The organism is Curtobacterium salicis, assembly GCF_011759505.1.
Taxonomy (GTDB): domain Bacteria; phylum Actinomycetota; class Actinomycetes; order Actinomycetales; family Microbacteriaceae; genus Curtobacterium; species Curtobacterium salicis.
This window is the reverse complement of the sequence record NZ_JAAOYO010000001.1, coordinates 226,816-284,486: the sequence shown is the minus strand read 5'-3', so window position 1 is coordinate 284,486 and position 57,671 is coordinate 226,816. Positions and strand designations below refer to the sequence as shown.

At 71.4% G+C, this 57,671-nt stretch carries 49 protein-coding genes (2 of these 49 only partly in view); 4 read left to right on the top strand and 45 right to left on the bottom strand.

Going from position 1 to position 57,671, the window contains the following annotated elements; translation table 11 throughout:
* From aroB to E9228_RS01310, 9 genes are all read right to left on the bottom strand, one after another.
* A protein-coding gene (gene aroB / locus E9228_RS01350) for a 3-dehydroquinate synthase (RefSeq protein WP_425248359.1) crosses the window boundary here: on the bottom strand, positions 1–791 show its 5' portion. Its footprint begins 307 nt before the window's first position; only the first 791 of its 1,098 coding nucleotides appear in the window; the start codon lies at positions 789–791; its stop codon lies beyond the left edge, outside the window.
* On the bottom strand, positions 788–1,456 hold the full coding sequence (locus E9228_RS01345; RefSeq protein WP_341849727.1) for a shikimate kinase: 669 nt from the start codon (positions 1,454–1,456) through the stop codon (positions 788–790). The genes aroB and E9228_RS01345 overlap by 4 nt, the downstream gene beginning before the upstream one ends.
* Positions 1,453–2,673, bottom strand: a complete 1,221-nt coding sequence (gene aroC, locus E9228_RS01340) for a chorismate synthase (RefSeq protein WP_166778823.1) — start codon at positions 2,671–2,673, stop codon at positions 1,453–1,455. Before aroC ends, E9228_RS01345 begins: the two co-directional genes overlap by 4 nt.
* A gap of 93 nt (positions 2,674–2,766) precedes the next feature.
* The gene (gene mltG / locus E9228_RS01335) at positions 2,767–4,332 is read right to left on the bottom strand and encodes an endolytic transglycosylase MltG (RefSeq protein ID WP_166778822.1); all 1,566 of its coding nucleotides are present in this window, start codon (positions 4,330–4,332) and stop codon (positions 2,767–2,769) included.
* 71 nt (positions 4,333–4,403) lie between these two features.
* Entirely contained in the window at positions 4,404–4,847 is a 444-nt protein-coding gene (ruvX, locus tag E9228_RS01330) for a Holliday junction resolvase RuvX (protein WP_166779346.1), read from the bottom strand.
* An 8-nt stretch (positions 4,848–4,855) separates the two neighbouring features.
* Complete coding sequence (gene alaS, locus E9228_RS01325) at positions 4,856–7,513, bottom strand: alanine--tRNA ligase (RefSeq protein WP_166778821.1); 2,658 nt, start codon at positions 7,511–7,513, stop codon at positions 4,856–4,858.
* A 47-nt stretch (positions 7,514–7,560) separates the two neighbouring features.
* Positions 7,561–7,755 carry a hypothetical protein gene (locus E9228_RS01320; protein WP_166778820.1) on the bottom strand — a complete coding sequence of 65 codons (195 nt, stop codon included), beginning with the start codon at positions 7,753–7,755 and terminating at the stop codon, positions 7,561–7,563.
* A 114-nt stretch (positions 7,756–7,869) separates the two neighbouring features.
* The gene (gene rpsD, locus E9228_RS01315; protein ID WP_110902175.1) at positions 7,870–8,499 is read right to left on the bottom strand and encodes a 30S ribosomal protein S4; all 630 of its coding nucleotides are present in this window, start codon (positions 8,497–8,499) and stop codon (positions 7,870–7,872) included.
* A gap of 274 nt (positions 8,500–8,773) precedes the next feature.
* Entirely contained in the window at positions 8,774–10,156 is a 1,383-nt protein-coding gene (locus E9228_RS01310; protein WP_425248358.1) for a replication-associated recombination protein A, read from the bottom strand.
* 92 nt (positions 10,157–10,248) lie between these two features.
* Between E9228_RS01310 and E9228_RS01305 the strand changes: the two genes are divergently transcribed.
* Positions 10,249–11,052 carry a peptidylprolyl isomerase gene (locus E9228_RS01305; protein WP_166778819.1) on the top strand — a complete coding sequence of 268 codons (804 nt, stop codon included), beginning with the start codon at positions 10,249–10,251 and terminating at the stop codon, positions 11,050–11,052.
* Between the two features lie 113 nt (positions 11,053–11,165).
* A complete protein-coding gene (locus E9228_RS01300) occupies positions 11,166–12,398 on the top strand; it encodes a DUF349 domain-containing protein (protein WP_166778818.1) in 1,233 nt (410 codons plus the stop codon).
* Positions 12,399–12,477: 79 nt separating this feature from the next.
* Here the strand turns inward: E9228_RS01300 and E9228_RS01295 are convergent, their stop codons facing one another.
* The 5 genes from E9228_RS01295 to E9228_RS01275 form a co-directional block, all read right to left on the bottom strand.
* Positions 12,478–13,440, bottom strand: coding sequence for a bifunctional riboflavin kinase/FAD synthetase (locus E9228_RS01295; RefSeq protein WP_166778817.1), 963 nt, complete (start codon positions 13,438–13,440; stop codon positions 12,478–12,480).
* Positions 13,441–13,457: 17 nt separating this feature from the next.
* On the bottom strand, positions 13,458–13,922 hold the full coding sequence (locus E9228_RS01290; RefSeq protein WP_166778816.1) for a hypothetical protein: 465 nt from the start codon (positions 13,920–13,922) through the stop codon (positions 13,458–13,460).
* Between the two features lie 105 nt (positions 13,923–14,027).
* Positions 14,028–14,393, bottom strand: a complete 366-nt coding sequence (locus tag E9228_RS01285) for a hypothetical protein (protein ID WP_166778815.1) — start codon at positions 14,391–14,393, stop codon at positions 14,028–14,030.
* Positions 14,390–15,331, bottom strand: a complete 942-nt coding sequence (truB, locus tag E9228_RS01280) for a tRNA pseudouridine(55) synthase TruB (RefSeq protein WP_166778814.1) — start codon at positions 15,329–15,331, stop codon at positions 14,390–14,392. The genes E9228_RS01285 and truB overlap by 4 nt, the downstream gene beginning before the upstream one ends.
* 38 nt (positions 15,332–15,369) lie before the next feature.
* Positions 15,370–15,816, bottom strand: a complete 447-nt coding sequence (locus E9228_RS01275) for a hypothetical protein (RefSeq protein ID WP_166778813.1) — start codon at positions 15,814–15,816, stop codon at positions 15,370–15,372.
* Positions 15,817–15,869: 53 nt separating this feature from the next.
* Here E9228_RS01275 and E9228_RS01270 point away from each other — a divergent pair, with 53 nt between their 5' ends.
* A complete protein-coding gene (locus E9228_RS01270; RefSeq protein WP_425248357.1) occupies positions 15,870–16,769 on the top strand; it encodes an HhH-GPD family protein in 900 nt (299 codons plus the stop codon).
* An 80-nt stretch (positions 16,770–16,849) separates the two neighbouring features.
* Here the strand turns inward: E9228_RS01270 and rbfA are convergent, their stop codons facing one another.
* From rbfA to E9228_RS01210, 12 genes are all read right to left on the bottom strand, one after another.
* A complete protein-coding gene (rbfA, locus tag E9228_RS01265) occupies positions 16,850–17,341 on the bottom strand; it encodes a 30S ribosome-binding factor RbfA (RefSeq protein ID WP_166778812.1) in 492 nt (163 codons plus the stop codon).
* A 78-nt stretch (positions 17,342–17,419) separates the two neighbouring features.
* Positions 17,420–20,287, bottom strand: a complete 2,868-nt coding sequence (gene infB, locus E9228_RS01260) for a translation initiation factor IF-2 (protein WP_166778811.1) — start codon at positions 20,285–20,287, stop codon at positions 17,420–17,422.
* A gap of 74 nt (positions 20,288–20,361) precedes the next feature.
* Positions 20,362–20,688 (bottom strand): YlxR family protein, encoded by a 327-nt coding sequence (locus E9228_RS01255; RefSeq protein ID WP_166778810.1) that lies wholly within the window; start codon positions 20,686–20,688, stop codon positions 20,362–20,364.
* Positions 20,689–20,775: 87 nt separating this feature from the next.
* Positions 20,776–21,771, bottom strand: a complete 996-nt coding sequence (nusA, locus tag E9228_RS01250; RefSeq protein ID WP_166778809.1) for a transcription termination factor NusA — start codon at positions 21,769–21,771, stop codon at positions 20,776–20,778.
* Between the two features lie 143 nt (positions 21,772–21,914).
* Entirely contained in the window at positions 21,915–23,666 is a 1,752-nt protein-coding gene (locus tag E9228_RS01245) for a proline--tRNA ligase (RefSeq protein ID WP_166778808.1), read from the bottom strand.
* Between the two features lie 145 nt (positions 23,667–23,811).
* Positions 23,812–24,942 carry a flavodoxin-dependent (E)-4-hydroxy-3-methylbut-2-enyl-diphosphate synthase gene (gene ispG, locus E9228_RS01240; RefSeq protein WP_166779343.1) on the bottom strand — a complete coding sequence of 377 codons (1,131 nt, stop codon included), beginning with the start codon at positions 24,940–24,942 and terminating at the stop codon, positions 23,812–23,814.
* Between the two features lie 112 nt (positions 24,943–25,054).
* Positions 25,055–25,696, bottom strand: a complete 642-nt coding sequence (locus tag E9228_RS01235) for a cysteine hydrolase family protein (protein ID WP_341849726.1) — start codon at positions 25,694–25,696, stop codon at positions 25,055–25,057.
* The gene (locus tag E9228_RS01230; protein WP_166778807.1) at positions 25,693–27,228 is read right to left on the bottom strand and encodes a purine-cytosine permease family protein; all 1,536 of its coding nucleotides are present in this window, start codon (positions 27,226–27,228) and stop codon (positions 25,693–25,695) included. Before E9228_RS01230 ends, E9228_RS01235 begins: the two co-directional genes overlap by 4 nt.
* A 34-nt stretch (positions 27,229–27,262) precedes the next feature.
* On the bottom strand, positions 27,263–28,591 hold the full coding sequence (locus E9228_RS01225) for a M50 family metallopeptidase (protein WP_341849724.1): 1,329 nt from the start codon (positions 28,589–28,591) through the stop codon (positions 27,263–27,265).
* A gap of 94 nt (positions 28,592–28,685) precedes the next feature.
* Entirely contained in the window at positions 28,686–29,777 is a 1,092-nt protein-coding gene (locus tag E9228_RS01220; RefSeq protein ID WP_166778805.1) for a 1-deoxy-D-xylulose-5-phosphate reductoisomerase, read from the bottom strand.
* A 5-nt stretch (positions 29,778–29,782) separates the two neighbouring features.
* Positions 29,783–30,751 carry an FKBP-type peptidyl-prolyl cis-trans isomerase gene (locus E9228_RS01215; RefSeq protein WP_166778804.1) on the bottom strand — a complete coding sequence of 323 codons (969 nt, stop codon included), beginning with the start codon at positions 30,749–30,751 and terminating at the stop codon, positions 29,783–29,785.
* 5 nt (positions 30,752–30,756) lie between these two features.
* A complete protein-coding gene (locus E9228_RS01210; protein ID WP_166778803.1) occupies positions 30,757–31,254 on the bottom strand; it encodes an OsmC family protein in 498 nt (165 codons plus the stop codon).
* A gap of 51 nt (positions 31,255–31,305) precedes the next feature.
* On the opposite strand from E9228_RS01210, the gene E9228_RS01205 reads away from it, so the two are divergent.
* A complete protein-coding gene (locus E9228_RS01205; protein WP_166778802.1) occupies positions 31,306–32,292 on the top strand; it encodes an asparaginase in 987 nt (328 codons plus the stop codon).
* 918 nt (positions 32,293–33,210) lie between these two features.
* Here the strand turns inward: E9228_RS01205 and E9228_RS17475 are convergent.
* The 19 genes from E9228_RS17475 to E9228_RS01110 all read right to left on the bottom strand — a co-directional run.
* A complete protein-coding gene (locus E9228_RS17475) occupies positions 33,211–35,028 on the bottom strand; it encodes a zinc-ribbon domain-containing protein (protein WP_166778801.1) in 1,818 nt (605 codons plus the stop codon).
* Positions 35,025–37,388 carry a transglutaminaseTgpA domain-containing protein gene (locus tag E9228_RS01195; protein WP_166778800.1) on the bottom strand — a complete coding sequence of 788 codons (2,364 nt, stop codon included), beginning with the start codon at positions 37,386–37,388 and terminating at the stop codon, positions 35,025–35,027. The genes E9228_RS17475 and E9228_RS01195 overlap by 4 nt, the downstream gene beginning before the upstream one ends.
* Positions 37,389–37,486: 98 nt before the next feature.
* On the bottom strand, positions 37,487–38,896 hold the full coding sequence (locus E9228_RS01190; RefSeq protein ID WP_166778799.1) for a DUF58 domain-containing protein: 1,410 nt from the start codon (positions 38,894–38,896) through the stop codon (positions 37,487–37,489).
* On the bottom strand, positions 38,893–39,864 hold the full coding sequence (locus E9228_RS01185; protein ID WP_166778798.1) for an AAA family ATPase: 972 nt from the start codon (positions 39,862–39,864) through the stop codon (positions 38,893–38,895). Before E9228_RS01185 ends, E9228_RS01190 begins: the two co-directional genes overlap by 4 nt.
* Positions 39,865–39,958: 94 nt before the next feature.
* A complete protein-coding gene (locus E9228_RS01180) occupies positions 39,959–45,883 on the bottom strand; it encodes an Ig-like domain-containing protein (protein ID WP_166778797.1) in 5,925 nt (1,974 codons plus the stop codon).
* Positions 45,880–47,307, bottom strand: coding sequence for a serine/threonine-protein kinase (locus E9228_RS01175; RefSeq protein ID WP_166778796.1), 1,428 nt, complete (start codon positions 47,305–47,307; stop codon positions 45,880–45,882). The genes E9228_RS01180 and E9228_RS01175 overlap by 4 nt, the downstream gene beginning before the upstream one ends.
* 178 nt (positions 47,308–47,485) lie before the next feature.
* The gene (locus E9228_RS01170) at positions 47,486–48,313 is read right to left on the bottom strand and encodes a PP2C family protein-serine/threonine phosphatase (RefSeq protein WP_341849723.1); all 828 of its coding nucleotides are present in this window, start codon (positions 48,311–48,313) and stop codon (positions 47,486–47,488) included.
* Positions 48,314–48,371: 58 nt separating this feature from the next.
* Positions 48,372–49,031, bottom strand: coding sequence for an FHA domain-containing protein (locus E9228_RS01165; protein WP_166778795.1), 660 nt, complete (start codon positions 49,029–49,031; stop codon positions 48,372–48,374).
* Between the two features lie 53 nt (positions 49,032–49,084).
* On the bottom strand, positions 49,085–49,645 hold the full coding sequence (locus tag E9228_RS01160) for a hypothetical protein (RefSeq protein WP_166778794.1): 561 nt from the start codon (positions 49,643–49,645) through the stop codon (positions 49,085–49,087).
* 151 nt (positions 49,646–49,796) lie between these two features.
* Entirely contained in the window at positions 49,797–50,558 is a 762-nt protein-coding gene (locus tag E9228_RS01155; RefSeq protein WP_166779340.1) for a YaaA family protein, read from the bottom strand.
* A 5-nt stretch (positions 50,559–50,563) separates the two neighbouring features.
* Entirely contained in the window at positions 50,564–50,827 is a 264-nt protein-coding gene (locus E9228_RS01150) for a F0F1 ATP synthase subunit epsilon (protein ID WP_110902146.1), read from the bottom strand.
* A 1-nt stretch (position 50,828) separates the two neighbouring features.
* The gene (atpD, locus tag E9228_RS01145) at positions 50,829–52,283 is read right to left on the bottom strand and encodes a F0F1 ATP synthase subunit beta (protein ID WP_123653602.1); all 1,455 of its coding nucleotides are present in this window, start codon (positions 52,281–52,283) and stop codon (positions 50,829–50,831) included.
* Between the two features lie 46 nt (positions 52,284–52,329).
* Positions 52,330–53,232 carry a F0F1 ATP synthase subunit gamma gene (locus tag E9228_RS01140; RefSeq protein WP_166778793.1) on the bottom strand — a complete coding sequence of 301 codons (903 nt, stop codon included), beginning with the start codon at positions 53,230–53,232 and terminating at the stop codon, positions 52,330–52,332.
* On the bottom strand, positions 53,233–54,861 hold the full coding sequence (gene atpA, locus E9228_RS01135; protein ID WP_166778792.1) for a F0F1 ATP synthase subunit alpha: 1,629 nt from the start codon (positions 54,859–54,861) through the stop codon (positions 53,233–53,235). It abuts the gene before it with no gap.
* A 107-nt stretch (positions 54,862–54,968) separates the two neighbouring features.
* Entirely contained in the window at positions 54,969–55,763 is a 795-nt protein-coding gene (locus tag E9228_RS01130) for a F0F1 ATP synthase subunit delta (RefSeq protein WP_166778791.1), read from the bottom strand.
* A 2-nt stretch (positions 55,764–55,765) separates the two neighbouring features.
* Positions 55,766–56,329 (bottom strand): F0F1 ATP synthase subunit B, encoded by a 564-nt coding sequence (locus E9228_RS01125; RefSeq protein ID WP_111043792.1) that lies wholly within the window; start codon positions 56,327–56,329, stop codon positions 55,766–55,768.
* A 9-nt stretch (positions 56,330–56,338) separates the two neighbouring features.
* Complete coding sequence (gene atpE / locus E9228_RS01120; RefSeq protein ID WP_058729232.1) at positions 56,339–56,575, bottom strand: ATP synthase F0 subunit C; 237 nt, start codon at positions 56,573–56,575, stop codon at positions 56,339–56,341.
* A gap of 61 nt (positions 56,576–56,636) precedes the next feature.
* Entirely contained in the window at positions 56,637–57,497 is an 861-nt protein-coding gene (atpB, locus tag E9228_RS01115; protein WP_341849722.1) for a F0F1 ATP synthase subunit A, read from the bottom strand.
* A 104-nt stretch (positions 57,498–57,601) separates the two neighbouring features.
* Positions 57,602–57,671: the 3' portion of a Cg1360 family ATP-synthase-associated protein gene (locus E9228_RS01110; protein WP_166778790.1), read on the bottom strand. Its footprint extends 410 nt past the window's final position; the window shows 70 of its 480 coding nt (coding positions 411–480); its start codon lies beyond the right edge, outside the window; the stop codon is at positions 57,602–57,604.

The following is a 57,671-nucleotide window of genomic DNA, read 5'->3' as shown; positions in this document are numbered from 1 at the left end:
CGCTCGGCGTGCTCGATCGCGTGTCCCAGCGTGTGCCCGTAGTTGAGGACCTCGCGGCGACCCTGCTCCGTGAAGTCCTCGGAGACGACCTGGGCCTTCAACTCGATCGCGAGCTCGACCACGCGGCGGAACTCCGGCGTCGTGGGGTCGGTGACGCGGTCGACGTCCGCCTCGATCACGTCGAGGATCTCCGGCACAGCGATGAACCCGGCCTTCACGATCTCGGCGAAGCCGGCCAGGATCTCGTTCCGGGGCAGCGTCCGCAGCAGGTCGAGGTCGCCGACCACCGCCCGCGGCGCGGCGAAGGCTCCGACCAGGTTCTTGCCCTCGTTCGTGTTGATGCCGGTCTTGCCGCCGACACTCGCGTCGACGAGGCCGAGCACCGTCGTCGGCATCGACAGGTAGGGCACGCCGCGCAGCCAGGTGGCGGCGACGAACCCGGCCAGGTCGGTCACGGCTCCGCCGCCGAGGCCGATGACGGCGTCGGTCCGGGTGAAGTCGGACTGGCCCATGACCTGCCAGCAGAACGAGGCGACCTCGATGCGCTTGGCCGCCTCGGCGTCGGGCACCTCGGCGATCAGGGCCTCGAGGCCGGCGCCGACGAGCAGCTGGCGGAGGTCCTCGGCACGGGCGCCCAGGGTCGGGGCGTGCACGATGAGGACCTTCGCCACGCGCGGGCCGAGCAGGGCGGGGACCGAGGCGAGCAGGCCGTTGCCGACCGCGACGACGTAGCCGTCCTGGCCGCCGACGCGGATCTCGGTGGTGCCCTCGGGCAGGGTCGACTCGGTCACGGTGCTCCTTCGTCGGGGGTTGCGGGCGGTGCCGCAGTGGGCGGTGCCGCAGTGGGCGGTGCCGCGGTCGGCGGTGTCGCGGAGGGCGGCGCGCTGGTGTCGGCGTCCCCGGCGGTGTCCTGGACGGTGCTCCGGACCCACGCGACGACGTCGTCGGCGACCCGGGACATCGGCCGACGTGAGGTGTCGAGCACGACGTGTGCGAGCGCGGCGTAGGTCGGGGCGCGCTCGTCGAGGATGCGCTGCCACGCCGTGATGCCCCCGGAGGCGATGAGCGGCCGGTCGCTGCCCGCGATCCGGGCGGCCACCGCTTCGGCCGTCACGGTGAGCAGCACGACGTGCGCACCGGTCATGGCCGCTCGGGTGTCGGGGTGCATCACCGCTCCCCCGCCGACCGACACGACACCACCGGTCTGCATGGCCTGACGGACCGCGGCGGCTTCGAGTTCCCGGAACGCCGGCTCGCCCCGCTCCGCGAACAGCTGCGGGATCGGGCCGTGCTCGCGGGCGATGACCCGGTCGGTGTCCGTGAAGGGCACGCCGAGGGCCTTCGCCACCCGGCGTCCGACGCTCGACTTGCCGGCGCCCATCGGCCCGATCACGACGATGGGACCCGGGGTGTCGGGTGGCAGGTCGGCCCCGCGCGGGACGTCGGCCCCGGTCACCAGGCGGAGGTCTGCGCGGTCGACTCGGTGCGGCGGGTCCGGAGGGTGTCCGGGATCGCCGCGAGGTAGCCCTCGAGGTTGCGCTTGGTCTCGGCGACGTTGTCCCCGCCGAACTTCTCGAGCACGGCGTCGGCGAGCACGAGCGCCACCATCGCCTCGGCCACGACGCCCGCGGCCGGTACTGCGCAGACGTCCGAGCGCTGGTGGTGGGCGCTCGCGTCCTCGCCGGTGGCGACGTCGATGGTCTGCAGGGCGTGCGGCACGGTCGCGATGGGCTTCATCGCCGCTCGGACGCGGAGGACGGTGCCGGTGGACATGCCACCCTCCGTCCCGCCGGCACGGTCGGTGGTGCGGACGATCTCGCCGTCCTCGCGCTGGAGCTCGTCGTGGGCGGCGGACCCACGGCGGGCAGCGGTCGCGAAGCCGTCACCGACCTCCACGCCCTTGATCGCCTGGATGCCCATGATCGCGGCGGCCAGCCGGGCGTCGAGGCGACGGTCCCACTGCACGTGCGAGCCGAGCCCCGGCGGGACGCCGTAGAACAGGACCTCGACGACGCCGCCGAGCGTGTCGCCGTCCTTCTTCGCGGCCTCGACCTCGGTCACCATGCGCTCCGAGGTCGCCGGGTCGGAGCACCGGAGCTGGTCGTCGTCCAGGCGGTCGACGTCCTCGGGCACGGGCAGCACGGCGTCGTCCGGCACGCGGACGGTCCCGACCTGCAGGGTGTGCGCCACCGAGGTCATGCCGAGTTCGGCGAGGAAGGACTTCGCGACGGCACCGAGGGCGACACGGGCCGCGGTCTCACGGGCCGACGCGCGCTCGAGGATCGGACGGGCCTCGTCGAAGCCGTACTTCTGCATGCCGACCAGGTCGGCGTGCCCGGGGCGCGGACGGGTCAGGGGTGCACCGCGGCCGCGCGACGCGTCGGTCTGCTCGATCGGCTCGGGGTTCATCACCTCGACCCACTTGGGCCACTCGGTGTTGCCGATGCGGATCGCGATCGGGCTGCCCATCGAGAAGCCGTGCCGGACGCCACCGGACAGGTGGAGCTCGTCCTGCTCGAACTTCATGCGCGAGCCACGGCCGTAACCGAGCTTGCGGCGCGCGAGGTCGGCGCGGATGGACTCGTACGACACCGGGACGCCGGCCGGGAGGCCTTCCATCATGGCGATCAGTTCGGGTCCGTGGGACTCACCAGCGGTCAACCAACGAAGCATGACCCCATCCTCCCACAGGGACGGGCGACGGCCGGTGTACCGCGAGGTGCACCGATCGTCGCCCGTCGCGCGATGATCCGCCGGCCGTGCCGACTACTGGTAGTCGGGGTGTGCCCGCAACCAGCTCTGGAACTGCTGCACGGCGACCAGGTGCTGGTCGTAGGTGTCCGAGAAGGCGGTCTCGCCCGTCTCCAGGTTCACCGTGACGAAGTAGTGCCATCCGCCGTCCGCCGGGTGCACGACCGCCTTGATCGCCACGTCACCGGGGTTCGAGATCGGTGCCGGGGGCAACCCGTCGTGCTGGTAGGTGTTGTACGGGTTCGACGTGTCGGCACGCTCGGCGTCGGTCGTGGTCACCGTGTGCGTGTTGCCGGTGCCGTACGCGACCGTGGCGTCGGACTGCAGCCGCATGCCGTCATCGAGCCGGTTCTGGAAGACCCGTGCGACCTTCGGGTAGTCGGCGGCCAGGCCGGCTTCCTTCTGCACGAGCGACGCGAACACGATGACCCGCTCCTGGTCGGCCTCGGCGACACCGGCGTCCGTCAGGTGCTTCTTCATGGTGTCGACCATGGTCTGGAAGTACTGCTTCGCGGTCCACTTCGGGTTGATCGGGTAGGTCGCGGGGAACAGCCAGCCCTCGAGCGTGGTGACCCCCGACGGCAGCCCGTACGCGGAGACGTCCTTCGCGGCCGCCTCGACGTCCGCCTTGCTGAGACCGGCCTTCGAGACCATGCCGGCTTCGATGTCCTGGAGCGCCGTGCCCTCGGGAACGACGATGGACGGGTCCTCGACGCGGTTCGACTTGTCCTGGAGCGCGGAGAGCGCCGCCTTCGAACTCATCTGCTTCTTCAACGCGTACGAGCCCGGCTGGAACTGGACGTTCGGTGACGAGAGCAGGAGTTGGTAGAACGCCTTCGAGGTCTTGACCACGCCGCTGCGCTGCAGCGTCGCGGCGACGTCCTCGCCGATGTCGCCGTCCTTGATCGTCACGGTGACCTTCGACGTCCCGTCACCGGTGTAGTCGGTCGTCTCCTTCGAGCCGGAGATCGCACTGGCGATGGCCTGGATCTTGGGGGCCGCGAAGTTGTAGGCGACGGCACCACCCGCGACGACGATCGCGACGATGATGATCCCCGCGATGAGCGGGCCCTTCCGCCGCCTCGGACGCTCGTCGCGCGGTGGCCGGGAGGCTCCCCCGCCTCCGCCACGTCGCCCGCCGTCGTCGTCAGGTCCGTCACCGTCGCCGCCGGCCCGGTCGGGCTCGTCGCCGTCGACGCCCTGCCAGGTGCCACGTCGGCGCACCGCGGGTGCGCCCTCGTCCTCCAGGTCCTCTGTCGGACGGCCGTCGGCCGGAGCCGCGGTGCCCGGGACGGCGCCGCTGTTGAGCGAGCCGCCGAGGAGCGCGTGCACGTCGGGGTCGACGTCACCGTCCACCGGAGCCGCACCAACGCTGGGTCGGGGGTCGGGCCTCCCGGCGTCCTCCGCCGCGGGGTCGGGCGCTCCGGCCCGCGCTCGTGCCGCACGGGCTTCCCGGCGGGAGAGCGGCGGGTCGTCCGTGCGTGTCTCGGGTCCCTCGCCTCGGCGGGTCCCCGTGCGGTCACGGCGCTCGGCGTCGTTGCCGGTCGCGATGATCGCGTTCCAGTCCAGATCGTCTGCCAACGGTCCTCGGTCTCTCGGTCGGGAACTCCGCACGGCTCCGGTCCGCTGGGGCGGGACCGGGAGGGCAGCTGTCAGGGGAGTTCGGCCCCGGGTGGGGCGCCGGCTGCGCGCTCGTGGTCGAGCGCATGTTGCAGAATGATAACAGCGGCGGCTTGGTCGATCACGGCGCGGGACTTCTTGGTGTTCTTCCCCGCCTGGTGCAGCCCCCGTTGCGCCGTCACCGTCGACAGTCGTTCGTCGACGAGTCGGACCGGTCGGTGCGCTGCGATCCGGGCTGCGAACTCGCGGGCATCGGTCGTCGAGGGGGTGTCACCGCCGGACATCGAGAGCGGGAGCCCGACGACGACCTCGAGCACGTCGTACTCCTCCGCGATCGCCAGGATCCGCCGGAGGTCGGCCGAGTCGTCCCGACGGACGGTCTCCACCGGGGTCGCGAGGAACCCGTCGCGGTCGCACACGGCGACCCCGATCCGGGCCCGGCCGACGTCGATGCCGAGCCGGCGCCCGGAACGGATCGTCACCGTCAGGCCGCGACGCGGTCGGACACGGCGCGGAGGGCCGCGGGCAGCGCCGACGCGTCGGTGCCACCACCCTGCGCCAGGTCCGGCTTGCCGCCGCCACCGCCGCCGAGGACACCGGCGGCCTCCTTGGCGAGCGGGCCCGCCTGGACACCGGCTGCGCGTGCCGCGTCGTTCGTCGCGACGATGACGACCGGCTTGCCGCCGACGACCGCACCGAGCACGACCACGGCGGCGTCCGGACCGAGCTGGCCGCGGACACCGGTGGCGAGGGCACGGAGGTCGTCGCCGGACGACAGTCCGTCGACGACCTGCGCGACGAGCGTCACGGCACCGACGCGCTGTGCGGTCCGGGCGATCGCCGGCACGCGCTGCTGCAGGTTCGCCGACTCGAACTCGGCGATCCGCTTCTGGGCGGTCTTCAGGTCGTCGAGCAGCGACTGCACGCGGCCGGGCAGGTCGTCGCGCGGTGCCTTGAGCGCGCTCGAGAGCTGGGACACGATGGTCCGCTCGACGGCGAGCTCGCGGAAGCCCTCGATCCCGACCAGGGCCTCGACGCGGCGGTTGGTCGACCCGACGCTGGACTCGCCGACGAGGTTGACGAGGCCGACCTGGGCGCTGGAGGCCACGTGGATGCCACCGCAGAGCTCGCGGGACCACGGGCCGCCGATGTCGACCATGCGGACCTCGGCACCGTACTTCTCACCGAACAGCGCCTGGGCGCCGAGCGCCTTGGCGTCGTCGATCGGCAGGATCCGCGTGCTGACCTCGAGGTCGGAGCGGATCGCGGTGTTCACGACCTCCTCGATCTCGGAGCGGGTCTCGAGCGACACCGGCTGGCTCCAGGAGAAGTCCAGACGCATGTAGCCGGCCTTGTTGTACGAGCCGGCCTGCAGTGCCTCCGGGCCGAGGACGTCACGGAGCGCTGCGTTCACCAGGTGGGTGGCGGAGTGCGCCTGCGTCGCACCACGGCGGTACTCGGCGTCGACCAGGGTCGTCGCCGGGTCACCGACGCCCACCTCGCCCGAACGGACCTGCACGGTGTGGCTCCAGAGGCCGGACACGGGGCGCTGCACGTCGAGCACCTCGAGGTCGAAGCCGTTGCCGACGATCGCGCCCTGGTCGGCGTCCTGCCCACCGGACTCGGCGTAGAGCGAGGTCTCGCCGAGGATGACCTCGGCGATGTCCCCGACGACGGCGCGGTCGACGCTCCGACCGTCCACGATGAGGCCGAGGACGCGGCTCTCGGCCTGCAGCGCGTCGTAGCCGAGGAACACGGTCTCCCCCGCCGCACGGAACGCGCTGTAGACGCTGAGGTCCGCCAAGGCGGTCTTCTTGCTCTTGGCGTCGGCCTTGGCGCGGGAACGCTGCTCGGACATCAGCGTCTCGAACGCCGAACGGTCGACGTGCACACCGGCTTCCTCGGCCATCTCCATCGTCAGGTCGATCGGGAAGCCGAACGTGTCGTGCAGGAGGAACGCCGTGTCGCCACCGATCGACGGGCGGCCGTCCTGCTTGGCCCGGTCGACGGCGACGTCGAGGATCGTCGTGCCCTGCGCGAGCGTGCGGAGGAAGGTCTCTTCCTCGGCGTACGCGATGCGGGCGATGCGGTCGTACTGCTCGCCGACCTCGGGGTACGCGTCCTGCATGGCGTCGCGGGACTCGGGGAAGAGCTGGGGGAAGGTCGCGCCCTCGACGCCGAGCAGGCGCATCGCGCGGACCGTGCGGCGGAGCAGACGGCGGAGGATGTAGCCGCGACCCTCGTTCGACGGCGACACACCGTCGGTGATGAGCATGAGCGCCGACCGGACGTGGTCGGCGATGACGCGCATCCGGACGTCGTCCTCGTGGTCGGCACCGTAACGACGGCCGGAGACCTCGGCGGCCTTGTCGAGGACCGGGCGGACCTGGTCGATCTCGTACATGTTGTCGACGCCCTGCTTGATGAAGGCGACGCGCTCGAGCCCCATGCCAGTGTCGATGTTCTTGTTCGGCAGCTCGCCGGTGATCTCGAAGTCGTACTTCGACCGCACGTCGGCGATCTGGTACTGCATGAAGACCAGGTTCCAGATCTCGACGTAGCGGTCGTCGTCGGTGGCGGGTCCGCCGTCGACGCCGTACTCGGGACCGCGGTCGAAGAAGATCTCCGAGCAGGGGCCGGCCGGGCCGGGCTGGCCGGTCGACCAGTAGTTGGTGTCCTTGCCGAGGCGCTGGATGCGGTCGTCCGGCAGCGTCGAGTGGCGCTTCCAGAAGGCGATGGCCTCGTCGTCCTCTTCGTAGACCGTGACCCAGAGGTCGTCCGCCTGGAACCCGAGACCGCCGTCGGACTCCGGGTTCGTCAGGAACTCCCAGGCGTACTGGATCGCCTGCTCCTTGAAGTAGTCCCCGAACGAGAAGTTGCCGTTCATCTGGAAGAACGTGCCGTGCCGAGGGGTCTTGCCGACCTCTTCGATGTCGTTCGTGCGGATGCACTTCTGCACGCTCGTCGCCCGGGGGTACGGCGCCGGGATGAGCCCGGTCAGGTACGGGATGAACGGCACCATGCCGGCCACCGTGAACAGCAGCGACGGGTCGTCCGAGACGAGCGATGCGGACGGGACGACGGTGTGGCCGCGGTCACCGAAGAACTGGAGCCAACGGCGGCGGATCTCTGCGGTCTGCATGGTGCTTCCTGTAGGGCGTGGGGCGGGGACGGGAGGCTCGGGGTGGGTCAGGTGGGCGTCTGGCCGTTCGGGCGCAGCTCGGCTCCGCGGGAGCGGTACCCGTCGACGACCGCCCCGCGGAAGGCCTTCGCCCCGGCGTCGACCTGGGCGAGGAGGTGCGCGGCGGACGGCGTCCGGCTGACGCGCTGCGCGGCGACGAACCCGATGACCACGCCGACGGCGACGAAGAACAGCTGCTTCACGATGCCTCCCTCTCGCGCACGCCCGAGCGCGCCTCCGACCAGCGTAGCGCGGGCACGAAGAACGGCGGGCCGCCCTCCGCAGAGGACGACCCGCCGTTCACACAGGTGCTGGGATCAGCGAGCTGCGTAGTACTCGACGACGAGCTGCACTTCACAGGTCACGGGGACCTCGGCGCGCTTCGGGCGACGGACCAGGCGGGCCTGGAGCTTGTCGATCTCGACCTCGAGGTAGCCCGGGACCTTCGGGAGGACTTCCTGGTGGCCACCGGCAGCGGCGACCTGGAAGGGCTCGAGCGACTCGGAGCGCTGCTTGACGTGGATCAGCTGGCCCTCCTTGACGCGGAAGGAGGGGCGGTCGACGAGCTTGCCGTCGACCAGGATGTGACGGTGCACGATCAGCTGGCGGGCCTGCGAGGTGGTGCGGGCGAAACCGGCACGGAGCACGAGGGCGTCCAGACGCGTCTCGAGGGTCTCGACGAGGTTCTCACCGGTCAGACCGGCGGCCTTGCGGGACTCTTCGAAGACGATGCGGAGCTGCTTCTCGCGGATGCCGTACTGGGCGCGCAGACGCTGCTTCTCACGGAGACGGACGGCGTAGTCGCTGTCCTGACGACGGCGCGTACGGCCGTGCTCACCGGGCCCGTAGGGGCGCTTCTCGAGGTAACGGGCCGCCTTCGGCGTCAGCGGGATGCCGAGCGCGCGAGACAGGCGGGTCTTGCTGCGGGTGCGTGACTTGGTAGACACAGGGTCCTTTTCTCTGTACTGAACTGAAGATGTCACGGGTCTCGGAGCGCGCACGCACCGACGGACCCCGTGACGGGATCCAGAGGGATGAGCCTGTGGGATCGGGCGGCTACAGCCCGAACCTCTGCCCCCGTGCCGGTCAGGTCCGTTCAGGACGTGTCCGACACTGTGTCCTCGACGCAGCCGCACGCGAGGACCAGGACGTAGGCCCGTCAACGATAGCAGCATCCTGCCCCGCCGTGGGGATCGGTCCGACCGCGCGTCGCGGGCCCGGTCAGTCGCCGCGGATGATCCCGCGTAGTCGGTCGAGGCGCGGTCCGATCTCGCGCTCGAAGCCGTTGGCGGTCGGCGTGTAGTACTCGGTGCCGTCCAGGGCGTCGGGCAGGTACTGCTGGGTCGCGACGCCGTGCTCGGCGTCGTGCGAGTAGACGTAGCCCTTGCCGTGTCCGAGCCGCTTCGCCCCGGCGTAGTGCGCGTCACGGAGGTGGTTCGGCACGACGCCCATCCGCCCGGCCTTGACGTCGGCGACGGCCTGGTTGACGCCGTTGTAGGCCGCGTTCGACTTCGGCGCGGTCGCCAGGTAGACGACGGCCTCGGCGAGCGGGATCCGGCCCTCCGGCATGCCGATGAGCTGCACGGCCTGCGCGGCGGCGACGGCGATCGGCAGCGCCTGCGGGTCCGCCATGCCGATGTCCTCGGACGCCGAGATGATGATCCGTCGGGCGATGAACCGCGGGTCCTCGCCGGCCTCGATCATCCGCGCCAGGTAGTGCAGCGCGGCGTCGACGTCGCTCCCCCGGACCGACTTGATGAACGCGCTGATGACGTCGTAGTGCTCGTCGCCCTGCCGGTCGTACCGGAGCAGCGCGCGGTCGACCGCGGCGGCGACCGTGTCGGCGTCGACGACCGGGACGGTGCCGGCCTCGCGCTCGTCGTCGTCCTGCGCCGCCACGGCGGAGGCGGCCGCGGCCTCCAGCGCCGTCAGGGCACGTCGGGCGTCACCGGAGGCCAGACGGATGATCGCGGCACGCGCCTCGTCCCCGAGCACGACCGCACCGCGGAGGCCCCGGGCGTCCTCGACGGCCCGGTCGACGAGCATGCCGAGGTCGGCGTCGGTGAGCGGCTTGAGCGTGAGGAGCAGCGAACGGGACAGCAGCGGTGAGATGACCGAGAAGGAGGGGTTCTCGGTGGTCGCGGCGATGAGGATCACCCAGCCGTTCTCGACCCCGGGCAGCAACGCGTCCTGCTGGGCCTTGCTGAAGCGGTGGATCTCGTCGAGGAACAGGACCGTCGTCGCGCCGTAGAGGTCCCGGTGGGTCAGGGCCTTCTCCATCACCTCGCGGACGTCCTTGACGCCGGCCGTCACCGCGGAGAGCTCGACGAACTCGCGGCCGGACTGCCGGGCGATCGCCTGCGCCAGGGTCGTCTTGCCGGTGCCGGGCGGTCCCCAGAGGATCACCGAGACGCCACCGGGGCTCTCCCGGGAACCGGTCGCCAACTGCACGAGCGGCGAGCCGCGGCCGAGGAGGTGCTGCTGGCCGGCGACCTCGTCGAGGCTCGTCGGACGCATCCGCACCGCGAGCGGGACCGAGCCCTGGGCCAACCCGGTCCGGCCACCCGTCGTGGGTGCGTTCATCCCCGACCGGTCAGTTGCCATGCCACCGATCGTACGGGCCAGCACCGACGGGGCCGCACCGGGTGAACCGGTACGCTCGTTGCGACACCGCGACGAGAGGTCAGAAGAGCACCGTGGCACCGAAGAACCCGAGCCGTGAAGCCCGCGAGCGACTCCGTCTCTACCAGGCCAGACAGGGCCTCCACGAGCGTCAGCGGCGACGTCGTGTCCGCGACAACGTCATCGGGGCCGGTGTCCTCGTGCTGGTCGCCGCCCTCGCCACCGGCTCGCAGCTGGTGCACGCGTCGACGTCGGGTGCCGCCGGTGCCTCGCCCAGCGCGAGCTCGACCACCTCCCCCACGCCGTCGGCCAGCGCGACCGCGGGGAACACCGGGGACGTGCCGAGCAAGGGCATCGCGAAGGGCGCGACCTGGACCGGCACGCTCACGCTCAACAAGGACATCCGCCTGGGCATCGAGCTCGACGGCGCGAAGGCCCCGCAGGCGGCCAGCGTCGAGATCGACCTCATCCGCAAGCAGTTCTACGAGGGCACGACGTGCCACCGTCTGGCCGACAGCACGGGCTTCCACTTCCTGCAGTGCGGTTCCGCGAACGGCGACGGCACCGGCGACGCCGGGTTCCAGTACGGCCCGCTCGAGAACGTTCCGAGCGACGGCACCTACGCGAAGGGCACGATCGCGATCGCACGCGGCGCCACCCCCTCGTCGCAGACGACGCAGTTCTTCATCGTGACCGGCGACACCACGCTCGACCCGTCCACGGGCGGCTACACCGTGGTCGGCAAGGTGACCAGCGGGCTGTCGGACCTGGTCGCGAAGGTCACGTCGAAGGGCATCGCCGACGCCGGTTCGGACGGGTCCGGCGAGCCGAAGGTGGCCACCGAGATCACCGGCGCGACCATCGCCGAGGAGAAGTAGTCCACAGCGAAAGCGCACACGCCCGTCGCACGACCCGGCGGTGCAATAGGCTGACGACCTGACCGTGCCGACGGTGACGTCGGTGATGCACGACCACGATCGAGGCGAGACCTGTGGCATCTGACGAAGCAACGACCTGGGGCCGGGTAGACGACGACGGGACGGTCTACGTCCGGTACGAGGACTCGGAGCGGGTCGTGGGCGAGTACCCCGACGCCTCCGCCGAAGAGGCGCTGGCCTACTTCGCCCGCAAGTACGCGGACCTCGAAGGCCAGGTGAAGATCGCGGAGCAGCGCGTCAAGGGCGGCGCGTCCGCGAACGACGTCGCCCGGACCGTCGAGCACCTGCGCAGCCTGGTCGCCGAAGCCCGCGTCGTCGGCGACATCAAGTCGCTCGAGGACCGCATCGGCGCCCTCACCGACCAGGTGGGTTCCCTGACGAAGGAGCAGGCCGCGCAGGCGCAGGCTGCCCTGACCGAGGCGCTCGCCTACCGCACCGCCCTGGTGGAAGAGGCCGAGGCACTGGCGGCGGTCGACCCCGCCCGTGCGCAGTGGAAGCAGGTGACCGCGCAGCTCGACGACGTGTTCGCCCGGTGGCAGCAGCACCAGCACGACGGCCCGCGCATCCCGAAGAACGACGCGAACGACCTCTGGAAGCGGTTCCGCACCGCGCGCTCGACGGTCGACCAGCACCGTCGTGCCTTCTACTCCGAGCTCGACTCGCAGCACCGCGATGCCCGGGCCCGCAAGCAGGAGCTCGTGCAGCAGGCCGAGGCGCTCGCACCCCGCGGGTCCGACGCGATCCCGGCGTACCGCGAGCTGCTCGACGACTGGAAGAACGCCGGTCGCGCGGGCAAGCGCCACGACGACGCGCTCTGGGCCCGCTTCAAGGCCGCCGGTGACGTCCTCTTCGAACAGCGCCACGCCGAGAGCACCGCAGAGAACGAGGAGTACTCGGTCAATCTCGAAGCCAAGCTCGCCCTCCTGACCGAGGCCGAGCCGATCCTGCAGATCCAGGACCGGGTCGCGGCGCGCAAGGCACTCACCGACGTCCAGCGACGGTGGGACGAGATCGGCCGGGTCCCCCGTGCCGACGTCCGTCGGGTCGAGGACCGCATCCGTGCGGTCGAGGACCACGTGCGCAGCCTCGAGGACACCCACTGGAAGCAGTCGGACCCGGAGCGCAAGGCCCGCCAGACCGGACTGGCCAGCCAGCTCGAGGACGCGATCGCCAAGCTGCAGTCCGAGCTCGCCGACGCGCAGGCCACCGGCGACGCTCGCAAGATCAAGGACGCGCAGGAGGCGCTCGACGCCCGCAAGATCTGGCTCGACGCCCTCGGCGGCTGAGCCGGAGCACACACACGAACGCCCCGCGACCGGACCGGTCGCGGGGCGTTCGTGTGTGGTCGGTCGCGGTCGGGAGAGGTCAGGCGGAGACGGACATGCCGAGGAGCAGCCGGATGTCCAGGTCGTCCTGCCGCATCTGCGCAGCGAGTTCGTCCATGCCGCTGAAGGCCACCATCCCGCGGACGTAGGCGACGAAGAGCACCGAGATCGTCTCGTCGTAGAGGTCGATGTCGACGTCGAGCAGGTGGGCCTCGATCTGCTTCGCCGGCACCCCGGTGAACGTCGGGTTGTTGCCGACCGACACCGCGGCGGGGTAGGTCACCCCGTCGTGCAGCACCCGGGCCGCGTAGACGCCGTCAGCGGGCACGAAGCCCTCGCAAGCCGGCGCGAGGTTCGCCGTCGGGTAGCCCATCGCCCGTCCGCGCTGGTTGCCGTGCACGACGACACTGCGGACCGCGTGCTCACGGCCGAGCAGACGAGCCGCCTCGGCGACCCGACCGACCGACAGGAGTTCGCGGATCCAGGTGGACGACACGCGGCGCTCCCCCACCGCACGGACGTCGTCGACCAGGTCCACGTCGTCGATCAGCTCGACCTGGAACCCGTGGCGTTCGCCGAGCTGCCGGAGCAGGGTGACGTCGCCGGCCCCACGGGCACCGAAGCGGAAGTCGCTGCCGACGAAGACGAGCTTCGCGTGCAGGGTGTCGACGAGGATCTCGGACACGAACGCCTCGGCCGGCTTCGCCTGCAGTGCGGAGTCGAACCGCAGCAGGAGCGTGGTGTCGACCCCGACCGCGTCGAGCAGCTCACGACGCTGGGCGGTGCTGGTCAACGCGGGCGGCACACGCTCGGGGTCGATCACGTTGAGGGGGTGCTGGTCGAAGGTGACGACGGTGGACACGAGCCCACGGCTGCGGGCCGCGTCCTCGAGGTGGGCGATGACCGCCCGGTGCCCGACGTGGACCCCGTCGAACTTGCCGATCGTGACCGCGCTCGGCCCGAAGTCGGCGGGGACGTCGGCGACGTCGTCGTAGAAGTGCATGCGTGAGCCCTCCGTCGTCACTCGGCCGGGGCCACGGTCGCGGCGGTGCGGTGGTGCTTGCGGAGCCACCAGAGTCCGGCGATCGGCAGCACGAGTGGTGCGAACGCGTAGCCCGAGCCGTAGTACGACCAGATCGTGTCGTCCGGGAACAACTGGCGGTCGAGCAGTGAGAGCGTGCCGATCACGAGCACGCCGGTCATCTCGAAGACGATGGTCACGCAGGCGACCCGGTACCAGGCCTGTCCGGGCACGATGAGGGCGATCATGGCGACGATGTACACGACGGCGGCGATGGCGCTGAGCGTGTACGAGAACGGCGCGAAGGAGAACTTCTCGGCGATCTGGACGATGCTCCGACCAGTGGCGGCGAGGGCGAGGATGCCGTACACCGCGATCAGGACCCGGCCGACACCGCTGGCCAGGGACGACGTCCGACGACTCCGTGCCGGTCGGTCGGTACCGGCGGAGGACTTGATCACCATTGCACCGATCCTACCGATCGTCGCAGGGTCCCGGGCACGGGGAGCGGACGGCGGACGACGGCGTCGGACACCGGCACCGGACGTGCCGGAGCCGCGACGGAACCGTCAGTTCAGCGCGAACCAGATCTGGTACATCCGGTAGACCATCACGGCCGCTGTGAACGCCCCGGCGCCGAGGACGACGGTGCTCCAGCGGGTGCGGTCCACCAGCGCCCACACGATCGTCGCCGGCGGCACCAGGACCACCGACACCGCGTAGACCCAGAACTCGAGGACGTTGCCCTCCGGCGGGTTGCCGACGGCCGGGGCGACGAGCGCGACCACCAGCTGCGCGAGGAGCAGGAGCTCGACGAGCGCGAGTCCGCCGACGGTGTAGTCGTTGGGCTTCCACCCGATCAGGCCGAGGACGACGGCGGCCAGCCCGATGACGCAGGCGATGCCGAACTGCACCCACATGAACCACTCGATCACGTGTTCGCTCCTGTCGCGGTCGGGAAGTTCGTGATGACCCGGAGCTGACCGCGTCGGACCGCGACGAGGCCGACGAGCCGGTCGGCTCCCGTGGCGATCGCGGCGACCGGGCCGTCGGTGTCGGGATGGTCGGCGGTGATGCGTTTGCCGTCCCCGAGGTCCTTCGCCTGCGCCCCGTCGAGCTGGACGACCGGGAACAGTCGGCGGGCGACGTCGGTCGGTCGCGCGAGCGCGCCGCGCACGTCGACGGAATCGTCCTCGAGGTCGACGGCGTCCTCGACGGCGAACGGCCCCACCACGGTCCGCCGGAGCGCCGTGAGGTGTGCGCCGGTGCCGAGGGCGGCGCCGACGTCACGCGCCAGGGCGCGGATGTAGGTGCCCGACGAGCACGAGACGACGACGTCGAGGTCGACGACGGGGACCTCCGCCCCGTCGACCGACACGACACGATCGGCACGGCCGCGGACCTCGAACCGGTCGACGGTGACGCGTCGGGCCTTCAGCGTGACCGCTTCGCCCTTGCGCGCCAGGTCGTACGCACGTCGGCCGTCGACCTTGATCGCGCTGACCGTCGACGGCACCTGGTCGATCGGACCGCGCAGCGCCGCGACTGCGGCTTCCACGGCCTCGTCGGTCACCGCGTCGGCGGGGGCACCGTGCGCCGTGACGGGATCACCGTCGGCGTCGTCCGAGTCGGTGCCGACACCGAGCCGGATGGTGGCCGTGTACGTCTTGCCGAGTCCGACGAGGTGCGTCAGGAGCCGCGTCGAGGGCCCGACCCCCAGGATCAGCAGCCCGGTCGCCATCGGGTCGAGCGTGCCCGCGTGGCCGATCTTCTTGAGGTCGAGGCGGCGGCGGGCGATCGAGACCACGCGGTGGCTCGAGATGCCCTGCGGCTTGTCGACGAGGAGGATGCCGTCGGGCGGGGTCACGAGCACCGGACGAGACTAGCAGCGGGACCGTCGTCGAGCGCCAGTCAGCAGGCGTCGTTCCACTCACGCCGAGGGTGCGCCGGGTCGCTGACGTCGAGCACTGCCGAGGCGGCGATCTTCACGTCGGCTCGCCGTTCGAGTCGACCGGATTCCTGCTCCACCCACAGCGACCAGCGCCACAGGGTGCGGGTGCTCGGTGCGAGCAGGCCCTGCCCGTGCACGACGAGCACACCCTCGCCCGCGCCGGTGGTGCGGAACGGGGTCACCAGGTCGGTCCGGAGCGTGTCGGCGTCCGCGGACGGAGCGGCTGCGGCCATCGCCTGCACGCCCTGCTGCTCGAAGCCGGCGACGAGCGCCGCCGCGACGTGTTCGAGGTCGACGCCGTCCTGCCCGTCGACGGCGATGACGGTCCGGTTCGTGCCGACCTGTGCGACCACCTCGCTCGCGATCGCGGCCATGGTGTCGATCTCCTGCGGTGCCCAGCGTGCCATGTCCACCACCGTAGGCTGTCGTGGTGAACGTGGGCAGAGCCTCCAGTCCGTCTGTGGACGACGCGACCATCCACAGGGCGGCGGCGATCTCGTCCCCCCTGCTGGCCTGGTACCGCCGCGAGGCCCGTGACCTGCCCTGGCGGCGTCCCGGCTTCCCCGCCTGGGGCACGCTGGTGAGCGAGATCATGCTCCAGCAGACGCAGGTCGCGCGGGTCGTCCCCCGACTGGAGGCGTGGCTCACCCGGTGGCCGACACCTGCGGACCTGGCGGCCTCACCCCCGGCGGACGCGGTCCGTGCCTGGGACCGGCTCGGCTACCCGCGTCGCGCCCTCGCGCTGCACGCGGCGGCGACCGTCATCGCCGACCAGCACGACAACGTCGTGCCCCGGGACGTCGACGCCCTCCTGGCCCTCCCCGGCATCGGGGACTACACGGCCCGTGCCGTCGCGGTCTTCGCCTACGGCGACCGGCACCCCGTCGTCGACGTGAACGTCCGACGCGTCCTGGCACGTGCCGTGCTGGGCCAGGGCGAGCCCGGACCGGCGAAGGCGAAGCAGGACCTCCCGCTGATGGCCGCGACCCTGCCCGACGACCGCGACGACGCCGCGGCGACGAACGCGGCCGTGATGGAACTCGGCGCGCTGGTGTGCGTCGCGCGCTCCCCCGCCTGCGACGCCTGCCCGATCGCGGACCGCTGCGCCTGGCGGGCAGCCGGGTACCCGGAGCACGACGGACCGCGGGCGCCGAAGCAGTCGCGGTTCGCCGGCAGCGACCGACAGGTCCGCGGCATGATCATGGCCGAGCTGCGGGCGAGCGACGTGCCCGTCATGGCCGCCGAGATCGCGATGGTCTGGCCGGACGGACCGCAGCGGGACCGGGCGCTCGCGTCCCTGCTGCGGGACGGTCTGGCGGAGGGTGACGACGTCGAGGGGTACCGGCTCCCCCGAGGCTGAGCACGTCCCTGCTCGGTGCGGTGCGGACGACAGACGAGCGCGCCCGCCACCGGGTGGTGACGGGCGCGCTCGGTCGGGCGTCAGACGCGGGCGTCGGAGGACGACGCGGGGCCGTCCTCGTCGTCGTCCTCGTCCTCGTCCTCGTCGTCCTCGTCGTCGTCGTGCTTGTACGGGTCGGCGTCGCCGGCGTAGGTCGCACCGACCGCCGCCTGCTGGACCTGCAGGTCACGCATCTGGGCCTGCGCGAGCAGGTCCTCGAGGTGCGCCGACGTGTCCGGCAGGGCGTCGGCGATGAACTCCAGCGACGGGGTCAGCCGCGCCGTGATGTTCTTGCCGACCTCGGTGCGGAGCAGGCCGGTCGCGGCCTTCAGCGCCGCAGCGGAGTCCGCGCGCTCCTCGTCCGAGCCGTACACCGTGTAGAAGATCGACGCGTGCTGCAGGTCCCCGGTCACCCGGACGTCGGTGATCGTCACGAAGCCGAGACGCGGGTCGCGCAGGCCCTTGTCGAGACGACGAGCGACGACTTCCTTGATGCGGTCGGCCATCTTGCGTGCGCGCTGCGGGTCAGCCATGGGGTTCCTCCTTGCGGAACGGGGTGAGGCCCCGCCTCCTCCGGACGGAGGAGGCGGGGCCCAGGGTACTCAGTGCGATCAGTCGCGCGGCTTCTCGACGAGCTCGGTGGTCTCGATCTCGTCGCCGGGCTGGATGTCGTTGAACTTGCCGAGACCGATACCGGCCTCGTAGTCCGTGCGGACCTCGGTGACGTCGTCCTTGAAGCGACGGAGCGACTCGATCGCCAGTCCGTCGGCCACGACCACACCGTCACGGATGACGCGCGCCTTGGCGTTGCGCGTGATCGTGCCGGACCGGACGATGACACCGGCGATGTTGCCGAACTTCGAGGAACGGAACACCTCCCGGATCTCCGCGACACCCGACTGGACCTCTTCGTACTCGGGCTTGAGCATGCCCTTGAGCGAGTTCTCGATGTCCTCGAGTGCGTTGTAGATGACCGAGTAGAAGCGGACGTCGATGCCTTCACGGGCAGCGCGCTCGCGGGCTTTGACGTCCGGGCGGACGTTGAAGCCGACGACGATCGCGTTGTCGATGGTGGCGAGGTCGATGTCCGACTCCGTGATCGCACCCACACCGCGGTGCAGGATGCGCAGCTGGACGCTGTCGTCCACCTCGATGTCGAGGAGCGACTGCTCGAGTGCCTCGACGGCACCGGAGACGTCACCCTTGATGATGAGGTTGAGCGAGTCGACCTTGCCCTCTTCGAGCGCACGGGTGAAGTCCTCGAGCGAGATGCGCTTGCGGGCCTTGGCCAGCTGGGCATTGCGCTGCGCGGCTTCACGCTTCTCGGCGATCTGGCGGGCGGTGCGGTCGTCCTCGGTGACGAGGAACGTGTCACCGGCGCGGGGCACCGACGACAGACCCTGCACCTGGACCGGACGGGCCGGCGTCGCGGCGTCGACCGCGGTGCCGTTCTCGTCCGCCATCGCCCGGACACGGCCGTACGCCGTGCCGGCGACGATCGCGTCACCGACGTGCAGCGTGCCGGACTGGATGAGGACGGTGGCGACTGCACCACGGCCCTTGTCGAGCCGTGCTTCGATCGCGACGCCTCGGGCGTCCTTGTCGGGGTTCGCACGCAGGTCGAGACCGGCGTCCGCGGTCAGCAGCACCGCGTCCAGGAGGTCCTGGATGCCGATGTTCTGACGAGCGGAGACGTCGACGAACATGACGTCGCCGCCGTACTCCTCGGCCACCAGGTTGTACTCGGTGAGCTGCTGACGGACCTTGGCCGGGTTCGCCCCGTCCTTGTCGATCTTGTTCACCGCGACCACGATCGGCACGCCGGCCGACTGGGCGTGGTTCAGCGCCTCGATCGTCTGCGGCATGATGCCGTCGTCCGCCGCGACCACGAGGATCGCGATGTCCGTCACCTGGGCACCACGAGCACGCATGGCCGTGAAGGCCTCGTGACCCGGGGTGTCGATGAAGGTGATCGGGCGTTCGATGCCCTCGTGCTCGGTGACGATCTGGTACGCACCGATGTGCTGGGTGATGCCGCCGGCTTCGCCCTCGACGACCTTGGAGTTGCGGATCGCGTCGAGCAGTCGGGTCTTACCGTGGTCGACGTGACCCATGACGGTGACGACCGGGGGACGCTGCTGCAGGACGGAGTCGTCCTCGTCGGCGTACTCGGCGTCGATGTCGATGTCGAAGCCCTCGAGGAGCTCCTTGTCCTCGTCCTCGGGCGAGACGACCTGGATCTTGTAGCCGAGCTCCTCGCCGAGGACCTCGAAGGTGGCCTCGTCCAGGGACTCGGTCGCGGTCGCCATCTCACCGAGGTGGAACAGCACCGTCACCAGGTTGCCGGGGCTCGCGTCGATCTTGTCCGCGAAGTCCGAGATGCTCGCACCACGACGGAGACGGATGACCGTGTTGCCGTCGCCACGAGGGACCTGCACACCGCCGAGCGACGGCGCCTGCCGCATCTCGTACTCGGCGCGCTTCGTCCGCTTCGACTTGCGGGCGCGGCTCTTGCCACCACCGCGACCGAACGCACCGGCCGTGCCACCACCGGGGCCACGGCCACGGCCGCCACCACCTGCGGGACGGGGTCCGGTGAACGCGGGACGGGCGAAGCCGCCACCAGCACCGGCACCGGCACCACCGGGACGGTTGAAGCCGCCACCGGGGCCACCACGACCGCCACCACCCTGACCCGGGCGCTGCCCGAAGCCGTTGGGACGGTTGTTCTGACCGGGACCGCCGGGACGCGGGGCACCCGGACGGGGAGCACCGGGACGCGGCGGCTGCGGACGCGGGATGCCGTTGCCGGCACCGGCGGCCGGGCGCTGGCCCATGCCCTGGTTGGAGGCGAACGGGTTGTTGCCGGGGCGCGGCGGACGTGCGCCCATGCCCTGGCTCGACGCGTACGGGTTGTTGCCGGGACGGGCACCGGGCTTCGGGCCACCGGGCTTCGGGGCCGAACCGGAGCCGGACGGCTTGGAGCCACCGGGCTTGACGGCGTCACTCGGACCGGAGTCCTCCTGCGCGCCGTCGGGCTGCTGCGCGGCGGCCTGCTGCTCAGCGGCCTTCTGCTCGGCCGCGGCCTTGCGGGCGGCCTCTGCCTCGGCCTGACGCTGTGCGACGGACTTCGGGGCGGCGGGGATCGGGGCGCCGTCGACGGCCGGGGCCGACGGGGCTTCCTCGACGACGGGCTCGGGCTCCGGCGCGGGGCGCTTCGGTCCGGGCTTGGGGCCGCCGGGCTTCGGGGCGCCGGAACGCGGGGCCGCGGGGGCCTTCGCGGCGGCAGGTGCTGCCGGGGCTGCCGACGCGGACGCGCCTTCGGCCTGCAGTGCTGCACGGAGCTTCCGTGCGACGGGGGGTTCGATGCTCGAGCTCGGGCCCTTGACGAATTCGCCGAGTTCCTTGAGCTTCTCCATTGCGGTCTTGCTGTCGACGCCGAGCTCGCTTGCGATCTCGTGTACGCGTGGTTTCGCCACTGTTCTCCTTCACGGGTCCCACCCCGTCAAGGGGCAGGACTCAATGGTTGACGGGTCTCATTTCGAGCCGCTCATCAGTTGTCCATAAGCCGTTCAGCCTGTTCTGTCATGTCCTGGCGCTCGAGCGCTGTGCTGTTCGGGCCGTCGGGCCCCAGCCCAGCGAGGTACTCGCGCACCGCGGACGTGTCGGGATCACGCTCCAGCCGGAGCGCACGGCGGAATGCCCTGCGCTTGACGGCCAGCTCGTACGCTTCGACGGTCGGTGTGAGCCATGCCCCCCGGCCCGGCATGACTGCCTTCGGATCCGCTACCACGGAGCCGTCACTGCGAGCGACGACACGGAGGAGGGAGGATCGGGTTGCGCGACGACGACTGCCGATGCACGTTCTGACGGCGTCCACTCTACTCCTTGACTCCGACGACCGCGATCCGGCGCGCCCGAGGCCTCTCGCCACGAGCGAACCGGATCGCGTCGATGTGGGTGCTGCTCAGTCGTCGCCGTCGAGGATCGAGTCCGGCTGGATGTCGATCCGGGCGCCCGTGAGCTTCGCGGCGAGGCGGGCGTTCTGCCCTTCCTTCCCGATCGCGAGCGACAGCTGGTAGTCCGGCACCAGGGCGCGAACGGCCTTCGTCGAGGCGTCGAGCACGAACGCGCTCGTGACCTTGGCCGGCGACAGCGCGCTGGCCACGAAGGTGGAGAGGTCCGACGACCAGTCGACGATGTCGATCTTCTCGGCACCGAGCTCGTTCGTCACCGAACGCACACGGGCACCGAGCTCGCCGATGCACGCACCCTTCGCGTTGACGCCGGGCTCGTTCGCCTTCACCGCCATCTTCGTGCGGTGTCCGGCTTCGCGGGCGAGCGACGTGATCTCGACGACGCCGGACGCGATCTCCGGGACCTCGAGCGCGAACAGCTTCCGGACCAGACCGGGGTGGGTCCGCGACACCGTGATCTGCGGGCCCTTGTGACCACGGCCGACGCTCGTCACGTAGACGCGCAGGCGGGTGCCGTGTGCGTAGGTCTCCCCCGGCACCTGCTCTTCGGGCGGCAGGATCGCCTCGACGGTGCCGAGGTCGACCATCACCATCTTCGGGTTCGGCCCCTGCTGCACGATGCCGGCGACGATGTCGCCTTCCTTGCCGCGGAACTCGCCGAGGATCTTGTCGTCGCCGATGTCGCGGAGACGCTGGTTGATGACCTGCTTGGCGGCGAAGGCCGCGATCCGCCCGAAGTCGCTCGGCTGGTCGACGGACTCGCCGATGACGTTGTCGTCCTCGTCGCGCTCGGGCACGAAGACGGACACTCCGCCGGACTTGCGGTCCAGCTCGACCCGGGCCTGGGCGTCGACGGGTTCGTCGTTCTCGGCGCGGTGCTTCTGGTAGGCGGTCAGGATGGCAGATTCGATGATCTGGACGAGCTCGTCGAACGGGATCTCCCGCTCACGCTCCATGAGTCGCAGGACTGCGAGGTCGATCTTCACCGAGGTGCCTCCGTATTCAGATGAGTCACTTCCGCGGATGGGACCACGCGGAAGCCGTCGTCGATCGTACCGCAGGAATGACGCAAGGCCCGTGGCGATCTGCCACGGGCCGTGTGTCCGTCGTCGTCGCCGACGCCGCTGCGTCAGATCGCGCGGACCGCCTGGAGCAGTTCCGCGACCGGGACGTCGGACCGCTCCCCCGTGGCACGGTTCCAGAGCTCGACGACGCCGTCGGCTGCGCCACGTCCGGCGACGACCACGATCGGCATGCCGAGCAGTTCCGCGTCACGGAGCTTGACGCCCGGCGACACCTTCGGTCGGTCGTCGTACACGACGTCGAACCGCTCGGACTCGAGCTGCGCGACGATCGACTCGGCCAGCTCGTACGCCGTGGCGTCCTTGCCGGTCGCGACGACGTGCACGTCGAACGGCGCGACGTGCTTGGGCCAGGCCAGGCCCTTCTCGTCGTTGTGGGCCTCGGCCAGGATCGCCAGGATGCGCGTCACGCCGATGCCGTACGAGCCCATCGTGACGGTGGCGAGCTTGCCGTTCTCGTCCTGCACCTTGAGGCCCAGGGCCTCGGCGTACTTCCGACCGAGCTGGAAAACATGACCGATCTCCATGCCGCGTGCGGTCTCGAGCGGCCCGGAGCCGTCCGGCGCGGGGTCGCCGGCGCGGACGTCGGACACCTCGGCGACCCCGTCGGCGACGAAGTCCCGACCGGCCACCAGACCCGAGACGTGGACACCGCGCTCGTTGGCGCCGGTGACCCAGGTGGTGCCGTCGACCACGCGCGGGTCGACGAAGTAGCGCAGGCCCGTCGCGCTGTCCGCACCGAGGACCTGCGGGCCGATGTAGCCCTTGACCAGGCCACGGTGCTTGCGGAAGTCGTCGTCACCGGCGGCCTCGACCTCGGCCGGGGCGAAGGCCACCTCGGCACGCTTGAGGTCGACGTCGCGATCGCCGGGCAGACCGACCACGACGACCTCTCGCGTGCCGTCGAGGTGCGTCAGGGCGAGGACGACGTTCTTCAGGGTGTCCGCGGCGGTCCACGGGGCACCATCGCGCGGGGCGACGGCGTTGGCGTGGGCCACGAGCGAGTCGATCGTCGGGGTGTCCGATGCGGGCAGCAGCACGGGCTCGGGCAGGCCGTCGATCGGCTTGGCATCGGGCACCGGGGTGACGTACGCCTCGACGTTGGCCGCGTAGCCGCCGGCGCTGCGGACGAACGTGTCCTCGCCGACGGTGATCGGGTGCAGGAACTCCTCGGACTTCGAGCCGCCCATGGCGCCGGCGTCCGCCTTGACGATCACGTACTCGAGGCCCAGGCGCGCGAAGATCCGCTCGTAGGCGTCCCGCATCACCTGGTAGCTGCGCTCCAGCCCGGCGTCGTCGAGGTCGAACGAGTAGGCGTCCTTCATCGTGAACTCACGACCACGCAGCAGCCCGGCGCGCGGACGGGCTTCGTCGCGGTACTTGTCCTGGATCTGGAACAGCGTGACGGGCAGGTCCTTGTACGACGAGTACAGGTCCTTGACGAGGAGCGCGAACATCTCTTCGTGGGTGGGTGCGAGCAGGTAGTCGGAACCCTTGCGGTCCTGCAGGCGGAACATGCCGTCGCCGTACTCGGTCCAGCGGTTCGTGGCCTCGTAGGGCTCGCGCGGCAGGAGGGCGGGCAGCAGCACCTCTTGCGCACCGGCGGCGACCATCTCGTCGCGGATGATGCCCTCGATCTTCGAGCGGACGCGCAGCCCGAGCGGCAGCCAGGCGAAGATGCCCGGCGACTGGCGACGGACGTAGCCGGCGCGGACGAGCAGCTTGTGACTGGTCACCTCCGCGTCGGAGGGGTCGTCGCGGAGCGTGCGGAGGAAGAGGTGAGAGAGCCGTGTGACCACGCCGTCAGCCTAGCGGCGGACGATCACGACGTGACCCGCCTGTGGACGGCGGGGCCACGGCGCCGGACCTGTGGAGGAACACGACGGGAGGCCCGTGGCGGTGTCGCCCCGGGCCTCCCGTCCGTCACGCGGTCGCGACCGTGCGCTACGAGGTGACGACCAGCGGCTTGCCGGTGCCGGCCGCCGGACCCATCTCGTCGGCGAGGCGGTTGGCCTCGTCGATGAGGGTCTGGACGATCTCGGCCTCGGGCACGGTCTTGATGACCTGCCCCTTCACGAAGATCTGGCCCTTGCCGTTGCCGGAGGCGACACCGAGGTCGGCCTCACGCGCCTCGCCCGGGCCGTTCACGACACAGCCCATGACGGCGACGCGCAGCGGCACCGTCATGCCCTCGAGACCCGAGGTGACGTCGTTCGCCAGCTGGTAGACGTCGACCTGTGCACGGCCGCAGCTCGGGCAGGAGACGATCTCGAGCTTGCGCTCACGGAGGTTCAGCGACTGCAGGATCTGCAGGCCGACCTTCACCTCTTGCGCGGGCGGGGCCGAGAGGGACACGCGGATGGTGTCCCCGATGCCCTCGCCGAGCAGGATGCCGAACGCGGTGGCGCTCTTGATGGTGCCCTGGAACTCCGGGCCGGCCTCGGTCACGCCCAGGTGGAGCGGCCAGTCGCCGCGCTCGGCGAGCTGGCGGTACGCCTTGACCATGATGACCGGGTCGTTGTGCTTGACCGAGATCTTGAAGTCGTGGAAGTCGTGCTCCTCGAACAGGGAGGCTTCCCACACGGCCGACTCGACGAGCGCTTCCGGGGTGGCCTTGCCGTACTTCTGCATGAGGCTCGGCTCGAGCGATCCGGCGTTCACACCGATGCGCAGGCTGACGCCCGCGTCCTTCGCGGCCTTGGCGATGGCGCCGACCTGGTCGTCGAACTTGCGGATGTTGCCCGGGTTGACACGGACCGCAGCGCACCCGGCGTCGATCGCCTGGAAGACGTACTTCGGCTGGAAGTGGATGTCCGCGATCACCGGGATCTGGGACTTCTTCGCGATGATCGGCAGCGCGTCGGCGTCGTCCTGACTCGGCACGGCGACACGGACGATGTCACAGCCGGAGGCGGTCAGCTCGGCGATCTGCTGCAGGGTCGCGTTGATGTTCGTGGTCGGCGTCGTGGTCATCGACTGCACGGACACGGGGGCGTCGCCACCGACCAGGACCTTGCCGACCCGGATCTGCCGGGACTTGCGACGAGGGGCCAGGGTTTCGGGGGCCTTCGGCATTCCGAGGTTCACTGCGGGCACGTGCCGAACTCTACGCGCTCGTCCGCACAGCGCGGTCCGCCGGGACTCAGGCTCGGCCGTGCCGGCGCCGTGGGCAGCACGGGCGTGTGGGTCAGATCGTGTCGACGACCGTGACGAGCGGGGCGTACAGGCGCATCGCATCGAGTGCGCGGGCGTGGTCGGTGTCGCTGGCGCCGGCGCACGCCTCGGCCACGACGGTGACCCGGACACCCGCGTCCGCGGCGGCCAGCGCCGTCGAGAGGACGCAGCAGTCCGTGGAGACGCCGGTGAGGACGAGGTGCGGGTCCGCCCCGGTGCCGGTCACGGCCTGGAGGCTCGTGCCCCACTTCCCGAAGGTCGGCACGGTCACCACGGGGACCGGCGGCAGGGTCGCCGGCGCGTCGACGGTGTCCGGCGTGCTCGGCAGCGCACCCGCTGCGAGTGCGGCGAACGGCTCGGCGAGTGCGTACAGGTCGTCCTCGTCGGGGACGAGCGCGAACGGCCAGTCGCGGTAGTACGGCACCCAGGCGCCCGTCGGCTGCTCGGGCGCGACGAACCGGGTGAACACCGTCCGACCCCGGAAGCGCGGCAGGAGCCGTTCGATCGCGGCCGAGGCCTCGGCGAACCGCGGGGCTGCCCAGGGGCTGGTGCCCGTGAACACCTGCTGCATGTCGATGACGACCAGCCAGGCGTCCGTCGTGTCGACACCGTCGCCCGTGCCGGCGTCGTCGACCGTGTCGACCGACGCGTTCACGGGCGGAGCTCGGCGTCCGGCACGCGGGACACGGGCTCGGTGACCGGCAGCGCCTCCTGCCGGCGGACCGCACGGCCGCCGAGCAGCAGCGTGCCGAGGAACCCGACGACGAGCGCCACGAGGACCCCGAGGTTCGCGTACGCCCACGGCCCCTTGACCCCACCGAGCCCGAACGGACCGAGCAGGAAGCCCTGCCAGTGCACGAGCTCCGCGCCCGGGGTCGAGTTCGTCACGAGGCCCCAGCCGAGCACCGAGCCGACGACGACCAGGGCGATCGCGGTCCACCGCACGCTGCCGTACCGGCCCCGCGGCGTGTCGAGCTCGTCCTCGGCGTACGCGCGACGGCGGAGCAGCACGTCCGCGACGAACACCCCGCACCACGCCGCGATCGGCACGCCGAGCGTGATGAGGAACGCCTGGAACGGACCGATGAAGTCCGTCGCGAAGAAGACCACGAAGACGGCTCCCGCGACCATGAGCACGCCGTCGACACCCGCCGCCACCGGTCGTGGGATGCGGACGCCGGCGCTGAGGAGCGCGAGGCCGGAGGAGTAGATGTCGAGGACGGCCCCGCCGACGAGCCCGAGGATCGCGACCACCGCGAACGGCACGAGGAACCACGTCGGCATCACCGTGACCAGGGCCCCGATCGGGTCGGCCGAGATCGCCGCGTGCAGCTCCTTCGACGACCCGGCGAGCATCACGCCGATGACGACGAGGACCGCGGGCGCGAGGGCACCGCCGAAGGTCGTCCACCCGACGACCCCGCCGGTCGAGGACGATCGGGGCAGGTAGCGCGAGTAGTCCGCCGCCGCGTTCACCCAGCCGAGACCGAAGCCCGTCATCACGAGGACCAGTGCGCCGATGACGTTCTGCGCACTCCCCGACGGCAGGGCGGCCAGGGTGCCGAGCTCGATCGAGGGCACCGCGAGCACCACGTACACGATCGTCAGGACACCGGTGACGACGGTGATCCAGGTCTGCATCCGCATGATCACGTCGAAGCCCGCGATGCCGGCCCCGACGACGAGTGCTGCGACGACGACCAGTGCGACGAGCTTCGTCAGCACGCCGTCGTCCCATCCGAGTGCCTGGAAGACCGTCGAGGTCGCGAGCACGGCGAGTGCGGTCAGCGCGGTCTCCCAGCCGACGGTGAGGACCCAGCTGAGGAACGACGGCAGCCGGTTGCCACGCACGCCGAACGCCGCCCGACTGAGGACCATCGTCGGGGCCGAACCCCGCTTGCCGGCGATCGCGACGATCCCGCAGAGCAGGAACGAGAACACGACGCCGATCACCGACACCACGGTCGCCTGGGCCAGCGAGATCCCGAAGTCCAGGACGAACGAGCCGTACGCCAGGCCGAGGACCGAGATGTTGGCGGCGAACCACGGCCAGAACAACCCGCGTGGGCGGCCCTTGCGTTCGGACTCGGTGATGACGTCGATGCCCTGCCGCTCGACGGTGCGGGTCAGGCCCGCGCCGACCTGGTCGGCTCCGGGCTTCTGCGGGGCCGTCGGCTCTGCACTCATGGGGTGAGCGTAGTGCGCGCCGACGCCCTCGCCGCTACCCGAAGAGGTCGACCGGCCGGACGATGTCGGCGTAGATGAGCAGCGCGCTCATGCCGGCGAGGAGCACCACGACCACCATCGTCAGCGGCATCGTCTTCGCCAGGTCGATCGGACCCGGATCGGCCTTGCCGAACAGGCGGAAGGTCCGGCGCTTCACGGCTTCCCAGAGCGCGCCCGCGATGTGGCCGCCGTCCAGCGGGAGGAGCGGCACCATGTTGAGCACGAAGAGGCCGATGTTCAGCGAGGCCAGCAGCCCGAGGATCGTGTACACCTTGTCGACCACGGGCACGCCACTCATCGACGACACCGTCCCGATCGCCCGACCGACACCGACGACCGACACCGGGCTGTCCTGCGATCGGGCCTGCGAACCGAACGCCGCGTTCCAGACCGCGACCAGGCGCTGCGGCAGGTCGATGATCAGGTGCGCCGAGGCACCGATCTGGGCGCCGGTCGCGGGGAGGACCGCAGCCGGCGACTGCCGGACCAACGTCTGCCCGATGCTGACCCCGACCACACCGACACGCTGTGTCTTCGTCGTGCCATCGCTGTTCTTCGCGACCGTGCCGTCGGCCGTGTAGACGTCGCGGGTCGCCAACGCCGGCGTGACCCGCAGCGTCCGCTCGGTGCCGTCCCGCTCGACCACGACCGGGACGGCCTCGCCCGCGGACCGCTGGAACGTCTCGGACACCTGCGTGATGGTCGGGTTGCGCACCCCGCCGACGGACAGGACGACGTCACCCGACCGCAGTCCGGCCTGCTTCGCGGGCGAGACCGCGTCACCGTCCGCGCACGTCGTGCGGGCGCTGGTGGGCAGGACGCAGTCGACACTCGAGGTGAACGTCGTGGTCGGCGCACCGAAACCGACGAGCAGGACCCCGAACAGGACGATGCCGATCACCAGGTTCATCGCCGGACCGGCGACCATCACGATGATGCGCTTCCACGGCGTGAGCCGGTAGAACGCCCGCGAGTCGTCGCCGCCGGACTCCTCGATCTGCTCCGCGCTGGCCGCCCGGGCGTCCTGCACGAACGCCGAGTACATCCCCGTGTTCGTGATCTCACGACCGGAGGCACGCGGCTTGAGCATGCCGACCATCGAGATGTAGCCGCCGAGCAGGATCGGCCGGATGCCGTACTCCGTCTCACCCCGCCGGAAGGACCAGACCGCCTTGCCGAAGCCGAGGGAGTACTGGGTCACCTTGACGTTGAACAGCTTGGCGAAGGCCAGGTGGCCGAGCTCGTGGAGGCCGATCGACACCAGCAGACCGATGATGAAGACGACGACGCCGAGGATGAAGAGCAGGACGGTTCCGACGGTCACCGGCAAAGAGTACGGGACGCCACCCATGACGGAGCCGTACGCGGGCTGGGTGGTGATGTGCGCCTCCCGAGCGGTGCCGCCCGGGAGGCACGGATCACGCCGTGCGCGACAGGATGCGGTCCGCGGTCTGCCGCGCCCAGCGCTCCGCGGCGAGCACGCCGTCGAGGGACGGCTCCCCCGCCGTGTGCTCGTCGACGACCCGCGCGACCGTGTCCACGATGTCGAGGAACCCGATCGCGCCGGCGTGGAACGCGGCGACGGCCTGCTCGTTGGCGGCGTTGAAGACCGCCGGGAACGTCCCGCCGAGGACACCGACACGCTTGGCGAGGTCGACGGCACCGAACGCCTGCGTGTCGAGCGGTTCGAACGTCCAGGTGCTCGCGGTCGTCCAGTCGAGCGGGACACCGACGTGCGGGACGCGATCGGGCCACGCCAAGCCGAGTGCGATCGGCAGCCGCATGTCCGGCGGTGACGCCTGTGCGATCGTCGAGCCGTCGACGAACTCGACCATCGAGTGCACGACCGACTGTGCGTGCACCGTGACGTCGATGCGGTCGTAGGGGACGCCGAACAGCAGGTGCGCCTCGATGACCTCGAGTCCCTTGTTGACGAGCGTCGCGGAGTTCGTCGTGACCACGAGGCCCATGTCCCACGTCGGGTGGGCGAGCGCCTGCGCCGGCGTGACGTCACCGAGCTCGGCCCGGCTCCGTCCGCGGAACGGGCCGCCGCTGGCCGTCAGGACCAGCCGTTGCACCTCGGCGTCCGTGCCCGATCGGAGTGCCTGCGCGATCGCGGAGTGCTCGCTGTCCACCGGCACGATCTGCCCCGGGGCCGCCGCGGCCTGCACGAGCGCACCGCCGACGATCAGGCTCTCCTTGTTCGCGAGCGCCAGGGTCACCCCGGTCTCGAGGACGGCGAGGGTCGGGCCGAGACCGACGGAACCCGTGATGCCGTTCAGGACGACGTCCGCCTCGATGCTGCGCACCAGGCGTTCCGCGTCAGCCGACCCGAGGGCGGTCTCACGGACGCCGAACCGTTCGGCCTGCTCGGCGAGGGCGCCGGCGTTGCTGCCCGCGGTCAGGCCGACGACCTCGAACCGGTCCGGGTTCCGCTCGATGACGTCGAGCGCCTGGGTGCCGATCGAACCCGTGCTGCCGAGGAGGACGACGCGCCGGCGGCCCGACACCGGGATCAGCCCTTGGCCAGCAGGTCGACCACGAAGACCAGGGTGGCGTTGGCAGGGATGCCCGAGCCCTCCGGCGGGTTGGCGCCGTAGCCGTCCGCCGGGGTGACGACGATCATCACCTGGGAGCCGACCTTCTGACCGACCAGGCCCTTCACGAAGCCGGGGATCAGCCCGCTGTTCGAGATGGTGAACGTCGTCGGGGAGCCCTTGGACCAGGAGGAGTCGAACTCCTTGCCGCCCTTGTAGGCCACGCCCTTGTACTGGACGAGCGCGGTGTCGCCGTCCTTGATCGTGTCGCCGTCGCCCTGCTTGATGACCTCGGCGGTCGTCTTCGACGGAGCGTCGGTGTCCGGGATGGTGATGGTCGGCTCGCCGTCGGCGGCGTCCTTCACCGTCGGCAGCGCCGGGTCCTGGTCCTGCGGGGTCCCGGTGGACTTGGTCGGGGTCTGCTCGACGACGTCGGCCACGACGACGATCGAGCCCGTCGTGTTGAACCCGAGTGCTGCGGCCTGGCCCACGACGGCCACGCGGTCACCGACCTTCGAGCATCCGAGGATCGCGCCGAAGCCGGTGCCGCCGACCGAGAGGACCTGCGGGTTCCCCTGGTCGAAGCCGACGGTGACGAGGTTCTTCGCGTCCTTCGCGTTGAACGCCGTGTACGCGACCTGGACGAAGTCGCCCTTCGCGAGGGCAGCGCCCTTGCCCTTCACCACGCGGGTGGCCTGCGGCGGGTCGGCCGTCAGCCCCTTGTCGAACGTCACCTTGGGCGACGCCGAGCCACCGACCGCGCCGGTGGCCGTGACGGAGTCCGAGGCCTTGCCGGGCTTCGGGCACGAGGTGATCGGCGTCGGGGTCGAACTCGGGGCGGAGGTGGCTGATGCGGAGGGGCCCGACGAGCCGGAGCCGGAGCAGGCCGCGAGGCCAAGGACCACGGCGGGCACGAGGACGAGGGGGAGCAGACGGAGACGCTTCACACCGCTCATCCTGCCGCACCCACTGATGCGTCGGCTCCGAGGACCCGGATCTCGGCTTCGTGGTGGACAGGGAACGACACCGAGCGGGCGATGAAGCACAACCGGTTCGCTTCGGCGTGTGCGGCACGGGCGGCGTCGACGCGGTCGGACTCCTGGATCGTGACGACGGGTCGGAGCAGCACGCTCGTCAACTCACCGGTGCCGTCCGGGTGTGCGTCGAGGCTCGCGGTCGCCCGGTCCTGGTAGTCCACGACGGTGATGCCGAGGGTCGTCGCGACGTACAGGTAGCTGAGCATGTGGCACTGGCTGAGGGCGGCGAGGACCATCTCCTCCGGGTTCCACCGGTCGCGGTCGCCCCGGAAGGTCGGGTCCGCGCTGCCGAGGACGTCGTGTTTGCCGGTGGCGCTGATCACGTGGTCGCGGCCGTAGTCGCGGTACCCGCTCGTGCCGGTCCCCCGGTCGCCGGTCCAGCGCACGGAGACCTCGTAGGAGTGGTCGGTCATCGGCGGTCCCTTCGTCGTGGCGCACTCTCCGGTGGTCGGTAGGCTCGCGACATGAGCGCGGCCCCCAGCACCGACCGTCATCCTCTCACCGTCGACGGTTCCGTCGAGCTGGCGGTCCTCGACCGATCCGGCTTCGACGAGAGTCGGCACATCGGCGCCGGGGTGGTCGTCGCTGCCGACGGCACCGTCATCGACGCGGTCGGTGACGCGACGGCGAGCATCTACCCCCGGTCGACGATGAAGCCGTTCCAGGCGTTGGCGATCCGCCGGGCCGGTGCGGTCTTCTCGGGCGACGAACTCGTCATGACGACCGCGAGTCACGCCGGCACCCCGTCCCACCAGTCGCTCGCGCTGCGCATGCTCGAGCGCTTCGACCACGTCGAGGAGGACCTCGGCTGCCCGCCCGACCTGCCCTTCGACCGGGAGACCGCGCGCAGCATGACCGGTCCGCGACGGCTCGCGATGAACTGCTCGGGCAAGCACGCCGGCATGCTCGCCGCGTGCCGTGTCCACGGGTGGGACAGCGCGTCGTACCTGGACATCGACCACCCGCTCCAGCGGGCCGTCCGCGCCACCGTCGAGGACGCGACCGGGGAGGTCGTCGACGTCGTCGGCGTCGACGGATGCGGCGCCCCGGTGTTCCCCCTCACGCTCACCGGCCTGGCCCGCGGCATCGCCGGTGTGGTCGCCGGGAGTGACGACGACTCCGCCGCACTGACCGAGGCGGTCCTGGCGAACGCCTGGGCGATCGACGGCGTCGGACGCGCGAACACCGTGACGATCGAACGGCTGGGTGTCCTGGCGAAGCTCGGGGCCGAGGGCGTCATGGTGATGGGCGTTCCCGGAGGACCGGCCGTCGCGGTCAAGGTGCTCGACGGCTCGCTGCGTGCCGGGACCCTCGCCGCGCTGACCCTCCTGGTGCGCAACGGCCTGGTCGAGTCCGCGGCCGCCGATGCGGTCCTCGCGGCCACCGGCGAGCGGGTGCTCGGCGGGGGGCTGCCCGTGGGTGCCGTCCGGACCGGTTCCGGCCTGCGGTGACCTCGGGCCGGGTCGTCCGGGTCCGTCGGTTCACACGGGACGACCAGCCGGTCCGGCGTGACGAGCATCGGCAGGGTCGGGCGGACGGTGATCCCGGCCGGCTCGACTGACCCGTCGCTCCGGCGGCGACGGACGCGACAGCCGTAGCGCGTGACGTCGACGACCACGGCCCACCGTCGGGGCGATGACGACGCGCCGGGGACGAGCACGACGGATCCGAGACGTGTGCCGTCGGGCGCCAGCAGCACTGCGGCCGCCGTGCCGTCGGGCATCGTGTCGCGGACGATGCGCAGCCCGAACACCGGCCGGTCGGCGGCGATGCGCAACGACGGCGGTCGGACCGACACGTCGAGCGGACTCCGTCCGGCGCCGGGGCCACGTCCGGCGTCGAGTTCCCGTCCGGCGCCGATGCCATGTCCGGCGTCGGGGTCTCGGACGGCGTCGAGCTGGTCGACCAGCCCCGCGAACACCGCACGGGCGAGGGCTCCGGTACCGCACACGACGATGCCCGCGGCGGCGTCGGCACGAACGGGTTCACCGGTGACGGTCCGGCCGACCAGCAGGTGGGTTCCCACCGGGGTGCGAGCGTCGTCGTCCGGCACGACGCCCTGTGCAGCTGGATCAGGACCGGGCGGGACGACGACGACCGGCGGTGCATCGGCGCAGGCCGGAGGACGCACGGCCAGCCCGGCGATGCCGCAGACCACGGCAGCGACCCACAGGGCGGACGCGCCGGAAGACGGGACGACGAACGCCCCGAGCACCATCACGATCGTGACGGTGACGGCTGCACGACGTGCTCCACGAGGACCCATGACGACCATTGCAGCGCACGGCCCACGTGGGTGGTGGCGGCCTGACGGCATCCGTGGAGAACCCACCGACGGCGGCGTCCCTGTGGAGGGAGAGCCTCCGACGTCACTGGAGCAGGAAGAACTGCTCCCCCACGTCCACCCGGGCGCCACGTTCGACCCGGTACCGACGTCCGGGTTCGCACCGGCGGATGGAGCCGTCGATGTGCCGGATCACCGTGCCGTTGCCGGAGTGACGGTCCGAGACCCAGAGGTCGTCGCCGTCACGCCCGAGTTCCAGATGCGTCTTGGACACGGACTTGCCCGGGTCGCGGATCGTCAACAGGTCGTCGAAGTGTTCGTGGGACTCGGGGCGCGGCAGGCGGCCGAGGAGCGCGGATCCGTGCACGCCGAGCCGCTCACCGGTGCTGAAGTGCAGCAGGAAGGGCTCGAGTTCCGGGGCGCGGGAGACGATGCGCGTCGCTTCGACGTCCTCGTCCTGGTCGGCACGGCCGGTCAGCGAGTCGCCGTTCTGCGCCTCGGCAGTGTGCTCGCTGCTCGGGAGTGGTGCATCGACGGGCGGGAGTGGCGCGGCCGACGGGGGGTGGTGTGCCTCCTGGCCGGGAGCCGCCGTGTCCGGGCGTGCTTGCTCGTCTGAGGGCGCGACGTCGGCGACGGGGGCGCCGTCGTCGTCCTGCGCGGCGCCGTCGTCGGCGGCGTGGCCGTGCTCGGCGCCGTCGGCGGCGGAGTCGTGCTCGGCACCGTCGTGCTCGGCACCGTCGTCAGAACGGTCCGAGGACGGAGCGGCGGAGTCGGCGGGCACCTCGTCTGCGGGCACCTCGTCGGCGCGGACCTCACCGGCGGGCACCTCATCGGCGGGCATCTCATCGGCGGAGACCTCACCGGCAGAGACCGCGTCCGCGTCGTCACGAGCAGGGTCGACACGAGCAGGGTCGAGCCCGTCCGCCTCGTCGGTCAACTCGTGGGCGTCGGAGACGGCGCTCCGCAGGGCGTCCTCGTCCGCGGCCCAGTCCGGTCGGGTGAGTGGGAGCGGCATCACGGGGCCGGTGAACGCCGCGGTGACCGCGGGACGGACGGAGCCGCACTCCTCGCAGAAGATGTCGTCGGGTTCGAGCGCGTGCCCGCAGACGTGACAGGTGGCGCTCTGGCTGCCGGGGGCGACGAGCGGGGCGGGGCGCGGGGCGCGTCGTTCGACGACCGGCTGGAACGCAGCGGTGTCCCCGGGTCGAGGACCGTCGTCGACGGCTCCGACGTGGTCGTCGTCGGCACGGTCGGTGCCGGGCACGGTCGCGGCGTCCGACGCCGTGGCGTCGGTGGCGACCGCGGAGGGTGCCCGTCCGATCCACCACGACGGTCCGGCCGGTGGCGCGGCCGGGGTGTCCTGGGGCTGCCAGACCGGTGCGGCTCCGGGAGCGGCGACGTCCTCGCCGGCACGGTCCGGGTCGGCGGGAGCCCAGGCTGCGGTCCGCTGGATCTCGGGGTCGTCCTGCGGCGCGACGGTCTCGGCGGGGAAGGCGTCCGGGTCGAGCGTCGGTTCGGCGGGGGTGTCCGTGGCGGTGTCGGCGGGTCGTCCGGTCCAGTCACCGAGACCGGTGCCGGAGCCGTGCACGTGTGTGGGGGCGCTCCGCGGCGTCAGGTCGGGACGCGGTTCGGTCGGCCGCGGAGCAGAACGCTCGTCGTCGGTGCCGGTCAACCAGGCGCGGGTCGCCGGGTCCAGCGTCGATTCCGGCAGCCAGGCGTCGCTGTCGCGCTCCGGTGCGCGACCGTGGGTGTCGGGCTGCTGCAGCGGCGGCGGGGTCGCCCGGTCTACGGGTTCGACGGGTGCAGTGCGGCGAGCTGCCGAGGTCGTGACGGCTCGTCCGCACTCACCGCAGAAGATCGCTCCGTCCGGGAGCGCCGATCCGCAGTGTTCGCATCTGATCACAGGGTGCCTCTGTCCTCGTCCGGCCGTCCGCGAGGTGCCTCCGGCCTCGGGACATCGTAGTCACCGCCGATCAGAGCAGCCTCCGCCGGCCGTCGACGCCGGAGCGATCGCAGTGACGTGGCCGCCCGGAGGCGGGCGCGTCGCCCACGTCCGACGCGGAGACCGGCGATCGCGCCGTCGGCCGCCGCCCAGGTCCGGTCGGCGGTCGCGTGGTCGACGTCGGTCGGACCGAAGACGGCGGCGTCGGCGTCCGCCGCGATCACGACGCCCGCGTCGCCCGGAGCGGCTGCGCCGACCTCCCGTCGCGTCGCCGTCGCATCGACGGGGTGTCCGCCGTCGAGCAGGGCGTCCCGGTACTCGTCCCAGGCGCCCACCACCCGGGTCCGTGCCACCGGAGCGCGCCGACGACGACGCCGCCGGAGCCGCTTGACGAGCACGATCGTGGCGAGGGGCAGCAGCACCAGTGCGAGGAGTCCGAGGACACCGAGTGCCCACGGCAGCACCGCGAGCAGGACCTGCAACCAGGCAGGCTGGGTCGGTGGCGTGTCGCGGTCGGCCTGTGGCGGTGTCTGCTGGTCCTGGTCGAGCTGTTCCGCAGGCGGTGGCGGGACCACGGTCTCCGGCCGCGTCACGGGTTGGGGAGTCTGGTCGGATTCGTCCGGGATCGTCCGCACCGCCGGGTTGGGGTCGAGCATCACCCACCCCCACTGCGCCGTGTCCACCTCGATGCGCGCGGTCACGTCCGAACCGCGGAACGTCGTCGAATCGGACGACGACGAACCCGACGACGCCGGGCCGGACCGCTCCGCTCCCGAGTCGCCGCCAGCAGCGAAGCCCAGCACGACCCGTGCGGGGAAGCCGATCTCCTGGGCCATCAGGGCCGCCGCCACCGCGTACTGCTCCTGGTCCCCCACCATCGGCACCGCGGTGAGGAGCTGTGTGATCCGGTCCGCTCCGTGCCCACTCCGGCTGGGACGGTCGTCGCCGACCCCGTGGCTGACGTACCCGTCACGCACGAGTGCCTGGAGCACGGCGAGCAGCTGCTCACCCGGTCCCGAGTCCGCCCCGGTGTCGGCGCGGACCGTGTCCCGCACGGCGGCCGGCACCGCACGGGGGGTCGGGACGACGGCGTCGCCCGGTCGGGCGACGGCCAGTTCCTCGGCACTCGGCTGCTCGGGGAGCACCGCCGAAAGGGTGTACCGGGTGCGATCGGTCACCCCGTCGACGACCGCGGCGGTGCCGGTGGAGCGGTTGTAGAAGAACGCGGTCCGTTCCCGGTCCGCATCGCGTCCGCGGAACGTCACGGCCGACAGGTCGCCGACCGTGGGGAGCCAGACCCCCCGGTAGCCGTCCACGGTCACGCCGACCCGCACGGTGGTCCCCCGCACGCCACGCGTGTCGACGGTCGTCGGGACCCGTTCGAAGGAACCGGAGGCGGAGTCCCCGTCGGGACCACCGACGCGGTAGACGACCCCGTCGTAGGTGTCGAGGGTCGCGATCCGCACGAACCCCCCGGTGGGCAGGCCGGTGACGGTGAGCTGCGGCCGGTCGACACGGTCCGGCTCCCGGTAGGCGCGGAAGCCACTGAGCGGACTGACCTGGTCGCGCGGGTCGAAGGGCTTCACCACGTCGCTCCGGGCGACCGTGCGGGCGCCGGAGGGCGGGACGACCACGCCCAGTCCGGCCGCGACGACCGCCGCCGCCGCGATCGTCGCCGTGCCGACCAACGCCGGTCGGACGACCGCCCGCATCACCGGCACGCGCGCTCCGGTGGTCGCTGCGACCGCGCTCGCCCGTCGGAGGTGGCGGACGGTCAGCGCCCACACGAGCGAGACCCCGGCCAGGACCACGCCCAGCCACACGGACGTCTCGAGCCGGGTGGGTCCGAAGACGACACCGGTCACGAACAGGGCGAGCGCAGGCAGGCTCGCCAGTTCCGGCCGGGAGGCACGTGTCGCGACGGTGACACCGACGACGGTCACGAGCAGCACGGACACGAAGTACGGCACGAGCAGGGCCTCGTACGACCCGACCGGCAGGCTGATGGTGAGGAGCTGCCGCCATCCGAGCGCGACCCCGCTGAACAGGGCGGCGAGACCCGGCACCGTCGGCAGGGGGCCGTCGGCCGCGCCCGGCACCGCCGCCGGGACCCCCGTGGCGGCGAACCCGACGACCGTCGCGATCGCGACCACGGCGGACGGGAGGCGCATCCCGGCTCCCAGGAGCGCCACCACCGATCCGACGACGACCGCCGTGATCCCGGCGGAGACCATCGCGGCGTCCCGGTGGATCGGCCACCACGCGACGCTCGCCAGCGCCACGAGCAGCCAGACGGCCAGCGTCCCGGCGACGAGCCGCACCGGCGCAGGTCGGCGTCGCCTTGCCGCCCGGGCGGCTGACCGGGCACCGGGGGCCGCGCCCGGCCCGGGTCGTGTCCGCGGTCGGTGATCGCCGATGCTCATGCGTTCACCGACCGCTGCAGCGCGTGCCGCAGGTCCTCCAGGTACCCCACCGTCATGACCGTCAGCGCACCGACGCGCACCGAACGCGGCACGGCCTCCGGCTCGCAGACGACGGCGACGACCTCGACGCCGACGGGGAACCGCGTGGCCGCGCGACGCAGGGCGGGGACGCCGACGGTCGAGCCGACGACCAGGAACGCCACGGAGATCCCCGGCGTGTCCCGTCCGACGATGCGGGCGACCTCGGCGACCGGCAGACAGGCGTCCGCCACGGCGACCCGGGCGAACGCGTCGAGCAACCGCGTCGGCGTCACGGTCGGCATCGGGTGCACGGCACGGACGGCACGCTTGGCGAACTCCGGTGTCCGTTCCGAGACCACCACGGTCACGTCCCGGCCGTCACGGACGGCTCGGGCGCCGAGGGACGCGGCCACGCTGACGGCGAGCTCGAACTCGTCGTCGTCGGCGAACTCGGCACGCGCGACGCCGAGCGCGACCACCAGGTGCGAGCGCCGGGTGTCCTCGAACTGCCGGACCATGAAGGCACCGGTCTTGGCGGTGGACTTCCAGTGGATGGTCCGTGGGTCGTCGCCCGGCATGTACTCCCGGATCGCGTGGAAGGCGATGTCGGCGGGCGACAGGTCGGTGGTCGCCTGCCCCTCGAGGTCCCGCACCAGTCCGGTGCTCGTGGACGGGATCGCGATCGTCCGCGGGTGCACGATGACCTGTTCGCGGGTGGTCCAGGTGATCTCCCGGCGGACCAGCCCGACCGGGTCCGCGCGGACGCCCGTGACCGGACCGACGTCGAGGACCCCGCGACGCACGGTCGGGACGGTGACGTGCTGCTCCGAGGTCCCGCGTGCGGGCACCGCCGGGATCGTCACGTCCACCAGGCCCGTCCCGATCGGCACCTCGACCGTCGTCGGCACTGACGGGAGGCGCGTGGGGTTCTCGGCGGTGATGGTCACCCCGGCCTCGTCCCCGACCACGACCCGGTGCTGCGGCGGGGTCATCCGGATGACGAGTCGGGACCGACCGAGGAGCGCGACCGCAGCCACCGCGATGAGGACCGCACCGGCCCAGCCGACGACCACGACCTCCCGCAGCCCGGAGCGGTACCCGACGACGAAGGCGACGACCGTGAGCACGACCGCGGTCCAGCCCAGGCTGGTGATGACGGCCGCGACCTCGTCCCGCACACGGGTGGCGAGCCTCCCGACCGACCGCCAGGCACGCACCGCACCGACGACGGCGTCGGCGGCGACGTCCTCTCGGTCGCCGACCAGGCGGGTCCGCACGTTCGTCAGGCCGGCGACCGTGCCGGTGCGTTCCGTCGCAGCGGCTCGACGTGACCGCGTCGCCAGCGGACGGCGCGAGCGCGTGTCGACGGGCCGGTGGTCGGTCACCGAGGGACCCTGTCGGCGGGTGGTGGCGTCTCGACCAGGAGCTGCGAGACGACGCTCGACGGGCTGACCCCGTCGAACTCGGCCTCCGGGTCGAGCACCATGCGGTGCGCGAGCACCGGTTCGGCCAGCGCCTTGACGTCGTCGGGGGTGACGTAGTGCCGTCCGTTCACGGCGGCCAGCACCCGGCTCGCGCGCATGAGGCCCATGGCCCCGCGGACGCTGACACCGAGGCGGACCTCCCCGGCGGTGCGGGTGCCCTCCACGAGCCGGGCGACGTAGTCGGCGATCACGGGGTCGACGTGGACGGTGCGCGCGAGGGCCGCCATCTCGGTGACGGTCGCCGCGGGGACGACGCTCGCGACGGGCACGGCGACGGACGGTGCCGCGGAGGTCTCGAGGATGCGCACCGTCGCCGCGTGGTCGGGGTAGCCGATCGACGTCCGCATGAGGAAGCGGTCGAGCTGGGCTTCCGGCAGACGGTAGGTGCCGGCCTGCTCGATCGGGTTCTGCGTCGCCACGACCATGAAGGGCTGGGCGAGGCGGTGGGTCACCCCGTCGACGGTGACGGCGGACTCCTCCATCGCCTCGAGCAGGGCCGACTGCGTCTTGGGGCTCGCGCGGTTGATCTCGTCGGCCAGGACGATGTTCGCGAACACCGGGCCGCGGTGGAACTCGAACTCCTGCGCGCGCTGGTCGTAGACGCTGATCCCGCTGATGTCGCCCGGGAGGAGGTCGGGGGTGAACTGGATGCGGTTCGTCGACCCCTGCACGCTCTGGGCCAGGGCACGCGCGAGGCTCGTCTTCCCGGTGCCGGGGACGTCCTCGAGCAGCAGGTGGCCCTCGCTGAGCATCGCGGTGACGGCGAGCCGGATCACGAACGTCTTCCCGAGGAGCACCTGCTCGACGTTGGTCACGATGCGGCCGGCGACGTCGGCGAACCGAGTGGCCTGCTCCGGGGTCATGCTCATGCGGGTGTCGTTCCTTCGGAGGTGGGGACGGCGGGGTGGGTGCTCGTGGCACGGCGGTCGGCCACGGGCTCGGCCCGGTCGGATCGGCGGGCGGTCACGGGCTCGGCTGGGTCGGATCGGCGGGCGTGCCCGTCCCGGGCTCGGGGTCGACCGGCGGGATGACCGGTGGCACCGGTGCCGCGGCCACCGGCGACGTCGGCGTGGGCCTGCCCGTCGTCGCCGTCAGCCGAGGTGTGGCGTCCGTCTGCACCGTGACCGCGACCCGGACCGACTGCGCTCCGGCGGGAGCGGTGGGGGCAGGGTCGCCGGGCTGCCACGTGTCGGACGGCTGCGGGTCGATCGGGTCGGTGCCGTCCGCGTCGGTGTACCAGCGTGCCTGGTACGTGGTGATGCTCACGCCGGTGCCGACCGTCGGCCCGTCGACGGCGAGCGGCTGCCCCTCTTCCGCGCCGGTGACCTTGCTCGAGGTGTCGAACGCCGCGCCGGTCCCGCTCCACGAGGCGGTGCCGGTCGTGCAGAACGCCTCGCCCGGCGCTCCGCACGCCTGGAGCGTCAGAGCGACCGCGGTGTTGCGCGCCCCGTTGCCGGGGACACCGGTCCACGTCTGTCCCGGCTGCAGTGTGACCGCAGAGGCGCCGGTCTGCAGGCGGTAGTGGTCGACGGCCGCGGTCGGCGCTGTGACCCGGAGGTCGGCCTGCGTCGTCGTGCTCCCCGCCACGACCGCCAGGGTCGGCGCCGCCGTGTCACCCGGTGTCTCGTACGTGACCGCGTCGGCGTACGAGACGGCACAGAAGAGGCCGTTGTCGGACACGACCGCGTACCGGCTGCCGCCGCCGCCGACACCCGTGTCGGTCGTGCCGGACTGCGACCCGAGTGACGCCTGCGCCGCGAGGGCACCGCAGCTCGGGCTGGTGCCGGCCGGGACCCGGTACACGCTGTAGGCCGGGCCCGACCCGCCGGCTGCGTCCGCCGGTGACCACGTGATCGTCACCGTGGACCGGCCCTGGCCGTCCGGCTCGGAACCGGTGTCGGCCCGGACAGCCTGCGGCGCGCCCGGCACCCCCACCGCGGTCCCGCTCGCGGTCGCGCTGTTCCACTGCACGGTCGTCCCGTCACGGGCAGCGTCGTTGCGCGGCGACACGGTCACCACGTAGGCGGCGCCGCTCGTCGCCCCGCTGAAGGACGTCGTCGTGGCGGTCCCCGTGCGCTTGGTCTCGGTCAGGCCGGGGCCGGCGATGGTCACGACGTGTTCGTCGACCGCGCTGCCCGTGGACGGTCGGGGCACCGCGTCCCATGCCACGTCGAGCTGGCCCGGGTTCGTCCGGTCCGGCACCACGGTGAGCCCGGTGGGGGCCGCCGGCACGAAGTCGGCGCTCATCGCCACCGACCGGGGTGACGGGTCGGAGCGACCGAGGCTGTTCTCGGCCACCACCGTGAACCGGTACGACGCCGTCGGGTCGAGGCCGGTGACGGTGCAGACGGTCGCGGTCCCGCAGTCCGTCGTGACGCCGTCCGTCCCGACGACGCGGTAGCCCGTGATCGGCGCGTTGTTCGCACGCGGGGTCGACCAGGTCAGGGTGACCTGGCCGCCGGTCTCGACGCCGGTCCGGGTCGGGGTGCCGGGCGCGTCCGGGACGTCCTGCACCGAGACGGTGACGTCCCCCCAGACCGACCGCTCGGAGTCGCCGGTCGCGTCCGCGACCCGGTACTGCAGGTGGGTGTCCACCGGTCGCGCTCCGGGAGCGACGGCGACCCGGAGGCGCGACCGGTCGGCGCTCGGGGTGACGGTCACACCGTCCGGGATGCCACCGTCCAGACCGCGGATGTCGACGACCCGCAACGGCTGACCCGGGAACGGGTTCGTCTGTCGGTCGTTCGCGAGCACGTCGATGCTCGTGGAGGTGCCGCGTTGCACCACCGCGCGGTCCGGCCCCGGCTGCACCAGCGGGCGGGTGGAGGCGACGACCTCGACGCTGATGCGGCCCGACCGGCCCTGGTTCGTCGAGTCGGCGACGGCGACGCCGATCGTCGAGCGCTCACCGGGAGAGGCCGAGTCCGCGACGCTGACCGTCAGCCGGCGCCCGGACACCGTCGCCGTCGTGCCGTTGCCGGGCCGCTCGAGGACGGACCAGCGGAGTTCCGGCAGGTCGGACGGGTACGGGTAGTCGGTGAGCTTGGCGAGGTCGAGCACACGCTGGTCCCCCGGCTGCATCTCGATCGTCGTGCCCGTCAGCGACGGCGGCTGGTTCGATCGCGGCGTGACGGTGATCGGCAGCACGAGGGTCGCGACCCGTCCGGTGCCGCCGTTCGCGGCAGACCCGTCGGTGACCTCGAACGAGATCGACGCCTTGCCGAAGTACAGCTTCGCGGACGTGAACTGCAGTGTGGAGTCGTCGACCACCAGTGCGTTGCCGTCGGCGTGAGTCGCCTTGACGGCTCCGCGGTCGGTGACGGCGGCCGTCCTGCCGTTCGCGGTCACGACGTAGCGCGAGAGCGGGATCCGGATCGTCGACTCGCTCCGGACGGTGAGGGCCGGAGCGGTCCGGTCAAGCTGGGGCAGGGCGTCGTCGAAGCCCGGCACGTGCACGAAACCGTAGGAGACGACGTCCGGGTGGTCGCGGCGGGCCACCGAGAACGGGATCACCTGCGAGGAGTCGGAGAGACGGATCGTCAGCCGGTCGTCGCGGGTCACGGACGCGCTGTCGCCGTAGCCGCCGACCAGACCGACGCGGAGGTCGGCGTCGGTGCCCTCGGCGAAGAAGACGTTGCGGAGGACGTCGACGGTCACGCTCTGCCGCCCGAGCACGTCCTGCAGGTCGAGGACCGTGTCGTCGACCTCGGGGCGGAGCGGCAGGGCGTCCTGGTCGACGGTGACGGTGACGAACGCCGTGCTCGTCGCGCCCTGGTCGTCTGCGACCGTGTACGCGACCGCGAAGTCGCCCCGTCGTGCGGACGCCGGCGGGGTGACCTGGACCGTCTCGGCTCCTGTGATCCGCGCCCGGACGTCCGAGGACGAGGGCTCGACGGCGGTGACGGTGAGCCGACCACCCTCCGGGTCGGAGTCGTTCTGCAGCACCCGGACCGCCACGGAACCGCCGGGACGGATCGTGACGTGGTCGGCCTCGGCGACCGGGCGCCCCGCCTGGTCCGCGCGTGGCGCGATGCCGATCCGGACCGTGCCGCTCGCACGTGCGCCCAGCGCGTCGACGACGGTGTACGTGAACTCGTCGGTACCGGCGGAGTAGTCCCCCGCCTCGTAGGTCACCGAATCGGACGTGACGTCCGCGACCGCGCCCTTCTCCGGGTTGGACGCCACGCCGACGAGCTGGACCGAGTCGCCGTCGGGGTCGATGCCGACGAGCGGCACGGTGACGCGGACCGACTGCCCCGCGACCACCCGGGCCGTCACGGTCTGCGGCACCGGGGCACCGTTCGTCGCACGGTCGCGGTCACGGACCGACACGGAGACCGTTGCGTCAGCGGTCTGCCCGTCCGGCCCGGCGACCCGGTACACAGCCGTGTACGTGCCCGGTGTGTTCGGGGCGAGGTAGCGCAGGTGGTCCCCGGAGACGAAGAGGAGCCCACCGCCGCGGGGCACGTCCTGGACGAGGTCGGGCAGGAGGGAGATCGCGCCGCCCTCGGGCTGGGTGTCGTTGGCGAGCACGTCGACGTCGGTGACGGCTCCGACGCGGACGGTGGCCGTGTCGGGCTGGGCGACCGGGGGCTGGATCCGGTCGGGCTCGGGGATCTCGACGACGGTGATCGTGCCCGTGGCCGTCGCGAGCCCGTTCGAGACCGTGTACCCGAACGAGACCGGTCCCTCGAGCGGCGCGGTGAGGCTCACCCGGACGATGTGCTGGTCGATGACGTCCGCCGTCACCCCGGAGCCGTCGGGAGGACCGTCGAGGCCGGTGACGAGGAGCACGCCGCCGGCCGGGTCGAAGTCCGTTGCCGTGACGTCGGTGTCCTTGGACGAGAGGGTGGTCACGAACACCGTCTTCGGGGTGGTGACCGGGGCTGCGGACGCGTCGGGAGGCGCGAGCACGGTGATCCGGACGACGCCGCTGGCGGTCTTCGTGCCGTCGGAGACGGTGTACTCCAGCTGCCAGTCCCCCGGCGTCCGCGCTCCGATGCGCACGGTGCCGGTGTCGTAGCCGGGTGTGACGGTCAGCCCGGGTGCCGACGACACGCTCGTCAGGGTGACCGCGCCGTTGCCGCCGCGGACGTGGTCGAGCGGTTCGATGCTGAACGGCTTGTCGGCGTACCCGCTGACCGGGAACCCCTCGGCGCGGAGCGGCACCTCGCCCTGGGCCGCGACCGCCACCGTCACCGAGCCCCGTCCGGCGTCGCGGCCGTCACTGACGGTGATCTGCTGCACGCGGTCGCCGGTCCGGCCGCTGTCGTTCCGGTAGTCGAGCAGACCGTCGGGCGTCGTCGAGGTGTGGTCGCCGTCGGACGGCTCCGCCGACTCGAGGTACACCGGGTCGCCGTCGGGGTCGACCCAGTCGCCGAGGACGTTCGTCGAGACGTGGCCGCCCCGGACGACGTCGGCTCGGGTGTCGCGGACCTGCCGGGGCGGCTCGTTCTCGGACTGCGGCCGGACGGACACCCGGACCGTCGCCGTCGCCGATCCGCCGTTGCCGTCCGTGATCGTGTACCGGAAGGAGACGACCCCGGTCGCGGCCGCGGGCAGGGTGATCTGCAACTGCTGGCCGTCGGTGACGACGGCCACACGCGCCAGGGACTCGTCGACGTCCGTCACGTCGCTGACGACGAGCGGGTCACCGTTCGGGTCGTGGTCGTTGAGGAGGACCGGGAGGGTCGTGGTGCGTCCCGGACGGGCGCCGAGCGCGTCGTCGACCGCGACGGGCGGGGCCTGCTCCTTCTCGACCTCCGGGTCGTCGTCGGAGGCACGCTCCTGCTGCTGGTCGTCCTGTTGGTCGACCAGGTCACCCCAGTTGTCGATGAGCTGCCCGCTGCGGTCGATCGCCCAGGACCGACCCGTTGCCGGGTCGTTGGCGACGACGGCAGCCCCGTTGTGCACGACCTGGAGCGCGGCACCACCGGGCACGCGGTCGAGGTCCTGCAGCGCGCGACCGTCACACGTGTCGAGCGCCTGGCCGCCGCTCCACGCCGCGAACGTGCAGCGGCCGTCCGTCCAGGGCCGAGCCGCTCGGCCGGACACCGCGAGGGCCGACTGCTCGAGGGCGCCGGACGCGGACACGCGGACCATCCCGGCGCTCCCCGCCACCGTGACGTCGTCGCCCGTGACCGCGGACTGCTGCAGCGCCGGAGCGGAACCGACGCGTGCACCGAGGTCCACGGACCGTCCGTCGACAGAGAGCACGCCGTCGGTCCGGTCGAGCACGGCGAGGTGGTCGCCGACGGTGGCCACCTGGAAGTCGTGCGTCCGGTCCATCCGGACGGTGGAGCGCCGTTCGACGGTCGGGGTGTCCCCGAGTGCCACGAGGGACGCGGTGCCGGTGCGCGGCGAGTAGACGGCCACGTGGTCCGCCGAGGCGTCGAACACGGCGTCCGCGCCGAGGGTCAGTTGCGGGTCCGTCGAGGCGTCGAACTCGTCGAGCGCGGCAGCGGGAGTGGTCCAGAGGCCGCCGGTCTCCGCGTTGCCGATCACGGCCGTGTCCCCGGCGAGCAGGACGGTGGGCGTCCCCGTGGGGAGGGTGACGGCGTCACCGAGGGTGGCGTCGGCGACGTCGACGCGGGCGACCGTCCCCTTGGTCTGGTCGACGGCGTAGACCACCGAGCCGTGCTGCAGGACGGAGGTCGTGTCCGAGGAGGTCTCCACCGCCGTGTTGAGCTCGAGCACCTGCGGGTTGACCCGTCCGACGGCACCGTACTGGGCGGAGGGCACCCAGACCGTGCCGTCCCCGAGGTCGACGCGCTGCGCGTGGTAGCCGTTCGACACGAGCGCCGTGCCCGCGACGACCGCGCCGACCACGACGGCGACCACGGTCGTCACCGTCGCCGACCGACGGGCGGCCAGCAGGCGCCGGATCACCGGGCGCCACCGATCGTGCCGCACCGTTCGGGGCTGTTCGTCCCCGTCCGGCCGTCACGGTTCACCGCGACCCGGATGCACTGCTCCACGCCGGGCCGCCCGGTCGCGACGAACGTCGTGCCGGACTGCTGGCTGGTCGTCCCGTCGGCGGTCACCACGAAGGTGTCGCCCGGTCGGAGGCCCGGATCGGTCCACCGGAAGGTCACGGCGGAGCCGCCTGCGGTCGCACGCAGGTCGGACACGACCGGGACGGTGTCGCCACCGCCACGGGTGAGGACGACCGCGGTGGTGACGGCCAGCGCGACGACCACGACGGCGGAGAGGACCGTGGCCCAGACGAGGGCGGCGCGGGGATGCCGTCGCCCGCGCGCGGTCGATGCCGTCCGGTGCACCGTGCCGACGCTCTGCGACGCGCTGGCCACCGTCCCGCCACGGAGCGCGTGCCGGTTCCGGGCACGCCGGCCCGTCGGGGAACCGACTCCGGCGGACGTCCCGCCGGGCCCCGCGACGACCGTCTGCTCGCCGGGGCGCGACGGCGTGGTGACGGCCCAGGCCTCCACCGCCACCTCGGCCGGGGTCTGGGGCAGCCCGAGCTCGGCCTCGACCTGCTGGAACCCGCGCACGAGGTCCATCACCGTCGACGGGCGGTCCCGCGGTCGTCGGGCCATCGCTCCGGCGAGCACACGCTCCAGCGTCGGCGGCACGTCCGGTCGTCCGGTCGGTCGTGGTCCGCCCTTGTCGATGCGCGCCATGAGGTCCGCGGCGCCGTTCTTCCCGCCCGGCACCTCGAACGGGCTGCGACCGGCGAGCAGGGAGGAGACGGTCGCCGCGAGCGAGTACACCTCTGACTGGATGGTGCCGCGGGACTCGTCCGCGAGGACCTCGGGGGCCGACCACGGGATGGACATGCCGATGGGCTCGTCGGGGTCTGCCTCGCCCAGGGTGGCGGCGATGCCGAAGTCGGACAGGACCGGGTTGCCGTACGCGGTGAGCAGGATGTTCGAGGGCTTCACGTCGCGGTGCAGCACCCCTTCGCGGTGCGCCGTCTCGAGTGCGGCTCCGATCCGGACCCCGACCGAGAGCACCTGGGACACGGGGACCGGCTCGCGGCGGTACCGCTCACTGATCGACGCCGAGCACAGCTCCATCACGAGGTAGGGACGACCGTCCGCGGCGACGCTGGCCTGGAAGACCGTGAGGATCGACGGGTGCGTGCTGAGCCGGGCCATGAGGTTCGCCTCGGCCTGGAACATCTGTCGGACCCGGTCGTCCACGATCTCGTCGAGCAACACCTTCACCGCGACCTGTCGACGGGGCATGTCCTGCTCGTAGAGGAAGACGTCGGCGAAGCCCCCGGAGCCGAGCACGTGCACCGGGCTGAAGCCCGGGATCACAGGAGGGGTCGACGGCAGTCTGCGGGCCATGGACGCTCCTTCCCGACTGAGTGGCGTGGTCACGGAACCTGATGGGGAATCTACCGGGCCTGGAGGCGCAGACCGGTCCGCAGGACGTCATCCGTGGACAGCCGACAGCGGTGTCGAGCGGCGGCTCGACGGATGCCCGGTGCCGGTCGCCCGCCGCGACGGCCTGCGGGCCGCAGGATCAGTGGCGCGGCAGCGTGTCGTCGACGTCGTCGGCGATCGCGGGGGCGTCGTCGACCTGCAGCACCACGACCGTGACGTTGTCACGTCCACCGGCGATGACGGCGTCCCCGACCAGGCGCTCGGCGAGCTCCTGCGGTTCGTCGACCTTCGCGGCGATCCGCGAGATCCCGACGTCGCCGATCTCCTTGGTCAGACCGTCCGAGCACACCACGTAGCGGTCGCCGGTGCGCAGCGGGATCGTCCACCAGTCCGGCTCCGGCGGCTCGCCGAAGCCGACGGCGCGCGTGATCACGTTGCTGTCGGGGTGGGACTCCGCGTCCTCGGCCCGCAGGACTCCGGCGTCCACCATCTCCTGCACGACGGAGTGGTCGATGGTGAGTCGCTTCAGCGGTGCGCCCGCTTCGCTGCGGTAGGTGCGCGAGTCACCGACGTTGAACACGAGCGCCGAGGGCTGTCCCTGGAGTGCGACGAGTGCCAGTCCGGTCACGGTCGTCCCGGCCCCGAGCGCGTTGCCACCGGCGGCACGCTCGATGTCGGCCGTGGCGAGCAGCAACGCCCGCTGGATGGTCTGGCGCGAGGCGAAGGGTTCGTCGGTGGAGTCGCCGAGGCGCCGGACGACGGCGTCCGACGCGCGGTCGCCGGCGAGGTGCCCGCCCATGCCGTCCGCGACCACGAAGTAGGGGGCGTCGACGATGTAGCTGTCCTCGTTGTGGTCACGACGACGTCCGACGTCGGTCGCCGCGCCCCAGGACAGGGTGAGCGTCGCACCGTTGCCATCGGGCAGGTCGATGGCGTGGGCGGAGGCAGCACGGCCGAGTTCGGTCACGGTTCAGGGTCGCTCTCTGGGGGGGTTCGGGACGGACCGGGGTGGACGGTGGAGACGGTCAGGGTCCGGACGACTCGCGGCCGCCCGGAGGGACGGACCGCAGGTACGGCGACAGCACCTCGATGGTGGCGCCGTCCCCGATGTCGACAACCGTACCGGTCAGCACGACCATCGAGGCGCCCGCGGGCATCCGGTGCGGCGGGGCGCCCGGGGCGCGGACGACCGTGCCGTTGGTCGCGTGCAGGTCGTCGATGACGGCGGTCGGTCCGGACGCGTGGAACCGCACGTGCGACGACGAGACCAGTCCGGTGGGCGAGGGAACCGTCACGAGTTCCGGGACGGGACCCTGGACGACCCGGGGCAGTCCGGGGCGGCGGCCGACGACGACCGGGTGGTCCAACCGGATGGTGCGCGTGCCGATCCGGATCGACGGGACCGGTGCCGGGAGGGCCCGCTCGACGTCGGGCGTGGATGACGCCGATGACGCCGGAGACGCCGGGGCCGCCGCGGCCGCCGGAGCCCGGTGTCGCCCGGCACCGAGCACGGTGTCGTCGAGCCCGTCGTCCGGACGATCGGGGTCGAACGCCCCGGAGCCGGACGAAACCGAGCCGGACGACCCAGATCCGAACGAGCCCGAGCCGGACGAGCCCGAGTCGAGCCCCCGTGTCCCTGCCGCACGCAGCACGGTGTCGTCGAGCTGGTCCTCGTCGTCCTGCACGTGCGGCTCCTTCCGTCGGCACCACAACCGTAGACGATGCGGTGCACCCGATCTCAGCCACGCCACGCCGGTCTGACGTGCACCCCGCAACTCCGGAGCACCAGGCGGGCCAGGGGGTCGTCGTCGCGGAGGTCGAGCGCGTACCGCGCACGGGTCGCGGCACGGAGCTCGGAGCCGAGCGCCCAGGCACACCACGCGCCGAGTCCGAGTGCACCGCTGACGCCGACCACGGACTGTCCCGAGTCATCCGTCTGCGACCAGCGGCGCCACGCCTCGACGCACCGGTCCCCCGCACGGCGCACGCGGTCACGGTCCGGGGCGGGGCCGCGACCGAGGAGCGCCGGTGGCATCGGCTCGGTGAACGGATCGTGTCCGGTGATGCCGATCGGCTCGTCGGCATCGGGGTCGGCCAGGAACGCGAGCAGGGCGAGCCGTGTCGACAGCGCGGCGCACGCCGTGGTGATCGCCACCCCGCCGGCCACCGTCAGTGGGCCGGGTGCGACGAGTGCGCGCGCTCCCGCGGGCAGGGTGATCGCGGCGGCGATCTCGTGGCTGTACCGGATGAAGGCGGCCGGAGCGGCCGGCGGGAGGACGGTTGCGTCGCTGGTTCTCATGCCGATGAGCCTGACGCGGGACGTGCCTCCCGGGAGTGCGCCCGTCGTGATCGGTGGAGGGACCGCCGCGCCGAACCCGCTGTGCAGGACGGGTCCGGGGCCGGACCGGGACGGTCCGCGACCGCCGGTGCGCGGCACGGCCGTGAGCCGGTCAGACCGACACGGGCTCGAGGCTCTCGGCGACGAGGTCCCAGCCGTCCCCGACCGGTTCGACGACGACCCCGTGCGCAGCTGCCCAAGCGGTCAGTTCCGCCATCGAGGACACCGCCGCCCCGGTCCGCGCGAGCAGCGAGACCAGCCGGCCCTTGGCCGTCTTGTTCCAGTGGTTCAGGGCCTTGCGGCGTCCGTCCCCGCCGACGCTGACCACGCGCAGCGGTACGGCGTCCGGCACCGGCCCCAGGGACCGGTAGCCCTCGGAGCGGAGGTCGAGGACCAACCCGGGCGCACGGGCCGCCAGCGCGGCTCCGGCCGGAGCGGGCCAGTGCGACGCGAGCCGGACACCGGGCAGCCGGGAGTCGTGCGACAGGCGGTACGCCGGGATCAGGTCGCCGGCGCCGATGGGCCCGAACATCGCGGACTGCACGATCACGTGCCGGTCCCACCAGGCACGCGTCGACGCGTCCGCGGCCGGAGCGTCCAGCGGGTCGTAGAGCACCCCGGTGTAGCGCTCGATCGCGGGCATCGTCGGGCTGGTCTCGAGGACCAGGTTGCGGAGTCGCTCCGCGATCGACTTCGGGCCGAGCTTCAACGCCGTCCGTGCAGAGGTCTCCTCGGAACTGACGGAGCGGGCCGCGGTGATCACCGCGGCCCGCTCTGTGGCCAGTTCCGGGAACGAGAGCCCACCCAGGTCGAGGGTGCGCTCCGTGTCCCCGCCCTCCCGCTTCGTCTCGGACGGCGGGAGGAGGACGGTCAGTCCGGTCAGGACGCCAGCGCGGCCTGCCGCGCCACGATCGTGACCGTGTCGTGCTCGACGGAGAGGAAGCCGTCCTCGGCGTCGACGGCGACGGTGGAGCCGTCGGCCCGCGTGATGCGGACCTGACCCTGCGCGAGGATCGCGAGCATCGGCTCGTGTCCCGCGAGGATGCCGATCTGGCCCTCCGTCGTCCGTGCGACGACCATGGTGGTGTCGCCCGACCAGACCTCGCGGTCAGCCGAGACGACGCTCACGGTGAGACCCGCCATGTCAGCGGTTCTCCTTCTGGATCTGAGCCCACTTCTCTTCCACGTCGTTGATGCCACCGACGTTGAAGAACGCCTGCGTCGCAACGTGGTCGAACTCGCCGTCGGCGATGGCGCGGAAGGACTCGATGGTGTCCTTGAGGGGCACCGTGGAGCCCTCGACACCGGTGAACTTCTTCGCCATGTAGGTGTTCTGGGACAGGAACTGCTGGATGCGACGAGCGCGCTCCACCGTGATCTTGTCCTCTTCGGAGAGCTCGTCGACACCGAGGATGGCGATGATCTCCTGCAGTTCCTTGTTCTTCTGGAGGATCTGCTTGACGCGCGTGGCCGTCTCGTAGTGGTCGGCGCCCAGGTACCGGGGGTCCATGATCCGCGACGTGGAGGTCAGCGGGTCGATGGCCGGGTACAGACCCTGCGACGCGATCTCGCGAGAGAGCTCGGTCGTGGCGTCGAGGTGCGCGAACGTGGTCGCCGGAGCCGGGTCGGTGTAGTCGTCGGCCGGGACGTAGATCGCCTGCAGCGAGGTGATCGAGTGGCCACGCGTCGAGGTGATGCGCTCCTGGAGCACACCCATCTCGTCGGCGAGGTTCGGCTGGTAGCCCACCGCGGACGGCATGCGCCCGAGCAGCGTCGAGACCTCGGAGCCGGCCTGCGTGAAGCGGAAGATGTTGTCGATGAAGAGCAGGACGTCCTGCTTCTGCACGTCGCGGAAGTACTCCGCCATCGTCAGCGCCGACAGGGCCACGCGGAGGCGCGTCCCCGGCGGCTCGTCCATCTGGCCGAACACGAGGGCCGTCTTGTCGAAGACCCCCGCCTCTTCCATCTCACCGATGAGGTCGTTGCCCTCACGGGTGCGCTCACCGACACCGGCGAACACCGACACACCGCCGTGGTCCTGCGCGACGCGCTGGATCATCTCCTGGATGAGGACGGTCTTGCCGACGCCCGCACCACCGAAGAGGCCGATCTTGCCACCCTGCACGTACGGGGTGAGGAGGTCGATCGACTTGATGCCGGTCTCGAACATCGAGGTCTTGGACTCGAGCTGGTCGAAGGCCGGTGCCTTGCGGTGGATCGGCCAGCGCTCGGTGATCTCGAGCTTCTCGTCGGAGTTGAGCACGTTGCCGAGGACGTCGAAGACCTTGCCCTTGGTGACGTCGCCGACGGGGACCGAGATCGGGGCGCCCGAGTCACGGACTTCCTGACCACGGACGAGGCCGTCGGTCGGCTTCAGGGAGATGGCGCGGACGAGGTCGTCGCCGAGGTGCTGCGCGACCTCGAGGCCGATCTCCTGCGACGAGTCACCGATGGTGATGGTCGTGAACAGGAGGTTGTACATCTCCGGGATCGCGTCATGCGGGAACTCGATGTCGACGACGGGACCCGTGACACGGGCGATCCGGCCGACACCGGGCGCCGACGACGTCTCGACCGCGGTGGTTGCGGTGTCGGTCATGGCTGGTGCCTTCCTGGGGTGGGTGTCTGTCCGCGCACGCGGCGGACTACTTCTTCTTCGACGAGAGGGCGTCGGCGCCGCCGACGATCTCGGAGATCTGCTGCGTGATCTCAGCCTGTCGCGCGTTGTTCGCGAGACGGGTGAAGTCACGGATCAGGGAGTCGGCGTTGTCGCTTGCCGCCTTCATGGCCTTCTGACGGGCGGCGTGCTCGGAAGCAGCCGACTGCAGCATGGCGTTGAAGATGCGGCTCTCGATGTAGACCGGCAGCAGCGAGTCGAGCACTGCATCGGCGTCCGGCTCGAACTCGTACAGCGGCAGCGGCTCGTCGCCCGAGGGCTCGTCCACTCCGTCCACGACCTCGAGCGGCAGCAGGCGGACGACCTGCGGCTCCTGGGTGGCGAGGCTGAGGAACCGGTTGAAGACGATGTGGATCTCGTCCACGCCGCCCTCTGCGGTGTCCTGCAGGAACTTCGCCACGACGGCGTCGCCGATCTCCTTGGCGGTCGAGAACTCCGGCTGGTCGGTGTTGCCGACCCACTGCTGCTCCGACGCACGCTCACGGAACGCGAAGTACCCGACGGACTTGCGCCCGACCAGGTAGTACACGATGTCCTTGCCCTCGCTGCGGAGCAGGGAGGCGAGCTCCTCGCCCTGCTTGAGGACGTTGGTGCTGAACGCGCCGTTGAGCCCGCGGTCCGAGGTGAACAGCACCACGGCCGCGCGGGTCGACGTCGCCGGCTCGGTGGTCAGCACGTGGTCGACGTTCGAGAACGTCGCCACGGCGGACACGGCCCGGGTCACCGCACGGGAGTACGGACCGGACGCGGCCATGCGGGCTTGCGCCTTCTGGATCCGCGACGCCGAGATCAGCTCCATGGCGCGCGTGACCTTCTTCGTGGTCTTCGCGGACTTGATCCGCTGACGGTAGACCCGGACCTGCGCTGCCATCTAGCGACGACCCTTGACGATCTGCTCCTGGTCAACGTCCTCGGAGTCCGCGGCGTCGAACTGCTCCGAGCCGAGCGTCTTGCCGTCGCTCGTCTGGAAGCTCTTCGTGAACTCGTCGATCTCATTGGACATCGCCGCGACGGTGTCGTCGCTGAGCTGGTTCGTCTCGCGGAGGGTCGTGAGCACGTCGGAGTTGCGACGCAGGTGGTCGAGCAGCTCGGACTCGAAGCGCAGCACGTCCGGCACGGGGACCGTGTCGAGCTTGCCGTTGGTGCCGGCCCAGATCGAGACGACCTGCTCCTCCACCGGGTACGGCGAGTACTGCGGCTGCTTGAGCAGCTCGGTCAGACGCGCACCACGGTCGAGCTGACGACGCGATGCCTGGTCGAGGTCGGACGCGAACATCGCGAAGGCCTCGAGCGAGCGGTACTGCGCCAGCTCGAGCTTCAGCGTGCCGGAGACCTTCTTGATCGACTTCACCTGGGCGTCACCACCGACGCGGGACACCGAGATGCCCACGTCGACGGCCGGACGCTGGTTCGCGTTGAAGAGGTCCGACTGCAGGAAGATCTGGCCGTCGGTGATCGAGATCACGTTGGTCGGGATGTACGCCGAGACGTCGTTCGCCTTGGTCTCGATGATCGGGAGGCCCGTCATCGAACCGGCGCCGAGCTCGTCGGACAGCTTCGCGCAACGCTCCAGCAGACGGGAGTGCAGGTAGAAGACGTCGCCCGGGTAGGCCTCGCGTCCCGGCGGACGACGCAGGAGGAGCGACACCGCACGGTAGGCCTCGGCCTGCTTCGACAGGTCGTCGAACACGATGAGGACGTGCTTGCCCTGGTACATCCAGTGCTGGCCGATGGCCGAACCGGTGTAGGGGGCGAGGTACTTGAAGCCGGCCGGGTCGGAGGCCGGGGCCGCGACGATGGTCGTGTACTCCATCGCGCCGGCGTCCTCGAGCGCACCCTTGACGGAGGCGATCGTGGAGCCCTTCTGGCCGATGGCGACGTAGATGCAGCGGACCTGCTTGTTCTCGTCGCCCGAGTCCCAGTTGGCCTTCTGGTTGATGATCGTGTCGATCGCGATGGCCGTCTTGCCGGTCTGGCGGTCACCGATGATCAGCTGACGCTGGCCACGACCGACGGGGATCATCGCGTCGATCGCCTTGATGCCGGTCTGCATCGGCTCGTGGACCGACTTGCGGGACATGACGCCCGGCGCCTGCAGCTCGAGGGCACGACGGCCCTCGGCAGCGATCTCGCCGAGACCGTCGATCGGAGCGCCGAGCGGGTCGACGACCCGGCCGAGGAACGCGTCGCCGACCGGGGCGGAGAGGACTTCACCCGTGCGGGTGACTTCCTGGCCCTCTTCGACGCCGGAGAACTCGCCGAGCACGATGGCGCCGATCGAGTCCTCGTCGAGGTTCTGGGCGAGGCCGAGCGTGCCGTCCGCGAAGCGGATGAGCTCGTTGGCCATGACGCCGGGGAGGCCTTCGACGTGGGCGATGCCGTCACCGGCGTCGGTGACGTGCCCGACCTCGGCCGTGGAGGCCTTCGTCGGCTCGTAGTTCGAGACGAAGTCCTTCAGGGCATCACGGATCTCATCGGGGCTGATGGTGATGTCTGCCATGGGATTTTCCTTGTAGGTTTCCGGGGCCCTGCGGCTCCGAGAGGGGTGATGCTGCCGGGCGGGGCAGTTCCCGTTGTGGACTTGGAGGGACGAGTCCGACCGTACGCTCAGCCGGCGAGCTGCAGACGGAGGTCTGCGAGCCGCGTCGCGACGGTGCCGTCGATGACGTCGCCGCCGACCTGCACGCGGACCCCGCCGATGACCGAGGGGTCGACGACGCGGTTCACGGTGATGTCCCGTCCGTAACGCTGCGCGATCCCCCGGGCGACACGCGCCGCCTGGTCGTCGGACAGCGGCGTCGCCGTGATGACCGTGGCGACGAGCTTGTCCGCCTGGTCTGCGACGATCCGGGAGGCGTCACGCACGATCTCGCCGATGCGGCGGCCACGGGGCTGCTGCACGAGGTTCGACACGATGGTGATCGTCTGCTGCGACACCTTGCCGGCCAGCAGACGCTCCGCGAGGGAGCCCTTCTGGTCGGCGCTGCCGAGCTTGGTCCCGAGCGCGAGCTCGAGTCCGGCGTCCGAACGCACTGCGGTCTCGAAGGCGAACAGTTCGGCCTCGATCGAGGTCGACTGGTCGGCCGTCGCGGCCACGGCACGCACTGCTGCGTCCTCGATGCCGGCGAGCAGGTCACCCTGCGACGACCAGCGCGATCCGGCCACGGCGGCCAGGACGGCGCGCGTGGCGTCGCTCTGCCCGGCGAAGACGCGGTCGATGAGGACCTTCTTGCCAGCGGTGTCGGCGGTCGGGTCGGCGAGCAGGTTGAGCAGCTGCGGCGCCCGGGCGATCGCTCGCCCGGAGGCGAAGATCTGTGCTCCGACGCCCAGGTCGACGGCACCGCCGAGTTCGGCGAGCACCGCCTTGGTGGACGTCATCGCTTCGCGGGTGGCGCTGCGCATGCTCAGTGCTCCGTTCCGGCCGCCGTCTGGGCACCCTGCGACGACTCGAGGTCGGCGAGGAAGCGGTCGACGACGGCGGTCGCCTTGGCGTCGTCCTGGAGGGACTCGCCGATGACACCCGACGCGAGGCCGAGTGCGAGCGTGCCGACCTCGGAGCGGAGCGACTGGAGCGCGCTCTGGCGCTCTGCCTCGATCTGCGCCTGGGCGTTCGCGGTGATGCGTGCGGCGTCGGCGCTGGCCTGCTCGCGAACCTCGTTGCCGATCGCGGTGGCGTCGGCACGGGCCTGCTCACGGATGCGCGATGCCTCGGCACGCGCATCAGCCAGCTGCTTGTTGTACTCGTCGAGCGCAGCAGCGGCCTGCTCCTGGGCGGCTTCGGCCTTCTTGATGCCGCCTTCGATGGCCTCGGTGCGCTCATCGAGCATCTTCGTGATCCGCGGCGTGACGACACGCCACATCACGATGAAGATGATGACGAAGGCCACCGCGGACCACACGATGTCGTACACCGGTGGGATCAGCGGATTGTGGGTCTCCTCCGCCGCGATGATGAGTGCAGTCTGCATCGAAGAGCCTTACGCGGTGAAGATGAAGTACGTCGCGATGCCGATGAAGGCAAGGGCCTCGGTGAAGGCGATACCGATGTACATGAGGGTGGTGAGGCGACCCTGGAGTTCGGGCTGGCGGGCCACGGACTCGATGGTCTTGCCGACGACGATGCCGACGCCGATGGCCGGGCCGATCGCAGCGAGGCCGTAGCCAACCGTCGCGATGTTGCCGTTGATCTCCGCGAGAACGGTCGTTGCGTCCACGTGTTTTCCTTTCGAGGTGCGGGTCCGACGAGTGTCGGTCCCGTAGGGGGTCAGAAGGGTGTCAGTGCTCGTCAGCCAGCGCGAGCTGGATGTAGACGGCCGTCAGCAACATGAAGACGTACGCCTGGAGCAACCCGACGAGGACTTCGAAGAAGCTGAAGGCGATGCCGAACGCGAGCGTCCCGACACCGAACAACTTGAAGAGGCTCTCCGCGTCGAAGAAGAAGAACCACGTCGCCGAGAAGAACAGGACGAGGAGCAGGTGCCCCACGACCATGTTCATCAGCAGTCGCAGTGTCAGCGTGATCGGACGGAGCACGAAGGTGGAGACGAGCTCGATCGGCGTCACGATGATGTACAGCGGCCACGGGACCCCGGGCGGGAAGAGCGAGTTCCGGAGGAACGTGCCCGGGTGCTTGCGGAGGCCGGCGTAGATGAACGCGACGTAGGCGACGATCGCCAGGATCATCGGCATCGCGATGCGGCTGGTACCGGCGATGTTCATGAACGGGATGAGACCCGTGAGGTTCATGAACAGGACGCCGAAGAAGATCGTCGCGAGGAGCGGCAGGAAACGCTTGCCGTCCTTCTCACCCAGGTTGTCGAAGGTGTTCCGACGGACGACGTCGAAGGCGTACTCGATGAATGCCTGTCCACGATTGGGGACCAGCTTGAGCGCGCGGGTTCCGGCGAACGCGAAGACGAGGAGCACGGCCACCGCGAAGAAGCGGATGAGGACGATGCGGTCCATCTCGAACGCAGTACCGGCGAAGAAGATCGGGTCCGGGAAGAACTCGTTGATCGACGGACCGTGGAACTCGGCGGCCTTGCTGCTCCCCGCCGCGACGGGGTGACCCGCAGCGATGAGGGACAGGGGAAGAGCGTGGGATAGCAGCGCTGTCTCCTGTGTCGGGGCGCGCACGCATGGCACGCGGAGGTGGACTGATGTGGAGGCTTGCCCGTCCGAGCTCATGCTCCGGCAGCGGGCTCCAGAAGCCTATCAGGTGTGCGCGGCTTCTCGGGCTCTCAGGCTGCGGGGTCGCGATCCTCAGCGTCCGTCCGGTCTCCCGGCAGTTCGACGCCGATCGGCACGCGG

What these genes read in the sequence shown, in the direction of transcription:
- E9228_RS01205 (WP_166778802.1), top strand. Translation starts at nt 31,306, where the DNA reads ATGAGCGCGGCCCCCAGCACCGACCGTCATCCTCTCACCGTCGACGGT.
- atpA (WP_166778792.1), bottom strand. Translation starts at nt 54,861, where the DNA reads ATGGCAGACATCACCATCAGCCCCGATGAGATCCGTGATGCCCTGAAG.
- E9228_RS01310 (WP_425248358.1), bottom strand. Translation starts at nt 10,156, where the DNA reads ATGGCAACTGACCGGTCGGGGATGAACGCACCCACGACGGGTGGCCGG.
- ispG (WP_166779343.1), bottom strand. Translation starts at nt 24,942, where the DNA reads ATGCCGAAGGCCCCCGAAACCCTGGCCCCTCGTCGCAAGTCCCGGCAG.
- alaS (WP_166778821.1), bottom strand. Translation starts at nt 7,513, where the DNA reads ATGCAGACCGCAGAGATCCGCCGCCGTTGGCTCCAGTTCTTCGGTGAC.
- E9228_RS01275 (WP_166778813.1), bottom strand. Translation starts at nt 15,816, where the DNA reads ATGGCACGCTGGGCACCGCAGGAGATCGACACCATGGCCGCGATCGCG.
- E9228_RS01130 (WP_166778791.1), bottom strand. Translation starts at nt 55,763, where the DNA reads ATGCGCAGCGCCACCCGCGAAGCGATGACGTCCACCAAGGCGGTGCTC.
- E9228_RS01295 (WP_166778817.1), bottom strand. Translation starts at nt 13,440, where the DNA reads ATGCACTTCTACGACGACGTCGCCGACGTCCCCGCCGACTTCGGGCCG.
- E9228_RS01175 (WP_166778796.1), bottom strand. Translation starts at nt 47,307, where the DNA reads ATGGCCCGCAGACTGCCGTCGACCCCTCCTGTGATCCCGGGCTTCAGC.
- aroC (WP_166778823.1), bottom strand. Translation starts at nt 2,673, where the DNA reads ATGCTTCGTTGGTTGACCGCTGGTGAGTCCCACGGACCCGAACTGATC.
- E9228_RS01140 (WP_166778793.1), bottom strand. Translation starts at nt 53,232, where the DNA reads ATGGCAGCGCAGGTCCGGGTCTACCGTCAGCGGATCAAGTCCGCGAAG.
- E9228_RS01160 (WP_166778794.1), bottom strand. Translation starts at nt 49,645, where the DNA reads ATGAGAACCAGCGACGCAACCGTCCTCCCGCCGGCCGCTCCGGCCGCC.
- E9228_RS01185 (WP_166778798.1), bottom strand. Translation starts at nt 39,864, where the DNA reads ATGAGCATGACCCCGGAGCAGGCCACTCGGTTCGCCGACGTCGCCGGC.
- atpD (WP_123653602.1), bottom strand. Translation starts at nt 52,283, where the DNA reads ATGACCGACACCGCAACCACCGCGGTCGAGACGTCGTCGGCGCCCGGT.
- rbfA (WP_166778812.1), bottom strand. Translation starts at nt 17,341, where the DNA reads ATGGCTGACCCGCAGCGCGCACGCAAGATGGCCGACCGCATCAAGGAA.
- E9228_RS01210 (WP_166778803.1), bottom strand. Translation starts at nt 31,254, where the DNA reads ATGACCGACCACTCCTACGAGGTCTCCGTGCGCTGGACCGGCGACCGG.
- E9228_RS01125 (WP_111043792.1), bottom strand. Translation starts at nt 56,329, where the DNA reads ATGCAGACTGCACTCATCATCGCGGCGGAGGAGACCCACAATCCGCTG.
- E9228_RS01150 (WP_110902146.1), bottom strand. Translation starts at nt 50,827, where the DNA reads ATGGCGGGTCTCACCGTGAGCGTCGTCTCGGCTGACCGCGAGGTCTGG.
- E9228_RS01290 (WP_166778816.1), bottom strand. Translation starts at nt 13,922, where the DNA reads ATGGTGATCAAGTCCTCCGCCGGTACCGACCGACCGGCACGGAGTCGT.
- E9228_RS01230 (WP_166778807.1), bottom strand. Translation starts at nt 27,228, where the DNA reads ATGAGTGCAGAGCCGACGGCCCCGCAGAAGCCCGGAGCCGACCAGGTC.